General features: G+C 56.9%; 59 protein-coding genes and 3 tRNA genes (2 of these 62 running past the window's edge). 8 read left to right on the top strand and 54 right to left on the bottom strand.

Annotated features, from left to right (window positions below; translation table 11 throughout):
* The 12 genes from ACZ46D_RS03690 to ACZ46D_RS03635 all read right to left on the bottom strand — a co-directional run.
* Window positions 1-985 carry the 5' portion of a sensor domain-containing diguanylate cyclase gene (locus ACZ46D_RS03690; protein WP_464928682.1) on the bottom strand. The gene continues 956 nt to the left of window position 1, outside the view, so the window shows 985 of its 1941 coding nt (coding positions 1-985); its start codon is at window positions 983-985; its stop codon lies off the left edge, out of view.
* A gap of 75 nt (window positions 986-1060) precedes the next feature.
* Complete coding sequence (gene coaE, locus ACZ46D_RS03685; protein WP_464928681.1) at window positions 1061-1681, bottom strand: dephospho-CoA kinase; 621 nt, start codon at window positions 1679-1681, stop codon at window positions 1061-1063.
* A gap of 21 nt (window positions 1682-1702) precedes the next feature.
* Window positions 1703-2647, bottom strand: a complete 945-nt coding sequence (locus ACZ46D_RS03680) for an RluA family pseudouridine synthase (protein WP_464928680.1) — start codon at window positions 2645-2647, stop codon at window positions 1703-1705.
* Between the two features lie 199 nt (window positions 2648-2846).
* Entirely contained in the window at window positions 2847-3332 is a 486-nt protein-coding gene (locus ACZ46D_RS03675) for a CarD family transcriptional regulator (protein WP_464928679.1), read from the bottom strand.
* 158 nt (window positions 3333-3490) lie between these two features.
* A complete protein-coding gene (gene pth / locus ACZ46D_RS03670; protein WP_464928678.1) occupies window positions 3491-4060 on the bottom strand; it encodes an aminoacyl-tRNA hydrolase in 570 nt (189 codons plus the stop codon).
* A gap of 139 nt (window positions 4061-4199) precedes the next feature.
* Window positions 4200-4769 (bottom strand): 50S ribosomal protein L25, encoded by a 570-nt coding sequence (locus ACZ46D_RS03665; protein WP_464928677.1) that lies wholly within the window; start codon window positions 4767-4769, stop codon window positions 4200-4202.
* 102 nt (window positions 4770-4871) lie between these two features.
* The gene (locus tag ACZ46D_RS03660; protein WP_464928676.1) at window positions 4872-5810 is read right to left on the bottom strand and encodes a ribose-phosphate pyrophosphokinase; all 939 of its coding nucleotides are present in this window, start codon (window positions 5808-5810) and stop codon (window positions 4872-4874) included.
* Window positions 5811-5892: 82 nt separating this feature from the next.
* Window positions 5893-5967 (bottom strand) — tRNA-Gln (locus ACZ46D_RS03655).
* A 17-nt stretch (window positions 5968-5984) separates the two neighbouring features.
* A complete protein-coding gene (gene ispE, locus ACZ46D_RS03650) occupies window positions 5985-6872 on the bottom strand; it encodes a 4-(cytidine 5'-diphospho)-2-C-methyl-D-erythritol kinase (protein WP_464928675.1) in 888 nt (295 codons plus the stop codon).
* A 99-nt stretch (window positions 6873-6971) separates the two neighbouring features.
* Entirely contained in the window at window positions 6972-7289 is a 318-nt protein-coding gene (locus tag ACZ46D_RS03645) for a DUF1844 domain-containing protein (RefSeq protein WP_464928674.1), read from the bottom strand.
* 37 nt (window positions 7290-7326) lie between these two features.
* Entirely contained in the window at window positions 7327-8931 is a 1605-nt protein-coding gene (gene serA, locus ACZ46D_RS03640; RefSeq protein WP_464928673.1) for a phosphoglycerate dehydrogenase, read from the bottom strand.
* A gap of 194 nt (window positions 8932-9125) precedes the next feature.
* The gene (locus ACZ46D_RS03635; RefSeq protein ID WP_464928672.1) at window positions 9126-9596 is read right to left on the bottom strand and encodes a hypothetical protein; all 471 of its coding nucleotides are present in this window, start codon (window positions 9594-9596) and stop codon (window positions 9126-9128) included.
* Between the two features lie 263 nt (window positions 9597-9859).
* Between ACZ46D_RS03635 and cysS the strand changes: the two genes are divergently transcribed.
* The 3 genes from cysS to ACZ46D_RS03620 all read left to right on the top strand — a co-directional run bounded on the left by cysS (window position 9860) and on the right by ACZ46D_RS03620 (window position 12683).
* On the top strand, window positions 9860-11329 hold the full coding sequence (gene cysS, locus ACZ46D_RS03630) for a cysteine--tRNA ligase (protein WP_464928671.1): 1470 nt from the start codon (window positions 9860-9862) through the stop codon (window positions 11327-11329).
* Between the two features lie 391 nt (window positions 11330-11720).
* Window positions 11721-12524 (top strand): AmmeMemoRadiSam system protein B, encoded by an 804-nt coding sequence (gene amrB / locus ACZ46D_RS03625; protein WP_464928670.1) that lies wholly within the window; start codon window positions 11721-11723, stop codon window positions 12522-12524.
* An 85-nt stretch (window positions 12525-12609) separates the two neighbouring features.
* Window positions 12610-12683: transfer RNA gene (locus ACZ46D_RS03620), tRNA-Gln, on the top strand.
* A 139-nt stretch (window positions 12684-12822) separates the two neighbouring features.
* Here ACZ46D_RS03620 and ACZ46D_RS03615 read toward each other — a convergent pair.
* The 7 genes from ACZ46D_RS03615 to ACZ46D_RS03585 form a co-directional block, all read right to left on the bottom strand.
* Window positions 12823-14067, bottom strand: a complete 1245-nt coding sequence (locus ACZ46D_RS03615) for a type II toxin-antitoxin system HipA family toxin (RefSeq protein ID WP_464928669.1) — start codon at window positions 14065-14067, stop codon at window positions 12823-12825.
* Window positions 14064-14360 carry a hypothetical protein gene (locus ACZ46D_RS03610; protein WP_464928668.1) on the bottom strand — a complete coding sequence of 99 codons (297 nt, stop codon included), beginning with the start codon at window positions 14358-14360 and terminating at the stop codon, window positions 14064-14066. The genes ACZ46D_RS03615 and ACZ46D_RS03610 overlap by 4 nt, the downstream gene beginning before the upstream one ends.
* 264 nt (window positions 14361-14624) lie before the next feature.
* The gene (locus ACZ46D_RS03605) at window positions 14625-15122 is read right to left on the bottom strand and encodes a hypothetical protein (protein ID WP_464928667.1); all 498 of its coding nucleotides are present in this window, start codon (window positions 15120-15122) and stop codon (window positions 14625-14627) included.
* A gap of 62 nt (window positions 15123-15184) precedes the next feature.
* Complete coding sequence (locus tag ACZ46D_RS03600; protein WP_464929293.1) at window positions 15185-15457, bottom strand: hypothetical protein; 273 nt, start codon at window positions 15455-15457, stop codon at window positions 15185-15187.
* A 946-nt stretch (window positions 15458-16403) separates the two neighbouring features.
* The gene (locus ACZ46D_RS03595; RefSeq protein WP_464928666.1) at window positions 16404-16997 is read right to left on the bottom strand and encodes a hypothetical protein; all 594 of its coding nucleotides are present in this window, start codon (window positions 16995-16997) and stop codon (window positions 16404-16406) included.
* 89 nt (window positions 16998-17086) lie between these two features.
* Entirely contained in the window at window positions 17087-17944 is an 858-nt protein-coding gene (locus ACZ46D_RS03590; protein WP_464928665.1) for an SPFH domain-containing protein, read from the bottom strand.
* A 37-nt stretch (window positions 17945-17981) separates the two neighbouring features.
* The gene (locus ACZ46D_RS03585) at window positions 17982-18419 is read right to left on the bottom strand and encodes an NfeD family protein (protein WP_464928664.1); all 438 of its coding nucleotides are present in this window, start codon (window positions 18417-18419) and stop codon (window positions 17982-17984) included.
* A 488-nt stretch (window positions 18420-18907) separates the two neighbouring features.
* Here ACZ46D_RS03585 and ACZ46D_RS03580 point away from each other — a divergent pair, with 488 nt between their 5' ends.
* Together ACZ46D_RS03580 and ACZ46D_RS03575 are read left to right on the top strand one after the other, a co-directional pair.
* Entirely contained in the window at window positions 18908-19141 is a 234-nt protein-coding gene (locus ACZ46D_RS03580) for a VF530 family protein (RefSeq protein ID WP_464928663.1), read from the top strand.
* A gap of 146 nt (window positions 19142-19287) precedes the next feature.
* On the top strand, window positions 19288-20088 hold the full coding sequence (locus tag ACZ46D_RS03575) for a hypothetical protein (RefSeq protein WP_464928662.1): 801 nt from the start codon (window positions 19288-19290) through the stop codon (window positions 20086-20088).
* Between the two features lie 224 nt (window positions 20089-20312).
* On the opposite strand, the gene ACZ46D_RS03570 is transcribed toward ACZ46D_RS03575, so the two are convergent.
* The 8 genes from ACZ46D_RS03570 to malQ form a co-directional block, all read right to left on the bottom strand.
* Window positions 20313-21068, bottom strand: coding sequence for a hypothetical protein (locus ACZ46D_RS03570; protein ID WP_464928661.1), 756 nt, complete (start codon window positions 21066-21068; stop codon window positions 20313-20315).
* 78 nt (window positions 21069-21146) lie between these two features.
* Window positions 21147-22082 carry a SufB/SufD family protein gene (locus ACZ46D_RS03565; protein ID WP_464928660.1) on the bottom strand — a complete coding sequence of 312 codons (936 nt, stop codon included), beginning with the start codon at window positions 22080-22082 and terminating at the stop codon, window positions 21147-21149.
* Window positions 22069-22791 carry an ATP-binding cassette domain-containing protein gene (locus ACZ46D_RS03560; protein WP_464928659.1) on the bottom strand — a complete coding sequence of 241 codons (723 nt, stop codon included), beginning with the start codon at window positions 22789-22791 and terminating at the stop codon, window positions 22069-22071. Before ACZ46D_RS03560 ends, ACZ46D_RS03565 begins: the two co-directional genes overlap by 14 nt.
* A gap of 134 nt (window positions 22792-22925) precedes the next feature.
* Window positions 22926-23378, bottom strand: a complete 453-nt coding sequence (locus tag ACZ46D_RS03555) for a CBS domain-containing protein (RefSeq protein WP_464928658.1) — start codon at window positions 23376-23378, stop codon at window positions 22926-22928.
* 2 nt (window positions 23379-23380) lie between these two features.
* Window positions 23381-23953 (bottom strand): DJ-1/PfpI family protein, encoded by a 573-nt coding sequence (locus ACZ46D_RS03550; RefSeq protein ID WP_464928657.1) that lies wholly within the window; start codon window positions 23951-23953, stop codon window positions 23381-23383.
* Window positions 23954-24284: 331 nt separating this feature from the next.
* Window positions 24285-24360 (bottom strand) — tRNA-Glu (locus ACZ46D_RS03545).
* A 101-nt stretch (window positions 24361-24461) separates the two neighbouring features.
* The gene (locus ACZ46D_RS03540; RefSeq protein WP_464928656.1) at window positions 24462-25034 is read right to left on the bottom strand and encodes a flavodoxin family protein; all 573 of its coding nucleotides are present in this window, start codon (window positions 25032-25034) and stop codon (window positions 24462-24464) included.
* 1 nt (window position 25035) lies between these two features.
* Window positions 25036-26640 (bottom strand): 4-alpha-glucanotransferase, encoded by a 1605-nt coding sequence (gene malQ, locus ACZ46D_RS03535; RefSeq protein ID WP_464929249.1) that lies wholly within the window; start codon window positions 26638-26640, stop codon window positions 25036-25038.
* A gap of 176 nt (window positions 26641-26816) precedes the next feature.
* Here malQ and ACZ46D_RS03530 point away from each other — a divergent pair, with 176 nt between their 5' ends.
* The gene (locus tag ACZ46D_RS03530) at window positions 26817-28466 is read left to right on the top strand and encodes a Na/Pi cotransporter family protein (protein ID WP_464928655.1); all 1650 of its coding nucleotides are present in this window, start codon (window positions 26817-26819) and stop codon (window positions 28464-28466) included.
* A gap of 10 nt (window positions 28467-28476) precedes the next feature.
* On the opposite strand, the gene nadD is transcribed toward ACZ46D_RS03530, so the two are convergent.
* From nadD to ileS, 27 genes are all read right to left on the bottom strand, one after another.
* Window positions 28477-29145: a nicotinate-nucleotide adenylyltransferase gene (gene nadD / locus ACZ46D_RS03525; RefSeq protein ID WP_464928654.1), complete on the bottom strand. Its 669-nt coding sequence runs from the start codon at window positions 29143-29145 to the stop codon at window positions 28477-28479.
* Between the two features lie 22 nt (window positions 29146-29167).
* On the bottom strand, window positions 29168-30424 hold the full coding sequence (locus tag ACZ46D_RS03520) for a glutamate-5-semialdehyde dehydrogenase (protein ID WP_464928653.1): 1257 nt from the start codon (window positions 30422-30424) through the stop codon (window positions 29168-29170).
* Window positions 30425-30571: 147 nt separating this feature from the next.
* The gene (proB, locus tag ACZ46D_RS03515) at window positions 30572-31729 is read right to left on the bottom strand and encodes a glutamate 5-kinase (RefSeq protein ID WP_464928652.1); all 1158 of its coding nucleotides are present in this window, start codon (window positions 31727-31729) and stop codon (window positions 30572-30574) included.
* A 69-nt stretch (window positions 31730-31798) separates the two neighbouring features.
* Window positions 31799-32860: a GTPase ObgE gene (gene obgE, locus ACZ46D_RS03510; RefSeq protein ID WP_464928651.1), complete on the bottom strand. Its 1062-nt coding sequence runs from the start codon at window positions 32858-32860 to the stop codon at window positions 31799-31801.
* A 154-nt stretch (window positions 32861-33014) separates the two neighbouring features.
* Window positions 33015-33293 carry a 50S ribosomal protein L27 gene (gene rpmA / locus ACZ46D_RS03505; RefSeq protein WP_464928650.1) on the bottom strand — a complete coding sequence of 93 codons (279 nt, stop codon included), beginning with the start codon at window positions 33291-33293 and terminating at the stop codon, window positions 33015-33017.
* A gap of 85 nt (window positions 33294-33378) precedes the next feature.
* Window positions 33379-33690, bottom strand: a complete 312-nt coding sequence (rplU, locus tag ACZ46D_RS03500; protein WP_464928649.1) for a 50S ribosomal protein L21 — start codon at window positions 33688-33690, stop codon at window positions 33379-33381.
* Window positions 33691-33957: 267 nt separating this feature from the next.
* On the bottom strand, window positions 33958-35499 hold the full coding sequence (locus ACZ46D_RS03495; RefSeq protein WP_464928648.1) for an Rne/Rng family ribonuclease: 1542 nt from the start codon (window positions 35497-35499) through the stop codon (window positions 33958-33960).
* 47 nt (window positions 35500-35546) lie between these two features.
* On the bottom strand, window positions 35547-38087 hold the full coding sequence (locus tag ACZ46D_RS03490; RefSeq protein WP_464928647.1) for a TIGR03960 family B12-binding radical SAM protein: 2541 nt from the start codon (window positions 38085-38087) through the stop codon (window positions 35547-35549).
* A 224-nt stretch (window positions 38088-38311) separates the two neighbouring features.
* Complete coding sequence (locus ACZ46D_RS03485; RefSeq protein WP_464928646.1) at window positions 38312-39151, bottom strand: hypothetical protein; 840 nt, start codon at window positions 39149-39151, stop codon at window positions 38312-38314.
* Window positions 39148-40893, bottom strand: coding sequence for a tetratricopeptide repeat protein (locus tag ACZ46D_RS03480; protein WP_464928645.1), 1746 nt, complete (start codon window positions 40891-40893; stop codon window positions 39148-39150). The genes ACZ46D_RS03485 and ACZ46D_RS03480 overlap by 4 nt, the downstream gene beginning before the upstream one ends.
* A 64-nt stretch (window positions 40894-40957) precedes the next feature.
* Complete coding sequence (tmk, locus tag ACZ46D_RS03475; RefSeq protein WP_464928644.1) at window positions 40958-41560, bottom strand: dTMP kinase; 603 nt, start codon at window positions 41558-41560, stop codon at window positions 40958-40960.
* 225 nt (window positions 41561-41785) lie between these two features.
* The gene (gene pdxA, locus ACZ46D_RS03470; protein ID WP_464928643.1) at window positions 41786-42820 is read right to left on the bottom strand and encodes a 4-hydroxythreonine-4-phosphate dehydrogenase PdxA; all 1035 of its coding nucleotides are present in this window, start codon (window positions 42818-42820) and stop codon (window positions 41786-41788) included.
* Window positions 42821-42822: 2 nt separating this feature from the next.
* Window positions 42823-43215, bottom strand: a complete 393-nt coding sequence (locus ACZ46D_RS03465; RefSeq protein ID WP_464928642.1) for a YraN family protein — start codon at window positions 43213-43215, stop codon at window positions 42823-42825.
* Window positions 43200-43847 (bottom strand): ribonuclease HII, encoded by a 648-nt coding sequence (locus ACZ46D_RS03460; RefSeq protein ID WP_464928641.1) that lies wholly within the window; start codon window positions 43845-43847, stop codon window positions 43200-43202. Before ACZ46D_RS03460 ends, ACZ46D_RS03465 begins: the two co-directional genes overlap by 16 nt.
* Before the next feature lie 143 nt (window positions 43848-43990).
* On the bottom strand, window positions 43991-44338 hold the full coding sequence (rplS, locus tag ACZ46D_RS03455) for a 50S ribosomal protein L19 (RefSeq protein ID WP_464928640.1): 348 nt from the start codon (window positions 44336-44338) through the stop codon (window positions 43991-43993).
* Between the two features lie 70 nt (window positions 44339-44408).
* The gene (locus ACZ46D_RS03450; RefSeq protein WP_464928639.1) at window positions 44409-45002 is read right to left on the bottom strand and encodes an RNA methyltransferase; all 594 of its coding nucleotides are present in this window, start codon (window positions 45000-45002) and stop codon (window positions 44409-44411) included.
* Window positions 44999-45775, bottom strand: a complete 777-nt coding sequence (gene trmD / locus ACZ46D_RS03445; protein ID WP_464929248.1) for a tRNA (guanosine(37)-N1)-methyltransferase TrmD — start codon at window positions 45773-45775, stop codon at window positions 44999-45001. The genes ACZ46D_RS03450 and trmD overlap by 4 nt, the downstream gene beginning before the upstream one ends.
* Before the next feature lie 19 nt (window positions 45776-45794).
* Window positions 45795-46367 carry a ribosome maturation factor RimM gene (rimM, locus tag ACZ46D_RS03440; protein WP_464928638.1) on the bottom strand — a complete coding sequence of 191 codons (573 nt, stop codon included), beginning with the start codon at window positions 46365-46367 and terminating at the stop codon, window positions 45795-45797.
* 5 nt (window positions 46368-46372) lie between these two features.
* Complete coding sequence (locus ACZ46D_RS03435) at window positions 46373-46603, bottom strand: KH domain-containing protein (RefSeq protein WP_464928637.1); 231 nt, start codon at window positions 46601-46603, stop codon at window positions 46373-46375.
* A 6-nt stretch (window positions 46604-46609) separates the two neighbouring features.
* Entirely contained in the window at window positions 46610-46858 is a 249-nt protein-coding gene (gene rpsP, locus ACZ46D_RS03430) for a 30S ribosomal protein S16 (RefSeq protein ID WP_464928636.1), read from the bottom strand.
* A gap of 85 nt (window positions 46859-46943) precedes the next feature.
* Window positions 46944-48308 (bottom strand): signal recognition particle protein, encoded by a 1365-nt coding sequence (ffh, locus tag ACZ46D_RS03425; protein ID WP_464929247.1) that lies wholly within the window; start codon window positions 48306-48308, stop codon window positions 46944-46946.
* 313 nt (window positions 48309-48621) lie between these two features.
* A complete protein-coding gene (locus ACZ46D_RS03420) occupies window positions 48622-49368 on the bottom strand; it encodes an SAM-dependent methyltransferase (protein ID WP_464928635.1) in 747 nt (248 codons plus the stop codon).
* A gap of 195 nt (window positions 49369-49563) precedes the next feature.
* Window positions 49564-50079: a hypothetical protein gene (locus ACZ46D_RS03415; protein ID WP_464928634.1), complete on the bottom strand. Its 516-nt coding sequence runs from the start codon at window positions 50077-50079 to the stop codon at window positions 49564-49566.
* Window positions 50080-50211: 132 nt separating this feature from the next.
* Window positions 50212-50586, bottom strand: coding sequence for a hypothetical protein (locus tag ACZ46D_RS03410; protein WP_464928633.1), 375 nt, complete (start codon window positions 50584-50586; stop codon window positions 50212-50214).
* Window positions 50587-50942: 356 nt separating this feature from the next.
* Window positions 50943-51884, bottom strand: coding sequence for an ACP S-malonyltransferase (fabD, locus tag ACZ46D_RS03405; protein ID WP_464928632.1), 942 nt, complete (start codon window positions 51882-51884; stop codon window positions 50943-50945).
* 106 nt (window positions 51885-51990) lie between these two features.
* Window positions 51991-52494: a signal peptidase II gene (lspA, locus tag ACZ46D_RS03400; protein ID WP_464928631.1), complete on the bottom strand. Its 504-nt coding sequence runs from the start codon at window positions 52492-52494 to the stop codon at window positions 51991-51993.
* Complete coding sequence (gene ileS / locus ACZ46D_RS03395; RefSeq protein WP_464928630.1) at window positions 52491-55280, bottom strand: isoleucine--tRNA ligase; 2790 nt, start codon at window positions 55278-55280, stop codon at window positions 52491-52493. The genes lspA and ileS overlap by 4 nt, the downstream gene beginning before the upstream one ends.
* Window positions 55281-55691: 411 nt before the next feature.
* Between ileS and ACZ46D_RS03390 the strand changes: the two genes are divergently transcribed.
* Entirely contained in the window at window positions 55692-56450 is a 759-nt protein-coding gene (locus ACZ46D_RS03390) for an ATP-binding protein (RefSeq protein ID WP_464928629.1), read from the top strand.
* A gap of 215 nt (window positions 56451-56665) precedes the next feature.
* Window positions 56666-56845, top strand: the 5' end (the start) of a protein-coding gene (locus ACZ46D_RS03385) for a flagellar hook-basal body complex protein (protein WP_464928628.1). 1716 nt of this gene lie beyond the right edge of the window; the window shows 180 of its 1896 coding nt (coding positions 1-180); the start codon lies at window positions 56666-56668; its stop codon lies beyond the right edge, outside the window.

Genomic DNA, 56845 nt, shown 5'->3' with positions numbered 1-56845 from the left:
TGCCGCGTACCGCGACCGGGAAGCCCTCTTCCATCTGGGTGGTGATATTTCCTTCAACGATTATCGCTTTCCCGCTCTTGGCGACAAAAACCAGCTCATGCCCCACAACCTGCGAAATCCTGCTGATGGAACTGAACAAGCCAAGGGAGCTTTCCCGGGAATCCGCGTGCAGGATATCATGGATGGTCATGCTCCCGATTTCCGCCTCGCTGTACCCCAGGGCCATCTGCCAGGCGCGGTTGACGTAGAGAAATTGCCCTTTCAGATCGAGAATTTGGATAAGGTCGTTGGCGTTATCGAGGAAATCCTGCAAGCTCGCCTCGCTTCTTCTCAGCGCATCCTCAGCCAGCCTCCGTTGGGTGATATCCATGGAAGATTCGATCATCTGCACAACATTGCCGACCTCGTCGAAGATCGGGTAGCCATGCACCTCCATAACCCGCTGGGCGCCCTGCTGATTATAGTGGAGATGCTCCAGAATCACCGGCTTGCCGGTTTTTTTCACCTCGATCATGGGGCAAGGATGTTCGCCCCCTGAACATGGCGCTGCACTTTTATGGGAAAGGGCGTGGCAGGTAAGGCCTGCGGTGTTCTCGGCTCCCGCAGCCCTATTAATGATCTTCACCCGATAATCATTGGCGTCGATCACATAAAAAGGAAATGGCAGCGCGTCAAGCACCGTGTGCAGGAAAGCGTTCTGCCTCGCGATTTCCTGCCGTTCCCGGCTGCATTCCTCGTTTTTCTCACGCATGGGTCTGTAGGAGAGGAAAAACCACAACGGCAAGACCAGGCAGGTAAGCAAAGCCCCGTCCAGAAAAGCGACGGTGCCGGGGGACAGGTCGGGGAAAAAGGACAGAATCCCCATGATGCCGAGTTCGCCCAGAAAAATCATGCCAAGGGCAAGGGCAAAAATACGGGCCGGTGATTTCTGCTGCACCGGTTTGCCTGGGATGGCGTCTATTTTACCAGTAACGGGATTATCCATGCCTCTGCCTCGCGCCTATACGCGATGATGATTTTCAACTTCGGGAGCTTGCCGGCAGAAGCCAAAGCCAAGCCCTTACCAAAGCAGATTTCGCAGATGCGCGATCTGCAAACAGGTATCAGGCCAGGAACCGCTGTTATCAATAACATGGTCCGCAAGGAGGGCCTTGTGCTCCAAGGACATCTGCGTCGCCATAGCTTTTTCGGCCTCAGCCTCGCTTATCCGGTCGCGAAGCATGATCCTATGCAGGCAGGCCTTTTCATCTGCATATGCCACCACAATCTGAGAAAAATCATGCTCCCAGTGTGCCTCATATAAAAGGGGCACTTCGACCACAAACCGCGCCTGAGCCTCGGGGAGGTCCCCCCCCTCTTTCTCAAGACAGGAAGTTATCTCGTTTCGCACCAGGGGGTGAAGCAGCGTGTTGAGTTCATGGCGGAATTCGTGGTTCTCAAAAAGAACCTTGCGCAACAGGGGGCGGTCAATGCTCTGGTCCGGCAAAAAGAACCTCTCGCCAAACGCCTTGCGCACGGCCAACCAGCCGGCAGCCCCAGGCTCAAGGAGTTGCCGGCAAAGGGCATCGGCACTGAGCCCCCTGGCCCCGCCGATTTCACACAGATAGGCCGCCACGGAACTCTTGCCGGAGCCCATTCCTCCGGTGATCGCAACCACCGATCTGTGCGCCTGCTGCGTCATTATTACCCCTTCACCAAGAATCTAACCGCCAGCCGTCTGCCGCAATAACTCAAGTGTATACAGCATATCCGGCCAGAGCGGCGCGGTAAACTGCAAATTCTCCCCGGTTCGGGGATGGCGGAAGGCCAGGGTATGCGCGTGCAGGCATTGGCGGGTTATCCCCATTTCCAAATAACGGGAATTTTTGCGGCCATACACGGAATCGCCGGCGACAGGACAAGAAAGGGCCGCCATGTGGACCCGGATTTGATGGGTGCGGCCGGTTTCCAGGCCAAGCTCAAGGAGAGTAAACCCCTGGGCAAACCGCTCCAGAACCCGCCAGTTGGTAACGGCCTCCCGGCCATCTTCCCGGATCGCCATTTTTTTGCGGTGGACGGGATGTCGGCCAATGGGCAGATCAACCCGGCCGGATTGATAGGTGGGCTGGCCATCCACCAGGGCCTGATAGAACTTTTTCACCTCGCGCCGCTTGAACTGGTCGGCCAGAGCCTGGTGGGCAAAATCGCTTTTGGCCACCACCATGACGCCGGAGGTGTCCTTGTCAAGGCGATGGACGATCCCGGGACGCAATTCCCCATTAATTCCGGACAACCCGCCGCAATGATAAAGAAGCCCATGCACCAAGGTTGCCGAGCTGTGGCCTGCGGCTGGATGCACCACAATGCCGGGGGGTTTGGCGAGAACAATGAGATCTTCGTCTTCATACAGCGGAACAAAGGCGACAGGCTCGCCAACCAGCTCGGAGGGGGCTTGGGGAGGGATGGTGATCGTGAGTTTGTCCCCGGCCTGGAGAAGATACTTGGCTTTTTGGGAAGTCTCGTTCACCAGGACCATTTCGGCCCGGATAAGCTGCTGAATCCGCGAGCGCGTCAAGCCTTCGCCCTCAAGGTGGCTTGCCAGATAGAGATCGAGCCGCTGCCCACCCCTCTCGACGATAAAGCTAAGTTGAGCAGCTTGCCTGCTCAAACGAAACTTATGCCCTTTGGGTATAAAAAGGCTCTTCTGACTCATAGGCTCACGTGGAAGGAAAAAAGCGATGTCATGCATAGAATAAAGAGGGGAAAATTCAGCTTCCCAAAAAAAACGCCCGTGCTACAGGAAGATAGCACAGGCGAAAATATACTGAAAAAGGTCACAAAAAAACCCATCGGCCAGGCAAGGATGATCAGGAAAAAATCTGCTCGATGTTCTTTTCCACCTGGGTCTCGGTTTCGTTAAATTCGTTGGCCAGGGCGATTTCTTTCACCAGAAGGCTTTTGGCGGTGTCCATCATCTTGCGTTCGCCAAAGGAAAGGTCCTTGTCCACCCGCAAAAGAAAAAGATCACGGAGTACCGAGGCAATCTCGTAGACCGAACCGGTCTTGATCTTTTCCATGTACTCCCGATACCGCTGGTTCCAAGGCTGGGAGACGATTGCCATCCCTCTTTCATTCAGGATATCGTAGATTTTGCTCACATCCTGGGAGCTGATGATATTTCTCAGACCCACGTTTTTGCAGCTGGTCGTGGGAATCATGATAACCATGCTTGAATCAAGAATCTTCATCACGTAAAAAGATTGTTTCTTGTCTCCGACCTGCCGTTGCTCGATGGATTCTATTTTACCAACGCCATGGGCCGGATATACTGCCATATCACCAACGTTAAACACACGTGCCTCCCTTTCATCAACCATGGAACACCCTGTTCCTTTTTCTACAAGGAAGCACTCCAAAATCGACGAAGAAATGAAGATTAGGGGGCACTATACCACACATCACAGGATTATCAATTCAAACTTAAAAAACCATGATATTACAAGGCATTAAACTACACTTGGTCCGGGTTGATCCGGTTCATGGCCACGGACAACCCCTCTTCCATGACCAGGCGCACTCCGGTCTCAATGCTGTGGAATTCTTCAAGCACCATGGGCGCTTCCTCCTGCCCGAAACGGGAAAGCACAAAATCACTCACCTGCGCTGCCTTGTCCGGACGCCCGATCCCAACCCGGACCCGTACGAAGTCATTGCCGCCCAGATGCTCAATCAGGGAACGGATCCCGTTATGCCCCCCTGCTCCCCGGTTTGTCATGATCTTGGTGCGTCCCAAGGGGAGATCAAGATCGTCGTGAATGACGATGATCTTGCTGGCCTCCACCTGATAAAAATCAGCAATCGCCCGTACCGCAACACCGCTTCTGTTCATATAGGTCTGCGGTTTGACAAAAAGGACGGGATACCCCCAGGAGAGATCCTTTGCCGTTTCCGCCTGCCATTTTGTCCCCTTGAAAGTGAACCGGTATTTTTCCGCCAGATAATCGAGAAAAATAAACCCGATATTATGCCGGGTAGCGGCATACTCTTTCCCAGGATTTCCCAAGCCAACCACGAGGTACACGATATTTCCCTCTCTGCGATCAAACTACCAGAAAACGTCTTTTGCCCTTGCCTGGCCCAAAAAAGAAAAAGCCGAAAAAAGGAAGCTCCCCTCTTCGGCTTTAACCACGCGGTATTGGAAAAATACTATGCCAGGCGTTTTACTCTGCCGCGCCGGAGATAGACACACAAACAGTATCAGGGTTCGTTACCAGGCTCACGCCCGCGGAAAGCCCCAAATCCTTTGCGGTCAAAACGGCACCCCGATCAAGGGGAGTCACGTCAACCTCGATGAGATCGGGGATATCAAGCAGCTTGCCAGAGACGGTAACCTTATTCTTGGCGATGGTCATATCGCCGCCCAGGTCAACGCCCTTGGCCTTACCGACATACTTGAGGGGCACCTGAAACTGCATGGGCTTATCCAGGGAAACCTCATAGAAATCGGCATGCAAAACGGTATCCTGAATCGGATCCGTTTGGATCTCACGGGTAATAACATGCCGGCGCGTTTTCTTGCCGTCTTCATCAATCTCCAGATTGATGAAGGCATTCTTTCTATGGATCGAGAGCAACCCCATGGTGAGTTCCTTGGTGTTGCATTCCAGGGCAACAGGGGTTCCCTGCGGACCATAAATAATAGCAGGAGTAGTCCCCGCCCTGCGCATTGTCCTTGCCGCACCCTTACCAACAGTTTTACGGACTCGCGCCGTCATTTCGATTTGCAACATTGAACTGACCTCCTCATGCACTGATTCTCATAACAAAAAACCAGCAACGGCCACCATCGCAGACAGTGGCCTCCGGTTGTATAGATATCTCTGTCTTACTCACTAGACAAATAATGAACTGACAGAATCCTCACTATGAATCCGCTTTACCGCCTCACCCAAAAGCTTACAGACGGAAAGCACCTTGATTTTCTTGCAATTTTTGGCCGCCTCGCTCAGGGGAACACTGTCGGTAATGACCAAGGTTGTAATCTTGGATTTTTCCAGCCGCTCAATGGCCGGTCCGGAAAGCACCCCATGGGAACAACAGGCATATACTTCCTTGGCCCCTGCTTCCATGAGGGCATCAGCCCCCGCACACAGGGTGCCGGCGGTATCAACCATATCGTCCAACAGAATCGCGGTCTTCCCGGCAACATCGCCGATAACATTCATCGCCTTGCATTCGTTGGCCCGGTCCCGACGCTTGTCGACAATGGCCAGGCTGGCATTCAACCGCTTGGCAAAGGCCCGGGTCCGCTCCACGCCGCCGGCATCCGGGGAAACCATCACCACGTCATTACTCAGTTTCTGCGAGATGTAATCAAGCAAGACCGGGGCAGCAAACAGGTTGTCCACCGGGATGTTAAAAAAGCCCTGAATCTGTCCGGCATGGAGGTCCATGGTCAGCACCCGCCGCACGCCGACCACCATCATCATCTCGGCCACAACCTTGGCGGTGATGGGCACCCTGGGCGCCACCTTACGATCCTGTCTGGCATAGCCATAATAGGGAAGAACCGCGGTGATCCGCCGGGCAGAGGCGCGGCGCAAAGCGTCAACCATGATCACCAACTCCATAAGATGATCATTCACCGGCGGGCAGGTCGGCTGGATGATAAACACATCACGGCCGCGAACGTTTTCGCCGATCTCGACAAAGATTTCCCCATCGCTGAAGCGACGAACTTCCGCCTTGGACAGGGGCACCCCGATATAGTTGCAAATATCCCCAGCCAGAGCCAGGTTCGCGTTACCGGCAAAGATCTTAATATCTTTCATTCTGCTGCCTGAAGTTCGGGTTATCTTAATTTTTGCCGCTTCAAATTGCCGCCGCAAGCCTTGCGCGCCAATGGATATGAAATGGCTGGGGCGGCAGGATTCGAACCTGCGAATGTCAGCGTCAAAGGCTGATGTCTTACCGCTTGACGACGCCCCAATGCCTTAAAGCTTTGCCTATGTGCTCAGTGGTCGGGCAAGAAAGACATTCCGGGGGAACCGCTGGGCGAATCGAGCAACACTCTTTTGCGCCTGCGCCTCGTCCTCAAAAAGACCAAACACTGTGGGGCCGCTGCCGGACATCAATGCCCCGTGGGCACCATCAGCCAGAAGCTCGTCTTTGATGCGGCCGAGCTCCGGATATTTTCGGATGGTCACGGCCTCTAACTCGTTATATAAAGGAAGATTCCCCGGCCCGGCACATGCATCTTTACCATGCACGAATTCGCGGCCTAAGATATATGGATTGACACCCGTTGTCAACGTAAAATTCTCATACACCCACTTGGTGGACACGGGAAATCCAGGGTTTACCAAAACGATCCAGCCGGAAGGAGAAATATCCTCGGCCTGAATCTCGTCGCCAATCCCGGTGGCCCAGGCGGCAGTGCAGTCATCAACAAAAAAAGGCACGTCGGCTCCCAAGGGCCGGGCCAAATCGACAAGCTGCCCAACGGAGAACGGGAGGCCATAGAGCGTGTTCAGCCCCCGCAGTACGGCAGCGGCATCACTGCTCCCCCCGCCCAAGCCTGCGGCAATCGGCACTTTTTTCTCAAGGACAATATCAACGCCTCCGCCAGTGCCCAAGGCGGTAAAAAAACTTTTCGCGGCCCGGTGGACCAGATTGCCTTCCCCGGTGGGCAGGTCGCTTTCCGGACAAAGCACCGTGATGCCGGAATCCCGCCTTACCAAATGCAGACGGTCGGCCAGGGTGATCTTGACCATCCTGGTTTCAAGGTCGTGGTAACCATCCGGTCGTTTGCCCTTGATGGCAAGATAGAGATTTATTTTTGCCGGCGCCTCGCAGATAAGTTCCCTTGGGCTACCAATATCTTTGTTCAGCAAAGGCTATTACCCCTGGGTCCGAAGGCTCAAAAAAAAGATCGCCTGATTTCAGCACATTGAAAACCAGGCGATCATAATGGTTCGAGTACGCGGAAAAAATCAGCCGCTGGCCTTCACATAGCGCAGCTTCAAATCGGCAAGCACATGACCAAGAAGCGCCTCCTCCTTGTCGGACAAGTTCCCCTTGGTTTTGTCCTTCAACAACTGCAAGGTGCTGATGGTATGCTTGGCCAAGGCAAGATCGTTGCCGGCCTGACCGGTTTCCGGATCCTGCATTTCCCCCAAATGAAAGAGCGCCGATGAATTCAACGACATGATCAGGGTGGTAAAGGTTACCTCCGGCAACAGGCAGTTGCCGCCTTTGCGGATATATTCTTCCGGGCAACACCCTTTTTCGTTTTTCTCGTTTTCAGTCATGGACTATTCCCAATGGGCAAGAGAAAAAACAAAGCCGTTAGGCCACCAACTCCGGCAACTCAAGAACCATGGCGGCATGGATGTTCGGCAGGGAACGAACCTTGTCCAGCACGGTCTTGGGCAGCAAGACATCGGTGTTGAGCAGGATCACATTGAGATTGAGATCCCCTTCCCGCTGCTTGCCCACGGTCATCCTGGCGATGTTCACCCCTTCGCTGCCAAGGGTGGTGCCGAGCAAGCCGATCACCCCGGGGACATCGTTGTTCTGGACAAAAAGCATGGGCCCGGCAGGCAGGGCTTCCATGCGGAAGCCGTTGAAACGAACCAGACGCGGCTCGTTCTTGCCGAACACCGTTCCGGCCAGGACATTTTCGCCCTCGGTGGTTTTGACCCGGATGGTGACCAGATTGAGAAAATCGTCGCTCTTGCTGGTTTTGGCCTCAACCACCCGAATGCCGCGCTCCTGGGCGATGATCGGCGCATTGACGTAATTGACCGCGTCTTTCAAAATCGGGGTAAACAGTCCTTTCAGGAAGGCAACGGTGATGGGGCTGGTGATCATCTCGGAGAGATCTCCGCAGTACTCGATATTGACCTCCTCCACCCCGCCCTTGGCAATCTGCATGTGAAAAGAACCAAGCATCTCGGCCAGGGTGATGTACGGGCCGACCTGGGAGAGAACATCCGCACTCACGGAGGGCACGTTGACCGCATTGGTGATGGTGCCGCGGAGCAGATAATCCGCCATCTGTTCGGCAATGGCCACAGCGACGTTTTCCTGGGCCTCTGCCGTGGAAGCGCCCAGATGCGGGGTGCAAACGAAATTATCCAGGCTCAGCAATTTGCAATTTTCCTTGGTGGTTGGCTCCACTTCGAAAACATCCAGCCCGGCGCCGCGAATCTCCCCATCCTTCAGGGCATTGTACAGCGCCTCTTCATCAACCACCCCACCCCGAGCACAATCGAGGAAGACACACTCTTTCTTCATCATCTTGAATTGTTCGGTGGAGAGCAGATGCTTGGTCTCCTTGGTGAGCGGCACATGCACGGAGATGAAATCGGCCCGCTTGCACAGCTCATCGAGGCTCACCAGCTCCACGCCGATTTTCTCCACCAGCTCTTTGGGCATGTGGGGATCAAAGGCGATAACCTTCATCTTCAGCCCCTGGGCTCGATCGGCAAAGATGCTGCCGATCCGGCCGATCCCGACAATACCCACGGTTTTGCCGGTTACTTCCCGGCCACCGAATTTCTTCTTCTCCCACTTGCCTTCCTTCATGGAGGCGGTGGCCTGGGGGATGTTTCTGGTCAGCGACATCATCATGGCAATGGCGTGTTCCGCCGCCGTAGTGGCGTTGCCGTCCGGGGCGTTCATGACGATGATCCCCTTCTTGCTCGCCGCGGGGATATTAACATTATCGAGGCCGATACCGGCCCGCCCGACGACCTTCAGCTTCTCGGCCGCTTCGATGATCTCCTCGGTAACCTTGGAGGCGCTGCGGATTACCAGGCCGTCGTATTCAGGAATTATGGCTTTAAGCTCATCCGGAGAAAGGCCAGTTTTCACATCAACCTCAAGCCCGGCCTCCTCGAGAATCTGAACACCAATGGGCGACAGGTTGTCACTGATCAGAACTTTCATCGTTTCTCCTTTGTTTATGAAAAGCGGCCAAAGTCGTTTGCAGACCTTGGCAAATGGATAGAGCGCGGATTATGCAGACCAAAAAAACTGAAATACCCCGGATTCCTGGTAAGCTAAAGTCCCGAATATTATGTGATCAGGGGAGTTTGTCAAGAATAAAACATGGACGACAGCCCTGTCTTGACGCCCTGTTCCTACTCTTTAAAGCAGGCGGAAAAATCAGCCGGCCCCTCATCGGCATCGTGCCCATCACGGTCTTCCTCCTGCAACCGCCGGTAATGCCGGGCCGTGTCGCAGGCCTTCCTCATCTCTTCATATTTGCGGGCAAAGAGCTTTTCCGGAAATCCCGGCTTGTTCAGGTAGGTCACCATGTTGGTCAAAATATCAGCCACCATGAGTTCCACCAGCGCAGCCCGTTCGGTCTCGGCAATAAAAGTCCTCTCCTTGACGGCCGAAAACTTTACCGATCCGGCCATCTTCTCCCGGATCTCTGCCTGCAAGGCAAGATCCGCCTCGACCACACGGGAGAAAAACCCGTCATCAACCGGAAGCTCCGCCTCGCAGATAATCTTGATCAGCCACCGGTCTCCGGCCATTTTTTTTGACTGGTCATAGACGGTTAACCTCATATTATTTTCAAGGCTGCGTTGCTCGATTATATCCATGGCCAAAACTCCTCGATAGCTGTACCGCTTGGGGCAAAAGCCCTGTCTTGATATTTGCATATGCACACAACAAGGCTTGCTCTCTTTCCTGGAAACGGGTATATAACATTTTTTTCATAAAGGGGATAACTCCTTTATTATAATGCAGGCTCAGCATCGGCAAACACCCGGAATACGGCAGAGGCAAGCGAAGACCAGAGAGATAATTGCCTCCACCCTGCCCCGGCTTTCCCTGTCGCCATATCAACTCGATGGAACAGACCATGAGTATCGAGATCTACAATACCAAAACCGGCCAAAAATCACCCCTTGTCACCCTGGAAGAGGGGAAGGTCAAACTCTACGTCTGCGGCATCACCGCCTATGATTACTGCCATATAGGCCACGCCAGATCAGCCCTGGTTTTCGATATGATCGTCCGCTATCTCCGCTATCGGGGCTACGATGTCACCTTTGTCCGCAATTTCACCGACATCGACGACAAGATCATCAAGCGAGCCCAGGAACAAAACACCACCTGCGAAGAACTTTCCAGCCGCTTCATCGCCATGTTTCACGAAGACATGGCCAGCCTTAACGTTCTCCCCCCCACCATCGAACCCAAGGCCACCGAACATCTGCCGGAAATAATCGAGCTGGTCGAAGATCTCATCCGCAAGGGACTCGCCTACCAGGTTGACACCGATGTCTACTTCAGAGTTACCGGCTTTGGCGGCTACGGCTCCCTTTCCGGTCGCAACCTGGAGGATATGCAGGCAGGCGCCCGCATCTCGGTAAACGAGAAAAAAGAACACCCCATGGATTTCGCCCTCTGGAAAGGGAGCAAGCCGGGGGAGCCCACCTGGGAAAGCCCCTGGGGGCCAGGACGACCCGGCTGGCACATCGAATGCTCGGCCATGAGCCGCAAATACCTGGGCAACTCCTTTGATATCCACGGCGGCGGCAAAGACTTGGTCTTCCCCCACCATGAAAACGAAATGGCCCAAAGCGAAGGCGCCACTGGAGAAGATTTCGTCAAGTATTGGGTGCATCACGGCTTTGTGACGATCAAAGACGAAAAGATGTCAAAATCCCTGGGCAACTTCCTCACCATCCGGGAGGTTCTCGCCAAATTTGCCCCGGAGGCCTTGCGGCTCTTCATCTTTTCCACCCATTACCGCAACCCGCTCGACTACTCGGAAGTGGCCCTGCTCGATGCGGTGGCCGGGCTCAACCGGTTGTACACCTGCCTGGCGGAGATCGAGCAACTGCCCGCCACCGGCAATGACCAGGCAGCCAGCGCCATCTCCAAACCGGACAGGGAGAAGATCGAAACCCTGGCCGAGCGTTTCCTCAAGGCCATGGACAATGATTTTAATTCGGCCCAGGCCCTGGGACATCTTTTCGAAGGGGTGAAAATCCTCAACAAGATCCGCCAGCATCTGCCGGGAAAACCGGCCAGCCTCGATCTGCAACTGCTCAAAGACGGCGCGAAAACCACCAGGGAAATGGCCAACACCCTGGGATTGCTCAGCGAAGAGCCGGTGCTGTACATGCACAAAGAGCAGGAAAAAATTCTCAAGACCCTCTCCGTAACCCCGGAAGAGATTGAAAAGGGTATCACGGAGCGAACCGCAGCCAGGGAAGCAAAGAACTGGGCCCGGGCCGACGAGATCCGCGACCAGCTTCTGGCCCAGGGCATCGAGCTGAAGGATGGCCCCACCGGCACTTCCTGGCAGGTCAGGCTTCCGTAATTTATCTCCGCATCGCTTTCTGATTACCAAGCAATCCCAGTAACCAAAAGAATACGCTTCGTCCTTCTGTTCGTTTCTTTGCTTGCCCAAAGAAACGAACCAAAGAAAGGGCCCCTGTGTCTCTTGTCCCGCCGTGGGCGGGATACCCTGCGCTCCTCGATGCTGCCGGGAGTTTGCAAACTCGGCTTCGCCTCAAACAGTGCAAACTCCTTTTTCGGCAGCCTCTCCGGTGCTCGGCTGCGCGCCAATGGGATTTAAACTGCATGAGAACAAAAGATCTGCCTGAGATTACTCAGGGAATCAGATATCTCTTTGCTTCGCTCCCATGTTTTGAGCTATAATTTAGAAAAGCGTCCCTCCTGTTCCCCTCAATTGCGCCTGGAGGTCTGCCATGAAGCGAGAGCCTGCGGTTGCCCATCAGTTTTACCCCGGAGACCCCACCACCCTCAAGCACACCCTCGATAGCCTGATCCCTGCCACCACCGCCAAACAGAAAGCCCTGGCTGTGGTCTCGCCCCATGCCGGGTACATCTACTCCGGGGGCGTGGCCGGGGAAACCTTCGCCGCAGTGGAGATCCCCCAGGACATCGTGGTCATGGGCCCCAATCATCACGGTTACGGTGCGCCGGTGGCCCTGATGGAGAAAGGGGCCTGGAGAATGCCCCTGGGTGAGGTGCCGATCAACACCGTCCTTGCCCACAGCCTCCTTGCCCAGACAGAGCTGATCGAGGCAGACACCCTGGCCCACCGGTTCGAGCATTCCCTGGAGGTGCAGGTGCCTTTTTTGCAGTATTTCCGCCCGGACATGACCCTGACCCCCATGGTGATCTCCCATCTTTCCTTCAAGACCTGCCAGATTGTCGGGGAAGCCCTCGCCGCCGCCATCGAGCAATACGGTAAGCCCGTCCTCATCGTGGCCAGCTCGGATATGACCCATTATGAATCCCGAGAGTCGGCCACGGCAAAGGATTCCCTGGCCATGCAGCAGATCAAAGCCCTGGACCCCGAGGGGTTGTACAACACGGTGCTGGGCAACCGGATCACCATGTGCGGCATCATGCCGGCCACCATCGCCCTCATCGCCGCCCTCCGCCTGGGGGCAACCCAGGCCCGGCTCGTCCGCTATACCGACTCTGGCGAGGCCAGCGGCGACACCAATCAGGTGGTCGGGTACGCCGGCTTTGTGATTTCCTGAACAAACCAAGGGCCAGACCACAATTCTGCTTGACATAATCGGCCTGTTCCTCTATTTTTCGACGGTTCTTTGCCCGGCACCAAAATGGGGGATCGTCTAACGGTAGGACTGCAGACTCTGACTCTGCCTATCGGGGTTCGAATCCCTGTCCCCCAGCCAAGCAAATCTTCTTCAGCTCCGGAACACCCCTGACCGCAGGATCGCCCAACCGGCGATTCATCCTGATCGAGACCCCACCGCATAACGCCATAATCTGCTTACCGGCCCCAGTGCCAGGGTGACGACCTTTTTGCGAAGGTTAACTCACCCCGCCTACCAATTTCCTTTTTTGCTTCAGGCTTTCCCGCAATCTCTGGGTATGCCCCCAGAGGACTCCGCATTCTTCAAAGATATCCTCCCACCCAGAAAGGCTGGCGTAGATTTCCTCAAGCAAGCGGCGACACTTTTGAGTCGACAAGCCAAATCGCCGCCCCTCGTTCAGTATATCCTCGCGGGAGAAGGGGCCATCCGTCCCGTTGATTTGCAGGATATGGCGCTCCTGATAAATATTGGGGGTGATATCGTATCCCGGCGACAGTTCCCAGCCTTTGTTCGTGTGGAGCATTGAAAAATTTTGCAGATGATCGTCCGTGTTTTGGAGAAAAACATTGATTACCATCCACCGGAAGAGGCTGCCCAGATCCACCTCCGGCCGGCAGGAAATGCGCCGGACAACATCCGCCATGGCCGAATACGACGAGAGGTACGGATTTTCCTCGCCGGTCATGGTGCGCATGCTCACAATCGCATTCCGCCCACCTGCCGCTGTAACATCAAACCGTTTCACGAGCAGAATTTCCCTATCCCCTACAGCAAGACGCTTCAACTCAGGGATGTTGAGCCCGGCATTCCGCGCCAAAAGCATGCCCGCGTGCTCAAGGGAAACCCAAAGAGAGGGGGAGAGATCCCGGATGCTGGAGAATTTAGCGAGCCAGAGGTGATTGTCCATGCGCACCAGCACCTTGGGCCGTGCTCCCCCCGCGGAACTCCCGCAGGCGAGCAGATGTTTTAACGCCTTGTTCTCCGTATCGATGTTCCCTTCAAAAACCGCAGCCTCTTGAATCGCCTTACTGATCCGGTTGAAGTCGATACTATGATCTTCACCCCGGACCTTTGAGGGGTGCTTTTCCGCATAGAGCAAGCGGCCTAAGCCGGATCCCTTCATGGCGGCCAGCAGATGCGCCGCGGTGAATCGTGATTTATCAAGACCGGCTCGTTTTGCGAGGATAGTCCGGCCCCAGGCATCGGGCAGGGAGTCTTCAAAAACAGCATGAACCCCGGTTTCCCCTCGGTGGGCATCAAAAGTTTCAGGAAGAAGCGGGAGATGAATCGGGTCGAGCGGATAGGCGTTGGGTCGCAAGAGGTAGGCGTCGTCGTACTTGAAAAACCCTTCTTTCTTGTCAGGAGAGGAGAGGTTGCGCGACAAAAGCCGCCCCACATAAACGACATCTCCGTCAGGCATGATAGCGGAAACGTGCAGGGATATTGCGTCAGTGCTTTTCATGACCGAACCCGCTTTTTCAGGATTCTTTCTTCAAAATCTTGTTTGCGGTCGTATTCAGCAAACGGGTCAACCGGTTCGGCAAGCAGGTTTTTCCATGCTTCCCCAAGGCCAAGGGCCTCAGCCACCGCGAGCCAGGAACCGATTTTCACCTTCTCGCTCCCGCGCTCTATTGCCCGCATGGTGTCAACGGAAATGGCGCATCGGGTCGCCAAAGTCAGCAGCTTGATTTTCAGCTCAATTCGCCGCTTGCGATACAGCAGCCCGAGTTGATGGAAAAACTCTTCGTTTGTCATGTCGCCACCTTTTTTTATTTAAGGTAGCATATTTCCAATATTAAGCCAAATATTTTCATATACAGTCTGTTAAAACCAACCATACAGCATAAAAAATATAGTCCTCCGTCCCCGTTGCCATTCTCAGACAAGACGCTGCCCCCCTTCGCTTGCAATGCATTGCGGAAAGACCCAGCGCTGCCGGGAGTCCAGCAACCGCTGTGTCTGTGTATCGGGTGGGGAGAATGGAAAAACGGTCAAGATCCCGCTGCGACGGACAGGCTGTTATCTGCGCACCAGGGCATCGGGCAGGGTGGCCTTGTGGACAAGCCAGTTCTTTTCCTGCTTTTGCAGGGAAAACGTCACCCGGTGGGTTTCATCAAAGAAGTCCGGCTGGTTGTAGTTCGCGGTCACATGGACCAGGGCACTGACCTCCCCCCTCCCCTTACTCGGGATCTCGACCAGGACTTCCTCCAGAGCCACATGCAGGTTGGCCTGCCGGGAGCGGTAGAGGATGAGATAGTGAGTGACCAGCCCTGGCTCTAGAATCTCATGGTAGTTGCGTTCCGGCACCGCAACCTCGCAGACCGGGGCAATGAAATCCTTCACCGGCCTCATCTTGAGGGCGATCATCACCGGGGTCTCCTCCCCATCCTTGGAAAGCGAGACTGCAATGGCGGTAAACCTACGCTTGATCACCTGTTGGTCGCTGAAATAGTACCGCAGCCAGCCACCAACTCCAAGTAGCAGCAGGATAACGGCGATGAGGCATTTTCTTTTCATGTTTCAGCCCCCCATACCTGGCTCCTCCTTAAAAAGGCAAAACCCCGCCTCCCCCTTACAACCTAGAGCTGTGGATCAATATTGCCCGGCCCGCCGCATTGGGGTGCGTAACAGGTAACATTTTTAAAATCACACACCTCGCCACAGCCCGGACATTTTTCCGGCGGCCTTGCAGCCTGGACCATTCTCCCACAACCGCCGCATTTCCAAAAGGGATCGGCAGCTTCCATTACATAGGCGCCATGGGGCGAATAGCCGCAATGGGCACAGGTTGTCAGAATATCCTCATAATTCTTACCGCAGTCCTCGCACTTGCCCTGCTTCAGTTGGGTCATGACTCTGCTCCTTGTGGTTTGGATTCAAACGCAACCTTACCAGCCAACCGTGTGCCTAGATTCAGTATGCATAGCGCACCAGGCAACTGCCAAACATTTTTTCTGGATTTCGACGAAAATCAGGACTACAGAATTTGATTCTGCTGGGCTTATAGAGCGGTGCAGCGGAAGGAAGCGATGAGCCAGTTTGTCCTCAACAGGAAGCTACAGTGATTTCAAATACTGTTTTTCCAGATCGGGATGGCATTTCAGAAATTGCAGGGCACGTTTTTCATACTGCTCGGTAAAAACCAACGACCAACTCACCCTTGATCTGCCTTCAAACGGGCCAGATGGTCTTCGGCGCTTTCCTTGACAAAACGCCCTTCGGCGATGTCTGCACGGGTCTGCGCAAGGGCGGCTTACAACTCGCACTCCCTCAGGTAATGGTAATGCTCCATATCCATCACCACGAATCGCTCCTTGCCCCGAACAGAAAAACTGCTTCCTGACGATGGGCAAGCACGGCCTCAATGGCGGAAACGCCTTTTATTTTCAGATCATTGGCAGATAGATTTGACATGCCTTGCCTCCTTGGCATTCTCCACAACACTTTCAATCACACTATTAATAGCAATACAGGTAATATTGTTTCTGCTGTAAAGCCCAATTCCTTTGAGGGCTCTGGCAAAACTCACTTTTCAAGACCTGACCCCGACAATGCTCAAGACCTGACTCCTAGTTGCTCGTAAAGTTAATAAACTGACTCCGTCCCCTTGTCCCGCTTGTTATGCTCCTGCACTTAAAGCAAGGTGATTCGTGGCGGGGGCGATTAAACAAACACTTTCACAACTTCTGCGGAAGAGCCCTTTTATGCTTAATATTGACAACTTGGAAGCCTGACCCTGTTTTTTTCTTCAACCCCGTTGAACCCTGCCAAAATAGTGCCGCAGTTATCGCTCATTGGTTACCCCTCTTTCAAAAAAGATTTTAGTGAAACAGTTTTGGTGTTAAACATGCCACCGAATTCAAACAAGCTGATATTTCTGCGGGAAATTTCAGCCAAAAATTGATTCATTCTTCGAATATCTTTATTGGAAGCAAGAGTTTCGTCATAGAAAACCCCGAGGAATGGCGTAAAAATGCTGATAGTCCAATAGGGGCAAAATCTTTTTATTCTGGAAAACGGTGTGTTACCCATACCGAATCTTGCGCATGAAAATTCGACCTCCCGCCGCAGACCAAAATGCCAAGTTTTTATGATTTTTGTTCGATACAGAATGATCTCGCACGCAAATATTGTGTCCCATAGTATCAATATCGCCGCGATCAAAAGCATACCCATTACAATTTCAGTGGTGAAAAACATGAAAATATTCTTCTCGTTTAGTGCCCAATCGAACACTATTTTATAAGCAATGAGTATCGCCAAGCTGAGATGGCCAAGCCGCCAGAGAACTTTCCATTTATTGAATTTGAATGAAAAAATTGGTTGATCCTGATCTGGTGAAGGAGAATCACCTGAAGTCAAACTTGCCTTGCTGCCATTCTCATCACTCATGCCGCTCTCCTCCATTGATCATCAGCCGTGAACATGTACGGGGGCAGGTCTTGAAATATAAGTTTTCCGCGACCCACCGGACCTTCGCCCTACCCCTGTTTCCGATTGATAAGCCCACCCACCGCCGCCATGATATCGGCAGGCAGCACCATCATCTTGGCATTGGAGGATTCGGCCAGTTTGCGCATCCCTTCGATGTAGCGGTTGCCCAGAAGGAACATGGCCGGCAGGTCGTTGTCTCCCACCGCGTCAGCAATATCCTTGATAGCCTTGGCCGAGGCGTCGGCCAGGATGATCTGGGCCTCGGCCTCCATGCGGGCCGCCTCCAGGGTGCCTTCCGCCCGCTGGATCATTGCCTGCTTTTCCCCTTCCGCCGCCAGAATCGCCGCAGCCTTCAGCCGGGCTGCGCCCGCCTGCTTTTCCATCGCTTCCTGCATGGTGTCGGAGGGGCGGATATCCTGGATCTCCACGGACTTGACCACCAGCCCCCAATCCACCACATCGTCGCTGATTTGGCTCTTGAGCAGCGCTTTGATTTTATCCCGGGAAGAGAGGGCGTCGTTCAGGGTCATGTTGCCGATGATGGCGCGCAGGTTGGTCATGACCAGATTGCGGATGGCGTACTTGTAATCGGAGATGCCGTACATGGCCTTTTCCGGGGACAGCACCTTGATGAAGGCAATGGCATTGCACCAGATCACCGCATTGTCGGCGGTGATCGCCTCCTGGCGCTCGATGTCCAGGGGTTCGTCCATGGTCATCACCCGGTAGGCAACCTGATCGATGTAGGGAAGGATGATGTTGAGCCCCGGCTTGAGGGTCTGGTGGTATTTCCCTAACCGCTGCACCACATATTCATGGCCCTGGGGAACCATCTTGACCCCGGCCACGATGGTGATGACGACCAGTGCCAACAGAACAAAAACAAAGACGGTGAATACTGGCATGATTTCTCCTTTTTCTGTTCAAGAAACGGTGAATACACTACGCCTTGCGGACCTTCAGTTTCGAACCCAACACATCCACGATCACACAACGGTCGCCCACGGCCAGGATTTCATCGGCGGTGAACTCCCACTCGTCGGAGCCCAGCACCGCCACGGAGAAGCGGACCGTGCCCGCGGGAAAATCTCCCGGTTTGACCACAGAGACGATGCCGGTCTCGCCAAGCACCGACTCCTTGCCCTGCCCCGCCTGGGACCGAGCTTTCGCGTTTTTCAAAAAACCAAACCAGCCGATGGCAAAGGAGAGCGCGGAGAGGACAACGAAGATCGCTGCCTGCGCGGTGAGGTCGGTTACCCAGAAGGCGGCAATGCCGGTGAGCAGGGCGGCAATGCCGAACCAGATCACGACAAAGGAGGGGATCACTATTTCCAAAACAATCAAGACAACGCCGAGAATCAGCCAGTAGCCAAAATACATCGCATCACTCCTTACTTAATTCTGCAACAAAAAGGTGATATCCCCTGATCTGGAAGCTGCTCCGCAGGCATCTTCTCTGTGGCGCCCCGATTCCTGACCACCTTATCACGTTTCAGCCGTTGCCTTCCATGGGAAAATCATTGCCGGGGGTTCCCGGAGGCTTTCGCCACAATGCCACTATCTACATGCGCGGTGCAGGGAAGGGACGGATCTTGAAAAATAACTTTTTGTATGCCACAGGCCGATCTCAAGTCTGCCTCAAATTAATCTTCTGCAAGAAAGCCGAATCGATCATTGCATCCACGGAGCAGTTTCTCCGTCTCCACTGTGGCAAAAAGAAGCAAACTGACGTATTATAAACAGGAATTCCTTGGGTCGTTGCAGAAGGAAATCATGGAAGGTTTCGGCAAGAAAAAAGAAAGGCTACACGACAAAAAAACCCTTGCACTCCTGGCTCGGACGGACGGCAAACAAGCAAAGGACACACCATGAGCACAACCCAAGGAAGCAACCCGCTGCACGGCATCACCCTGGAGATGATCCTCACCCGACTGGTGGAACACTACGGCTGGGAGAAGCTGGGGGAGAAGATCGCGATCAACTGCTTCACCAAAGATCCCAGCATCAAATCGAGCCTCAAATTCCTGCGCAAGACCAGGTGGGCCAGGGAAAAGTTGGAGGGCCTCTATCTGCACACCAGGCTCCGCAAAGAGATTCTCTAACAGCCCGGTTCTCTCCCCTGCCGCAACAGCAACCGTAATCACCAAGCCACTCGAAGTTCTCCTCAACCCGCCGCACTAAGCCCCTCCCGCCACATTGACTTTTACGTTCTCAGTGCCCATAATGTTAGAAAAAGGAGGTCATGCAAATGATATCCATCAACAACCTCGGCCTTTCCGGCCTCAAAACAATCTTCAATATCCAGCCTGCCACCGAAAGCCAGATCGGCTCCTCTCCCAAAGCAGAGGACATTATCCAGGCCAAATTGGACTCGGTACTCATCTCCGCCGCCGCCAAAAGCATCACCAACAAAACAGCAGTGAGCGACCTCTTCAAAAGCCAGAGCAGTTCCTCTCCCCAGCTGGCGGACATTATCCAAGCCAAGTCGGACTCGGTGCTCGTCTCCACTGCCTCCAAGGACATCGGCACAGCCTATCAGCGCCTCAAGGCCACCGGGAACGAGGCTGCAGTGCGCGGCTTTTCCAAGATCGTCCAAAGCTTCGGCCGCAACATTTCCGGAGCAACCATTACCGATATCGCCACAGCCACCGGCACAATGAGCAGCGAGAATTTGCAGCGCTACGGCTCGGTTGCCGAGTCGGTCAGCAGCATGGGCAACTCCGCTATCTTTGCCCAATTCGCCTCCCAGGCCGCCACAGCCTTTAACGCCGACCAGGAGCTGGGCCGTGGCTACCTGAACGCCACGACCGCCATCGTCACTGCTGAATACAGCGGCAACCGCCAGGAAGTTATCGACCAGAAGCTCACCAACCTGAGCGATTTCATGACCAAATTCAGCGAGCTTGGCAAGCCTGCCGAGGCAAGCGAAGCCGGGATTACCTCCTTTACCGAGTTTGCCAACTCCATCGGCACCATGACCAAGGGCACGGCGATCTCCACCGCCATAGGCGACTACACCGCCCCCTCAGAGAATAACTCCTCCGCATGATCCGGACTGCATAGCCGCAGATGGTTGCCGGAGATGTCCGAACCGGGACGGAATGCACCTTTACATGGTCAGGCCTGGCAAAATAGCTTCTTCTTTTGCACAGACTGAGCCGACGCCTTCAGAGCACCTCTCCCCTCTCCCGCCTCGGAAATCTCGAACAACAGAAAGCTCGCCCCAGATGGTACGGTTGGGTTAGATGCGAGGTTCGGCGGATCTGCCTGCGCTCATTTATGCCCATATTTCTGCAAAAAGGTGTGCAGGGAGGAGGCGAGCATCCGGATGAACCTCTTGTTGTTTTGGGGTTGCCCCGCACTGAGCCGGTTTTCCTCGAACAGGGCGAGATGCTGCTGCCCCAATGGTCCGCTGTGCAGGTGGTTTTTGAGGCGCTGTGGGAAATTGCCCATGGTGATGCTCGCCTGGAGCGCATGGCAGGAGGGCAGATAGATCTGGTGCGCCTCAAGTTGCACCATGGCGGCCCCCTGGCAGGCCGAGACGACCTTCAGCCCCTTCACCTTGCCCAAGAGGGCAAGGGCTTCCTGGAGATCGACCTCTTCGCCGCGGCTTACCCGGGCCATCTCTTCCTGGTATTCCGGCCTCTCTTCAATCAAGACCAAGTCGCGGCGGAGAAAGTGAAACAGCTCTTGGCCGCTCTTTTCCAGGGGTTCCGCCCCGAGGGTGTGCTCCTCCTTCAAAATCCGGGCATTGACCTCGTAGAGGCGGGCCACCCGGCACCAGTGGGCCGTGCCATCGAGGCAGATCGCGCGGTAATGCGCGTCATAGGAGAATTCCTTGCAGAAGTTGTCTATATGCTCATGGGATTGCTCGTCAAAATAGAGGGTGCGGCGCAGGAGCAGAACGCCCTCCCCTTCGGGGACCGCGGCAAAGACGGCGATTTCCACCTCTCCTCCCACCACCTCCCCTGCGGCGTGCTGCACCGCGAAATAAAAAATCCCCTCCTTGCGGCGTTCGCTCAGACGCATGGCTTCTCCCCCGGCCGCAACAATGAAAAATTATTCTCGAAATAGGGCTTCCCTGTGAGCCTGCCCAACTTCTCGTTTTTACCTCAGTATCCCCTTAACAATGACATCCACGGCCTCTTCCGGTGAGAGTCCGTGGACCATGAGGGTTTCAAGCTGCCGCTTGTCCACGCTGCCGATGGCCGCCTCATGGGTTACCTTAGCCAGGGGGTTGGTCACCCGCACCACCGGGATGGCGCTGGCAACGGCATGGTCCTTGACAATCTCCAGACAGTCCACATGCCCTCTGGCCCCGGCGGCGTTGCCCTCCGTGATGCCGGTTATCTCTGCCGACGCCTCATCCTCGATCGCAACCCGTGTTTTTATCAGCCCCCTGGAGTTCTCCCTGGCCAGCACCACCTTTTCCTTGATCACTATCGCATCGCGACCATGGCCGAAGACCCTTGCCGTCAATTCGACCACTCCGTTTTCTTCCGCCTGGACCGCGTAATCGATGGCCAGCCTACCCACCCGACCGGTAATCAAAGTGAACTCGCCAAGATATCTACCGTTTTTGCCGACGCTGACAACGGCCCTAGGGATGGCCTCAACCCCCCCATACCTGCCATGGAAATGGGTCTCGGCATAGCGCATTTCAGCCCCTTCCCCGATATCGATCACCGCATCCATGGTATGGATCACCTGCTCAGCCTCGGGGAAGATACAGTGGGCGATAAACGAGGCTGCGGCATCCTTTTCAAGGTGCACCTCCATGTGGATGTTTTGGTCCCCTCTTTTGTGGAGAACGCCGAAGCAGAGATGGACCGGATTTGTGAGGCGAACCCCCTGCCGCACCCTGACCTTGGCACTGATGCCCGAAGCGGTTGCCTGCGCCGCTACCTCGATCCCCTCGATCTCCCGACTGCTCAAGATCGTATGACCGTCGGCGACCAGATGGGCGGTGGCGCTGTCTGCCAGCACCGCCCGGTCACCGCCGGCATTGCCGAAGGCCTGCATTAATTGATCAAGGGCGGTCATCACCACACCCCTCGGTTTCGCAGGCCGAACATTGCCGCGATTTATAATATGCCGCCACCTTTGCCGGAGCCCCGGAGGAGACTATCCTGCCCCGGCAGACCTGCGATGCCTGGTCGGCAATCAGGGCAATTTCCTCGCGGTGGGTAATGAGCAGCACTGCAGAGCCGCCTTCTTTGCAGGCATTTATCACATTGATGATGTCGTTGATGGAGAGCAGGTCAATGCCGGAGTCAGGCTCATCGAAAATGGCAAGCCTGGGACGCAAAGCCAGGATAGAGGCAAGCTCGATCCGTTTCCTTTCCCCGCCGCTCAACGATCGGTCCACCATCCTCGGCAGATAGCGACCGGGGTCAAGACCGACCATCTCAAGAAAAGGGGCCGGATCCAGCTCCCGATGCTTCAGGGTCAGATACTGGGCCACGGAGATCCCCTCAAAACGTACCGGCTCCTGCCAGGCCATGGTGATGCCCAGTTGCGCCCTTTCATGAATCTTAAAGGTATGGATGGCCCGGCCATCAAAGAGGATCGTGCCTGCGGTGGGGTGGTACCCCTCACACCCGGCGATGAGATAGGCCAGGGTACTCTTGCCCGTGCCGTTTGTCCCCAGCAGGGCATGGACCTCTGCGGCCTCGATGGACAGAGAGAGATCATCCAGGATCTTTACCGTGCCCACCTGAAAAAAAAGATTTTTTATCTCAAGTAGCGGCATTTTTGCGTGTCAACTCCTGGACCAGCGATGCATGGTGTCGTTGTTTCCAGCAGAGAATACGTGCAACATCCATGCGAGGAGTGACCCTCTTTTCCCTGCCCCGTTTTAAGGCCGGGAGCCCGAGACAAACGGGATCAACTCTCCCTGGTTCGAGCTTCGCGTGCCTGTTCGCGCGGCGCGACTTTGGCAAGGGCGGTGAGTTCCTCGGCCAGAAGGTCCAGCATATCGTCCACCGACATGATGCCGACCAACCCTCCCTCTTGATTAATGACTGGAATCCGGCGGATGCCGTTGGCCCGCATGAGCCGAATGGTCTCAACCACCCCCTCGGTTTCCTGGACGCTGATGAGTTGCGGCCCCATGATCTCACCCACGGTGAAGTCGGTAACAGGCAAGGATTTGGCAATGATCTCGATCACGATATCACGGTCGGTCACCATGCCCACCGGCACCCGCCTTCCCGCGACCTCCTCCACCACCACCAGATCACCCACATGATACTGGCGCATGAGTTGCGCTGCTTCAATGATGCTGCTTTTTCTGGTGGCAAACACTACTTCTCGGTTGCAAAACTCTCCAATAGGCATAGTCATTCCCCCCCGATAGGTTGGTGCGCGGCGCCCTGCTTTCCTTGACTATTTGCGTGGAGTGCCGTGACGTTGCAAGCATGCATTGATCTTCCTGCCAAACAATCTGGCGCTCTTCGGGCCATCGCCGGTAACAATATTGGTGTCCACCGTAACCCAGCTCCGGTGTATTTCGCACCCTTGCCCTCGATTGCCTTGATTTCACTGCCAAAAACCGTGGAGTTCTTCCCCTGGAGCAACCCGGCATTTGCCAGGATTACCGGAGCCACACAGATGGCGGCAACAACCTTGCCCTGCCCGGCCATCTCTTGGGCAATCCGCAAGGCGTCGCGGTTGGTAAAATAAACCTTGGAACCGTTGCCCCCCACAAAGACTACGGCCTCGTAATTTTCCACCTCTATTTCCGCAAGGATGAGGGTTGCGGTGGCAGAACCGCCGTGCGAACGACGACAAACGCCCTTTACCAGGCTGGCAATGACGATCTTATGTCCAGCCTTTTCCAGCTCCACCTGGGTGAGAAACAGCTCCTCATCCCTGAACCCTTCAGGGGCAATGATCATAAGCACTGTAGCCATGGAGAGCCTACTCTTGTTCTCTGTTAATCCGGTCAGGTGACATGCCAACCCATAACCAGCGTATCACAATTTCAGTCCTGCATTCTACGGGGAAATATTGACCGGTTTCCCTGGACATTTCCCAATATTTGAAGATTTCATTTTTTTTCGTAAGACTATCCTGTTTCAGCGCGAACCCGGAGTACTTACAATTATTCCAGTCTGCACGCGCAACTTCGCAATGACTCAAATTTTCAAGAGGGAGGGGAGGACACACAGGGGAAACCACCGGCATGCCCCTAGAACGAAAAAAGGAGTTACGTCGGTTGACGTAACTCCTTGATTTCTCACTTGGTGACCCCTACGGGACTCGAACCCGTGTTACCGGCGTGAGAGGCCAGCGTCCTAGACCACTAGACGAAGGGGCCATGCTGTGCGCCATTTTTTAAATGATGGAAGGGAGTTTGTCAATCTTTTATTCCTCTCCCTGGCTCAGTCCACAGGGAGAAAACCTCGCAACCATCCTGTTTCAATCCATAAATTTTCTGCCTGCCTTTTCCGCCAGCGCCAGAGTGGCCTCATCCTTTGCCATTGCCCCACGGCCATCCATGCCCTTGACCACAAATTCCCCGCCATACTCCATACCCATGGCGTCAAAGGCATATTTGGCGGTAAGAATCGCCCCATCAAAAACCTTTTCCCCGTGGGTGGCGGCCACGGCCACCAGAAAACCCTTGCGACTGGGATCCTTGCGCCACTCGTCCTTTTCCTTCTGCAGCCGCTTCCTGTTCCACAGTGCCTGGCAACGATCAACAAAGGCCTTGGCTTGGGCGGTGATTCCGTAAAAATAGATGGGGGAGGCAAGGATCACCCGTGGCGAGGCAAGGATTTTTGGATACAACCCCTGCATGTCATCTTCCAGCACACATTCCCCGGTCTTGTCACAGCCGCCGCAACCGATGCAGGGCTGAATCCGAAGATCATAGAGGCGGATCAATTCGACCTCGCCACCCGCCGCCTCAACCCCTTTGAGAACAGCATGAAGCAGAGTCTCGGTATTTCCTTTTTTGCGCGGACTCCCGCTCAAGGCCAAAACCTTCATCTCATTTCTCCTTTTCGCAAAAAGCACCAGGAAGACTCGGCAATCTGTTATAAAACACAACCTCATCCCGCAACGCCCGTGCGGTCTCGGCATTTAAAAATCTGGCCGCGCAACGCCAACGCCAGTTCCCCTGCGAGGTGCCGGGGGTGTTCATCCGGCAATCGCTGCCAAACCCCAGCACATCCTGGAGCGGCACAATAACCAGATTGGCCACCGAGCCATAGGCCATGCGGATAAAATCCCCATGCACGGGGCTGCCCGGCTGGCTATGGGCATACCGCAAGGCCTTGGTCTTGCTGGCCTGCATAACCGTATCGCTGAAATACCAGCCCAGGGTCGTATCGTTGTCATGGGTGCCGGTATAGACCACGCAGTTGACGGTGGTGTAGTTATGGGGCAGATAGGCGTTGTGCTCGTCGGAATCAAAGGCAAACTGCAGCACCTTCATCCCCGGGAAACCAAAGGTGTCGCGGAGCAGCTCAACCTCCGGGGTGATAACCCCCAGATCCTCGGCGATGATCGGCAACTCTCCCAGATGCTTTTTCATCTCGGAAAAAAATGCCAGACCGGGCGCCTTGACCCATTCCCCGTTGACTGCGGTCTCCTCCGCGGCCGGAATCTGCCAGTATGCTTCAAAGCCGCGGAAATGATCGATGCGAACGACATCCACCGTCTGGCAGATATGACGGAACCGCTGCCCCCACCACTCGAGCAGGGGTTGATTCATCCCCCCATCAGCGCTGTGCCACTTGAAGAGCGGATTGCCCCAACGCTGGCCGGTTTCGCTGAAATAATCCGGGGGCACGCCGGCCACATGGGTGGGCTGCCCGGTTTTGGGATCAAGGACAAAGCATTCCTGGTGCGCCCAGACATCGGCGCTATCCAGGGCGACATAGATGGGGATATCGCCGATGATTTTTACCCCGTGGCTGTGGGCGTAATCCCAAAGAATTCGCCATTGGGAGAAAAAGCAGAACTGGACAAACTTATGAAACAGGATGCGCTCCGCCAGGGTTTTTCGCCACTGGGCAAGGGCTTCCGGCTGGCGGCGGGCAAGGCCGGCCGGCCAGGAAAACCAGGGGGCAGCCGCAAATTCTTCCCGCAACGCCATAAAAAGCGCATAGTCCTCAAGCCAGGGCATGGTCTGGCAGAAGGCCACGAAAGGTGCCGAGTCGCCACCGAGCCTAAACTCCAGAAAGGCGAGTTCCAGGAGTTTCTCCTTAAAGGCCAGGATCGCGGGAAAATCGACCAGGTACTCGGAAAAATCGGGCGGGATTTCCACCTGCTCACGCCGCAGGAGGCCTGCCCCCATGAGCTGGGCGGGATCGATGAGCAATGGATTGCCGGCAAAGGCGGACAGGCTCATGTAGGGCGAATTGTCAAAGATGCCGCTCACCGGGCCATAGGGGAGGATCTGCCAATGGCTTTGCCCGGCCGCCCCGAGAAAATCGATGAACTCAAAGGCCGACTTGCCGAGGGTGCCGATGCCGAAAGGCCCCGGCAGGGAGGTAAGATGCAGAAGGACGCCGCTACTTCGCTGGTTGTGCATGGTTGCCGTCCTCTCTTGTTTATGGCTGTCATGGCCGCGCGGCGCAACGGCGAACAGGGATGCCTGTCTGTATCATACAGAAAGCCCGCCGCTCTCTCCAATTAAAAAACTCCCCGACGATTGCGCCGCCCGAGAGGCCGGAAATATTTTCAATATCATCAAGCAATTGCCTATCCCGCAGACACCGGGTACTATAATAAAAATACCATCCGGCCAGAAAAGGAGTCCGTGACATGAACCTTTCCATCCTTGGCAGTTTTATCGGGGGCATCGGGCTCTTCCTGCTCGGCATGCGACTCATGACCGAGGGCCTCAAGGTTGTCGCGGGCAACACCCTGCGCACCATCCTGGAACGCTCCACCGCCACCCCGCTTCGGGGTATCCTTTCCGGCGCCCTCATCACCTCCCTGGTGCAATCCTCCAGCGCCGTGACCGTGGCCACCATCGGCTTTGTCAACGCCGGGCTCATGGACCTCACGCAGGCCATCACCATTATCTACGGGAGCAATATCGGCACCACCATGACCGGCTGGCTGGTGAGTCTGGTCGGCAATCAATTCGACATCAAGCTCCTTGCCCTGCCCCTCATCGGCTTTGGCATGCTCCTGCGCCTCGGCAAGGGCAGCGGCCGTTACGGCGCCCTCGGCGAGACCCTGGCCGGTTTCGGGGTTTTTTTTATGGGGATCGATCTGCTTAGAACCACCTTTGCCGGCACAGGCATCAACCTGCCGCTCGCTCTGATGGGCGGCGGGGTGGGGAGTCATTTCGTCTTTCTGGTCCTGGGTTTTTTGCTGACCGTGGCCATGCAATCCTCCAGCGCGGCCATAGCCATAACCCTCACCGCAGCCGCCGGAGGCTTTATCCCCATTGACGGCGGAGCCTCCCTGGTCATCGGCGCCAACATCGGTTCGACCTCGGCTGCGGCCCTGGCGGCAATGGGCGCCACCCCCAATGCCAAACGGGTTGCCGCCGCCCACGTCATCTTCAACCTGGTAACCGGCGTCGTGGCCCTCCTGCTGCTCCCCTTTCTCCTTCATGCCCTGACCACCTTCCCGCAGCTCTTGCACGTGCAGACCAACGCCACCATCCTGCTGGCCCTGTTCCATTCCGCCTTCAACATCCTTGGGCTTTGCCTGATGTGGCCGTTCAGCCGAAGCATGGTCATGATCCTCAAGGGGTGGTTCCGCTCCCATGAAGAAGACGAGGCGCAGCCCCTCTATCTGGACAAAAATATCGCCGCCACTCCGGTGCTGGCCTTCCATGCCCTAGCCAAGGAAATTGAGCGGATCGGCAACATTGCCCGCCGCATGGCCAAGGGCGCCATAAGCAGCGAGACAGGCCCCAGCCCCCAGCTTGACGCCGACCGCCAGGCTCTGCTCAAACTGGAGATCGAGGTGGGCAATTTCAGCAACCTGATCAGCCGGGGCAACCTGCCGGAGGAGCTTGACCATGTGCTCCCCAACGCCCTGCGGGTCACCAGCTATTACCGCGAGATTGCGGACGTGTCGCTCAGGGTCGCCCAGATGCAACAGCAGAGCCGCCTGTTGGCGAATACCGCCCTGGCCCAGGAAATAGGGCTGTATAAACAGCAGGTGGTGAAATTGCTTGATTTGGCCGATGTGGCCCGAAAAGACTATGCGCCGGAGGAGTGCGCTGCGCTGTTCAAGGAAACCGAGGAGATGTACCGGCATCTCAAATCAAGCCTGCTCAAGGCGGGAACCAAGAGCCTGCTGCCGGTGGGGCTGATGGTCTCGCTCATCGACCTGATGAGCGATGTCCGGCGCATTGCCGACCAGATTGAAAAGGGCGCCCTCTACCTGACTACCTTGACCACGGCCATGCCGGAAGAGGAGGAGGCCGTCACTGCCCAGAGTGCGGCCTGAACGAGGCAGGTCAGCGGTACAGCCCCTGGGCCTCAATGTAATCCGCCACCGGTGCGGGGACAAGCTCGCGTACCGACCTGCCCTGCCGGATTGTCTCCCGAATCTCGGTGGAAGAGACCTTGATCGGCACCATAGCCACCGGATAGATGGCTCCCTGGCCGGGCTCTCCCTGCCAACGCCCATGGGCCTCGACAAAGGTGTAGCCGGGGAAATTCGCCGCCACCGTTTGTCCGCAAGACTGTTGGCAATGATCAGGCCTCCCGATCACCACGAAGGAGGCATGATCCAGCAGCTCCCGGTTGGCCTTCCAGGTGTGGATTTCGGCAAAGGCATCCATGCCGGTGATGAAGAACAGCTCGGCCTCCGGCCCCAGCAGACCGCGCAAGGCCTTCAGGGTATCGATGCTGAAGGAAGGCCCTTCGCGTTCCGCCTCCAGGCGGGAGACGGAATAACCAGGCCGGTCGGCAACGGCCAGCTCCAGCATGGCAGCCCGGTGGGGAAAGGCGGAGATGGTGTAGGTCGGCTTGTGGGGCGGCAGAAAGGCAGGGACAAAGAGAATGCTCGAAAGAGCCAGCGCCTGCCGGACCGCCTCGGCAATGGCCAGATGGCCGTTATGCACCGGGTCAAAGGTGCCACCCAAGATGCCGACCCGCTGGCCGAGGTTGTACGGAAATTCCATGCGCCCTCCGGGCAAGAGCGGATCAGGCGCGAACCTGGCCATCCCCGTAAACGATGAACTTCCTGGTGGTCAGCTCTTTTAACCCCATGGGGCCGTAGGCGTGCAGCTTGGTGGTGCTGATGCCGATCTCGGCGCCCAGGCCGAACTGGCCGCCGTCGGTGAACCGGGTGGAGGCGTTGATCATCACCGCCGAGGCATCCACCTCGCGGAGGAAGCGCTGGCCGTTGGCATAGCTGTTGGTGACGATCACCTCGGTGTGCTGGGAGCCGTACTGGACAATATGGTCCATGGCCGCATCCAGATCGGCAACCACCCGCACCGCCAGGATCAGGTCGAGAAACTCCATGCCGTAGTCGGTGGGCAGGGCCGCGGTGATCTCGGGCAGAATCGCCTTGGTCTTCGGGCAGCCCCGCAGTTCGACCCCACCCTGCTTCAATTCGTCCCAGACCTTGCACAAAAAGGCGGCGGCGATATCCTCATGCACCAGCAATGCCTCCAGGGCGTTGCACACCCCGGGCCGCTGCACCTTGCCGTTCATCACGATGTTCACCGCCATATCCAGATCCGCGCTGGCATCGACAAAGACATGGCAGACGCCCTTGTAATGCTTGAGCACCGGGATGCGGGAGTTCTCGGCCACGAAACGGATCAAGCTCTCGCCGCCGCGCGGGATGATCAGGTCGATCTGCTCATCAAGAGTGAGCATGGCCGTAACCGCCTCGCGGTCGGTAACCGGAATGACCTGCACGGCTGCGGCCTCAATCTGCTCCGCAGCCAGGACCTCCTGCAGCACCTTGGCCAGGGCCAGATTGGAATGGATGGCCTCGGAACCGCCCCGCAGGAGGATGGCGTTCCCGGCCTTGAGGCAGAGTGCGGCCGCGTCCACGGTCACATTGGGCCGCGACTCGTAGATCATGCCGATAACCCCCAGGGGAATGCGCATCCGGCCCACGGTGATGCCGGAAGGCTGTTTGGCCATCTCGCTCACCTCGCCCACCGGATCGGGCAGGGCGGCAACCTCGCGCAAACCCCCGACCATGCTGTCGATCACCTTGTCGGTGAGGGCCAGCCGGTCGAGCATGGCGGCGGACAGCCCCTTGGCGCGGCCCGCAACCAGATCCTTTTCATTCTCCTGCTGAATATAGGACTTTTGGGCAAGAAGCGCCTCGGCCATCTTCAGCAGGGCGTTGTTCTTGGCGGTAGTAGAAAGATTGGCCATGTTGCGGGAAGCCTTTTTGGCCGCCACTGCCATCTGCCTGATAGTTTCCTGGATGGACATCACATACCCCCAGCGTTGCTATAAATTTTGCTTGATTGATTACTGATAAATGTTCAGCAGTGCCACAGATGCGAGGAAGAGGCCGGCGATGTGTGCTGTTGCACATGAGCCGACCGATGACAAAGCAGATGTGGTGCTGCTGGACATTTATAGGATTACCAGATTATCGCGGTGGATTACCTCGTCGCTGTCCTTGGGCCGTTCCAACACCTCTTCAATCTGGCTGGTCTTCACGCCCTTGATCCTGTCGATATCACCGGAGGTATAGTTGACCAACCCGGCGGCCAGGGGTTCGCCCTGTTCGTTCAGACAATGGATGGGCGCCCCGATGCCGAACTTGCCCCGGACCTCAACAATTCCTGAAGGAAGCAGACTTTTGCCCCCCTGTAGCACGGCCTTGCAAGCCCCGGCATCCAGAACCAGAAAACCTTGCGGCCGCAAGGTATAGGCAATCCAGTGCTTACGGCTCGCCATTTTTTCCTTCTGAGGCAGAAAAAAGGTGCCGATCAACTCTCCGGCAAAAAGCCGGGAGATGGTGTCCGGCTCCCGGCCAGGGCCGATGAAGCAACAGCCCCCCCGCGCCGCCACCATCTTGGCGGCCTTGACCTTGCTCCCCATGCCACCGGTGCCCACGCCGCTTTGCACCTTGCCGACCATACCCTGCACCGCAGCGTCGATCTTGGCCACGGTATGGACCGGCCTGGCCTCGGGGTTGGTGAGGGGGTTGGCGGAAAAGAGACCCGAAACATCGGTCAGGCAGACAAAGATATCCGCCTCGGTGAGGTTGGTGACCATGGCGCCCAGGGCGTCGTTGTCGCCAAAGCGCAACTCTTCCACAGAGACGGTGTCGTTTTCGTTGATGATGGGGACCAAGCCCCAGTCCAGCAGGGTAAAGAGGGTATTGCGGACATTGAGATACCGGTCCCGGTGGGACAGGGCATCGTGGGTTAGGAGAACCTGGGCCACCTTCTGGCCCAGCTGTTCGAAGATCTTCTCGTAGGAGCGCATCAGGCTGCTCTGGCCGATGGCGGCGGCAGCCTGCTTTTCCCGCAGGGTCAGGGGCCGATCGCCAAGTCCCATTTTCCGACGGCCAGCCGCGACCGCGCCGGAACTGACCAGGATCACCTGCCGACCGCTTTTGCGTAGGACACAGATCTCTTTGGCCAGGTTGTCCAAGACAGGAAGGTTCAACCCTTCCCCGGTGGTAAGCACGGCGCTACCCACCTTGATCACCACCCTTTTGGCCCGGTCCAGAAACCGGCGGCGTAGCGCCAGGTCTTCGTCATGCTCCATCGCTGTGGTCATCACGCCTCTCTTAATGGCGTCGCAAAAAGGCCAAGCTACTGCGTTGCGGCGCAACTTTTTGGTTAGAGCTTAGTTAGGGACAAGCTCTGAGTCATCTTCATCAGTGGGATGGACTTTTTGCGAGTCCGTCTTGCGTAACTCCAGCATCTCTCCCAACACTTCCTGCAACTGTGCGAGCCCCTGCCCGGTAAGGGCCGAAATGGCAAGGGGCTTGATTCCTTCCGCTTTAAAAAACAGCTCCTGCAAGGCACCAAGCCGTTGCTCGTCTTCCAGCAGATCAATCTTGTTCAGCACCACCAGCCGCTGCCGGTCCATCAACTCTTCATTGTAGACACGCAACTCGTTTTCCAGGGTGCGGTATTCCTGCAGCGGCTGCTCATCGGCAGTGGAGGCGTCAATGACATGGAGGAGGATGTGGGTGCGTTCGACATGGCGGAGAAACTTGTGGCCGAGCCCGGCCCCGGTATGCGCGCCCTCGATCAGCCCCGGAATATCCGCAATGATGCAATCGTCGTAGTTGGCAAGGTGCATGACGCCAAGCTGCGGCTCAAGGGTGGTAAAGGGATAGGGCGCCACCTTGGGGTTGGCGGCGGAGAGCTTGGAAAGCAGGGTGGATTTTCCGGCGTTGGGCAGGCCGACCAAGCCGATGTCCGCCAACAGCTTCAGCTCGATGCGCAGCCAGTGCTCCTCGCCGTCCTGGCCCGGGGTGGCAATGCGGGGCGCCCGGTTCTGGGCCGAGGCAAAATGAACATTGCCCTTGCCGCCCTCGCCGCCACGGGCTGCGAGAAAACGGTCGCCCTCGTGCAACAGTTCGGCCAGAACCTCGCCGGTTTCCGCATCCTTGAGGATGGAACCCAGGGGAACGTACAGGGTAAAGTCCTCTCCCTTGCGGCCATACATCCTTTTGCCCCGGCCGGGGGTGCCATTCTGCGCGATAAAGTGGGATTTAAAACGAAAGTCCAGAAGAGAGGCAAGCTTGCGGGAGGCTTCGATTGTGATCGAGCCCCCATCGCCGCCATCACCCCCGTCGGGGCCGCCTTTGGGAACAAACTTTTCCCGTCGGAAACTCAAACACCCATTGCCGCCGTCTCCGGCTTTGACAAAGAACTTTGCTTCATCGATAAACGCCATCGTCGCCGCCAGTAAAAGATTGCTGCCGGAGACTGCTGCGGCACAGGACAGTGCAACCGCAGCAGCGAGCACACACTATTATTGAGGGGTCGTCACGTACCAACACCACTGCCAGGCGATTATCCCGGTCAGCGCGCGGCTTCGTTACGACGCCTTACGCTGCTATCTCTACCTTGGCTTCAACCGGGTAGATGCTGACCCGTTTTCTGTCGCGGCCAAAGTCTTCGTATTTCACCACGCCGTCAATCTTGGCAAACAGGGTGTAATCTCGCCCACAGCCAACATTCTTGCCAGGGTGAATCACGGTGCCAACCTGGCGCACCAGGATATTGCCGGCCCGAACGATCTGCCCGCCGAATTTCTTTACCCCTCGCCGTTGCGAGTTACTGTCACGACCGTTTTTCGAGCTGCCGCCCGCTTTCTTATGTGCCACAATAACACCTCATGTGTTTCAGTCCTGATGGCGCGATACACACATCAGTTTTTTTTTCGACTGCCCAGACCGTTTCCTGCCCTGTTTAAGCGGAAATTTCCTTGATCTCAAGGGAGGTGAAAGGCTGGCGATGACCAGTTTTTACGCGATAGGCCTTACGGCGTCTCTTTTTGAAGATCAAAACCTTTTTGGCCTTGTCCTGTTCCACGATGCAGGCCATGACCTTGGCCCCGGCAAGAACGGGCTGACCAATCTTGACCTCCTCTCCATCGGCAATGAGGAGAACATCGGACAACTCAATGGTATCACCAATATTGCCGGCAAGTTTCTCAACCCGGACACGCTCGCCAGGTGCAACCTGATACTGTTTACCGCCGGTACGAATGATTGCGTACATAATTCCTCCAACAACTGAACTCTTCAACAGATAAACGGCTGGTGCCAGCCGACTCGGTGAACAACGCTTCTTTTTTTACCCCACACCGCGATGGTTTCGATTGCTGCCAAAAAACCTCGAACAAAATGGGCTTAACAAGCCAATTTCGCCTGGTGCGTGAAACCGATCTTAATACCATACAGGGCTACATTGTCAAGCAAGAATATTCCCCTCTTCCAGCAAAACCCGCTCCTGCATCACTCTTTTACCGACCTGCAGCCTGACCGGTTATTCCCTGCCCCAGAGAATATCGTACTTTTCCAGATGGACTTCCCGGACCGGCTCAATAATGATCTGCTTGCCCGTTGAGCCCTGAAGGTAGTCAATGGTTGCCGCCTCCTCCTTGAGCATCATGGCCGCCACCCTAGGGTGCACCTTCAAGACAACATTCTCGGCCGTGGCTTTTCTGGCCTCGCGCTCCACCTTGCGGAAGATCTCGTAGCAGATGGTTCGGCCCGACTTCAACATGCCGTCGCCGTGGCAGTAGAGACAGGGCTCGCACATCATGTGCCGCAGATCCTCCCGGTTGCGCTTGCGGGTCATCTGCACCAGGCCGAACTCGGACACCCGGAGGATATTGATCCGACTCTTGTCCTTTTTGGCCGCCTCCTTGAAGGCGGAAAAAACCTCATCCCGGTGGATCTCCTCTTCCATGTCGATAAAGTCAACGATGATAATGCCGCCGATATTGCGCAGCCTGAGCTGGTAAGCGATTTCCTTCACCGCCTCCATGTTTGTCTTGAAGATGGTCTCCTCAAGACCGCTTTTGCCGACATACCGGCCGGTGTTCACGTCGATAACCGTCAAGGCCTCGGTGGTTTCGATGATGATGTAGCCACCGCAGCGGAGCCAGATCTTTTTATCCAGGGCCCGGTTCACATCCATCTCGACGCCATGGGCGTCAAACAGGGGAATCGGGCTGTCCGAAAGCTGTACCCGACCCTGCAACCGGGGGGCAAAGGTTTCCACAAAATGCTGCACCCGGTTGAAGGTTTTCAGGTCATCGACCACCACCCGCTCCACCTCAGGGGAAAAGATATCGCGCACCACCCGCAGGGTGATATCGAGATCCTCGTAGACCAGGCTCGGGACTGCGGCCTTGGCCGCGATATCCTGAATCTCCCCCCAGGTATGGAGGAGAAACTCCATATCCGCCTCAAGATCCTCGTTGGTGGCATTCTCGGCCACGGTCCGCACGATAAAACCGGTACCGGCCGGCCGCAGGGTTTCGATGTCCTGACGGAGCTGCTTGCGGACGGTTTCGTCTTCGATCTTGCGCGAAATTCCGATATGATCGGTCATGGGCATGAAGACCAGATTCCGGCACGGCAGGGTAATATTGCAGGTCAGCCTGGCCCCCTTGGTACCCAGGGGCTCCTTGCATATCTGCACCAGGATATCCTGCCCCTCGGTGAGCAGATCACCGATATTCAGGCCGGGAGTGCGCCGACAGAGGGAATCCGGAGTCTCGTTGCCACAACAGCCGCCGCCACAATCCTCGGCCTTGTCGCTTTTGGCCAACCGCTTTTCAAAATCATCGGTGGTAATATGGACATCGTCCACATAGAGAAAACCGGTGCGCTCCAAGCCGATATCGACAAAAGCCGCCTGCATGCCGGAGAGCACCCGGACAACCCGGCCCCGATAGATGTTGCCCACCAGCCCTTTCTCCCGGGGCTGCTCCAGGTAAAACTCCACCAGATTACCGTGTTCCACCAGGGCAATCCGAATCTCATAGGGTGTGGCGTTAATCAGCAGTTCGGTAGACATGACTTCACCAGAAAGATAAATTGATTTACTTTAAAACGATCAACTCTTCATTTTTCATTTACCAGATACGGCTCACTCGCCACCTTCAAAACCCTGGCCCGACGGATCTCTTCCTCGGGCAGCCCGAAAAGTTTAGCTGCCACCTCGACCGGCTTGCCGCCCGGCTGTCCGGGCGCGCTGAACAAGGAGAGCTCCAACTGGCCCTCCGGGGTCAGACGCATTCCATGCAGCAGCGGTCGCAGGTCGAGCTGCCTTTCCAATCCCTTGCGCATAACCACCACCGGCAAACTCTCCTGGGCCATGACCCGGTCCAGCTCCGCCTGGGGTGGCAGTGACGGCAAGCGGAGATGATAGGTGGTAACCATGGTGCCCGTGTGTTCCTTGCCTGCCAGCACAGCCTGGCTCACGACCAGCCCCTCGGGAAGCTGCTTGTTCATCGCAGGGACAAAGGCGCCCAGGTCGGCCAACGGCTCCCAAAGATCAATGAGGACAACTTCCGCCAGACTTTCCGTGCCCAGGGGCAAGGCCGGACTGAAGGAAACCTTGGGGGTCGGATTGAACCCTTGGGAAAAGTTCAGCGGTAGCTTGGCCCGATTGAAGGCCCGGAAAAAAACCTGGAGCAGCTCCAGATGGCTGAGTAACCTGGCATTGCCCAGCCGGGCATAGGTAAGCTTGTAGATAAAATGCGGACGGAGCCCCTGTTTGGCCGGGGAAAGATCCGGCGAAGGCACTTCGCTTAAAGCCGGTTCCGGCCCGACCTCCTCGTGCTTGCAACGGTGCACCACGGGCTTGAGGGTTTTCAGGTCGCAAACCCCGCAGTGCTGGCAGCCATGCACCCGGCAATCGGGGGTATACTCTTCCCGCAGGGCCTTGGCGTATTCCTCGGCGAAAAAGTCATCCCGAACCCCGACGCGAAGATGCTGCCAGGGCAAAGGTTCATCCACTTCCCTGCGGCGCAGATAGCCCTCCAGCTCCAGGCCGCAGGCAACCGCAGCCTCCTGCCAGCGATTCAGATCAAAATGCTCGGACCAGGCATCCATGCGGGCGCCCCGCTGCCAGGCCTCTTCCAGCAATCGGCTCAGACGGCGGTCGCCCCGGGAAAAAACCCCCTCCAGAAAACTCATCCTCGGATCATTCCGTTTCAGGGTGCAATTCTTACCATAAAGCCGTTTCTTGACGGCATCCATCCGCGCATAGCCTTCTTCCATGGAGAGCTGCGGCTCGCGCTCAAACACGGTATGGGGCTTGGGGACAAAGGTGGCGGCGCTCACGTTCACCCGGCAATTGCCGCCTTTCCCGGCCTTGAGCACCTTCTGGGCCAGGGCCGGAATCGCGGCCACATCCTCCTCGGTTTCCGTGGGCAGGCCGAACATGAAGTAGAGCTTGATCAGTTTCCAGCCCAAGCCGTAGGCGGCATCCGCCGTGGCCATCAGGTCTTCCTCGGTGATCCCCTTGTTGATCACCCGCCGCAACCGGTCGGTGCCCGCCTCCGGGGCCAGGGTAAAGCCGGTCTTGCGCACCCGCTTGATCTGCTCCATGATCGCCGGGGTGAGGGTTCCCACCCGCAAGGAGGGCAGGGAGACGGAAACATGCTCCTTGGCAAAGCGGTTCATCAACCGGACGAGAAGCTCACTCAGGCAGGAATAATCCCCGGTAGAAAGCGAGAGCAGGGCCAACTCCTCAAAACCGCCCTCGGCAATGCCTTTTTCGGCCATGGCAAAGATCTTCTCCGGGGTGCGTTCCCGCACCGGCCGGTAGATCATGCCCGCCTGGCAGAAACGGCAGCCGCGGGTGCAGCCCCGGGCGATCTCCAGCCCCAGCCGGTCGTGGACGATTCGGGTAAGCGGCACCAGAGGGGGCTGTTCGATGCTAGCGCCTTCCAGGTCGGCAAGAATTCTCCGCCGTATCAGACCATTGCCGGAAAGCACCCGCATCCCGAGAAAATTACCGCCCTCGTCATAACGCGGCTCAAAAAAGGAAGGGACATAGACCCCCTCGATCCGGCTGAGCCGCTCCAGAACCGCCTGCCGTTCTTCCCCTCTTTCCTTGGCCAAGCGCACAGCCTCGGCGATTTCCAGCACCGCCTCCTCCCCGTCTCCCAAAAGAACGGCATCAAAAAAATCCGCCACCGGCTCGGGATGGAAGGCGCAGGGACCGCCACCGATGACCAGGGGATGCGCCCCGGTCCGATCGGCACTGCGGAAGGGCAGCTGCGCCAGCGCAAGAATGGTGAGGATATTGGTGTAGCAGAGCTCATAGGGCAGGGTAATGCCGAGGATGTCAAAATCAGCCACCGGCCGCTGGGATTCCAGGGAAAACAGGGGCAGATGGTGGGCGCGGAGCAGCTCTTCCAGATCGCGATCCGGGGTGTAGACCCGTTCGGCCAGCAGGTTTTCTCGGGCATTGACAATGTGGTAGAGAATCTGCAGCCCCTGGTGGGACATGCCCAATTCATAAAGATCCGGAAAGGCCAAGACCATGCGGAGGGAAACTGCGTCCCAATCCTTTTTCACCACATGCAACTCGTTGCCGCCGTACCTGCTGGGTTGCCTTACCTGCGGCAGCAGGGCGTCTATCTCGCTATTCATCTATAATTCCTGAACAAAACAGACCGATTGGAGTCGGTTGATCGTTTGAGTGATGGTCTGAACCCAAAAAAAAGTGGCTCATAAAATGTAAACGCTTAGCAGTGCCACAGATGCGTGTGTCAATTGTCGGCAGAAGTGCCGACCAAGAGGCTTGCGACGTGGCTATTATTGCACATGAGCAAGCCGATGACAAAGCAGATGCGGTGCTGCTAAACGTTTACGCGTTATTGCACGGGCACCAGGGCAAAGCCTACAGGCAACTCCACCCGAAAATCTCCCGCGTTGAAGCTGGGGTCGGGCAACCAGTCCCCCAGGGTGAGCTCCATGAGCGCACCGTTATGGTTGGCGTGAATCCTGATCACCCCCGGCAACCGGCAATTGTCCGACCCGCCTTCGGAGGCCTTGGCATAATCGTCATACCAGACATCGACCATGATCCGGCCATCAGAGTCTGCCACCATATGCCGTAGGATCACCTGCCGGGCGGGGTCAAAAAGCACATGCCGGCGAAGCGGTTTATCCTCGGAAGCGTCAACCGCGTAGGCAAGCTCCAGCCAGAGGCCTTGTCCTTCCGGGTCTTGGGCCACGGAAAAAATCCGCAGCTTTTCAGGCGCAAGTCGGCCGGCAAGCCAGTAGAACCCGTGCGCCGGATCAAAACCTTGGGGGGCATATTTCTTAAAAGCGGCAGCCGTAACCAGCCCCTCATAGCCCTTGCCCTCCGGCACCGCGACATAGCGGAAAAAAGTCCCGTCCGTGGCCAGAAACATCATGGGCTGGCCCAAGGGATTGAGGCCGGTGAATTTCAAAAAAGAGGGCGCCTTGGCCTGAACAAAGCCGGAGATCGTGCCATTCTGCACCAGAGATTTCACAGAAAGCCGCACCTGCGCATCAAGACAGCAGGGACATTCCTGCTGCCGCGCCATGGTCTCCCGGAACAAAGTGACGGCTCGCTGCTGCTGCAACTCGGCAAGCGGCCGGGTGGCCGGGAGAGTGGCGCACCCGCCACTCAACAACAGAAGAAGGAGCAGCCCCCCACGCAAGGCCAGGACAAGACCACGATTCATTGCACGCCGCCAGGCGGGCCGTCTTCTGGAAACAAGGCCTCCAGCTTGCGGCGGACCGCCGCCTTCTTCTCTTCTTCCTCTTGGAGTTCCAGCGATTTCACATAGGCCTTCCGCGCCTTGGCACTGTCATTATTTTTCAAATAGGCATCACCAAGATGCTCATAGATGGTCGGATCATCGGGAGAGAGCGCCACTGCCAACTCCAGTTCCCGGACCGCGGCCGGAAAATCTCCCAGCTGATAATAGACCCAGCCCATGCTGTCCCGGACAAAACCATCCTTTGGCAACAAGACGACAGCCTGTTCGATATACGCCTTGGCCTCTTCCAGATTTCGCCCCTCTTCGGCCCAGGTATATCCCACATAGTTCAGGGCCCGGGCATGTTTCGGCTCCCGCTTCAGCAATTCTTCCATCTGGTGCATGGCCCCGGCAGTGTCGTTCACCTTGTGGAGAAACAGGGCATACTCGTAATTCACCTCAACGTTGTCCGGAAAATCGGCAAAGGCCTGGGTGAACACCCCGTGGGCCTTATCGATCTTCTCCTGACCTGCGTAGAGCATTGCCAGAGCCACATAAAAATTGAGCCGCCGATACTGCTTGTCGGCCATGGCCTGCCGCAAAGCCTTCTCCGCCCCGGGAAAATCCTTTTGCTCCTGCAGAATTCTGGCCAGCATGATAACCGACTCCTCATAGGCGGGGCTGGCCGGCCGTACCTGCCGGAGAAGCTTCTTGGTGGTCGCAATATCTCCCTGCTGGTAATAGGCCAGGATCAACAACGCCCTGGCAGCATCTGACTGGGGATCTTTCTTGAGGATGGCGTTCAGCCGGGTAACGGCCTCAGGACGTTTCCCCGCATCGAGGAGAATCCGGCAAATGGCCAGTTCGACCTTGGCCGGGTTGGTCGAAATGTCTCGCAGATCTTCCATCTCTCTAAGCGCCTTATCCACCTCTCCCTGCCGAAAATAGACATTGGCCAGAAAGCTCCTCGCTCTTTCATCGGAGGGGTCTTCCTCAATAATCCGCTTGTAGATGGCAATGGCCTCGGGGTAACGCTTCTCCTGCTCATATAATTCCGCAGCCTCATAGGCCAACATCGGTGACCAGTTGAGAGCCAGGGCTTTGTCAAAGGCCTCCGCCGCCTTCTCAAAAAGGTGCATCTCCTGGTAAAGCTTGGCAAGATAATAATACCCGGCATAGGAATCCGGATTGATCTCCGCCAGTTTTTCCAGAACCTGCCGCGCCTTTTCGTAATCGTGCATTCGGGCATACAACCCGCCCAGTAACAGCCGGACATTGAAGTTTTGCGGATCATCGACCAGGATGGCCTCATACATCTCAGCCGCCTCCTGGTACCGCTCCATTATGGAGTAGAGATTGGCCAGGAGCGCCCGGGCTTCCGAATCCTTCGGATTCAGGGCAATGAGTCTGTTCACCCATTCAACGGCCTGTTCCCGTTGCCCCGTTTTCACGAGCAACCCGGCCAGTGAACGCATGACGTGCCCAGCCAGCCGGTCGCACACCAGGGACTGCTTGTAAGCGTAGATGGCCTCATCGTAGCGCCCTTCTATCTCGGCCGACTTGCCCCAGAGAAAATTAAAATAGGAACAGCCCTTGTCCACCGCCTCCTCATAGGGTTCGAGATCCGCAGCAAAAGGAGGCTGCCCAGGCACCCCATGAATGGCCGGGGTGCACGACAGGCAGCAGAGGGCCAACCCACCGGCAATCAGCAGACGCTTCAACATACAGTTTCTCCCCTTAGCCCAAGAACCTTAAGCCAACCCATGATTTCCCTGCTCTGTTGCAATCTTAACACAAAAGCTCGGCCACGTTTTCCATAACCAGGGCATGCACAGCCCCAGCACTCCCTGTTCCGTCAATACGCCGGATATTCTTGCCTTTAAGATCGGCAAAAATCCCGGCCACCCGGGCCAAGGTTTCTTCCTGTTCAAAATCGTTTAAGGTCTCGCCCCGGAGCTTCTGCACCCGGTGCACCCCAAGAGACACCGGCGCCTCCAGCATAATAACCATATCCGGCACCGGCGCAAACAATTCATTTGCGGCAATGATTTTTTGCGGGTCATGCCCGGCCGCGCCCTGATAGGCAGCGGTGGAATAATAGTACCGGTCGGTGAGCACCACCTTCCCGCTGGCCAAGGCCGGAGCGATAACCTGCGCCACATGCTCGCGGCGGTCATCAAGGAACAGGGCCAATTCCTCTTCCGGGGTGACGCTCTTGCGATTCTTATACAACTCTCTGATTTTGCGGCCGTACTGCCCATCGGTGGGCTCTCGGGTGGCAACCACGCTCAAGCCCCGTTGGCGCAGGATCTCGGCCAACAGCTCTATCTGGGTGGTCTTGCCGGTCCCGTCGATTCCTTCAAAGGCGATGAGCAATCCTTTTCTTTCCATCCCGTGAGATCCTTTATACACAGCTGGCAGATGTCAGCTGTTGGTACCTTATAACTTTTTAATCGACATCAAATTAATTCCCTCCCCCCTTGCGGGGGAGGGTTAGGGAGAGGGGGAAGTTGCCATTACATCGGCAGGTTGTAACTACCCCCACCCCCAACCCCTCCCGCAAGGGGAGGGGAGTTTTTCAGAGATATTAAGAGTTACACGGTGCCAGCATACGACTTACAGCCGGCAGCCGGCAGCCGGCAGCTTTTGCCTATTGGCGACAATGACCCCGGCCATGGCAACCGCAGCAGCCAGACTCGTTGGCTCAGCCAACCCCTTGCCCGCGATATCATAGGCAGTGCCATGATCCACCGAGGTCCGGACAATGGGCAGCCCCAGGGTCACATTCACCCCGTCGCTGAAATGCAGGAGCTTAAAGGGAATCAAGCCCTGATCATGGTACATGCAGATCACCGCATCAAACTGCCCGGCCACAGCCTTATTGAATACCGTATCCGGCGGAAACGGTCCCTCGACCAGCCAACCGGCCCGGCGCCCGGCCGCAACAGCCGGAGCAATGACCCGTTGTTCCTCATCGCCGAACATGCCCTCTTCTCCGGCATGGGGATTCAGCCCTGCCACAGCCAACCTGGGCTCACGCACGCCGAAATCGTCCCGCAGGGCCCGGCCGGTGATCCCGATCATCCGCAATACCGCCTCCGGGGTAATGGCGCCAGCCACCTCTGCCAGGGCTTGATGGATGGTGACCAGGGTAACTTTAAGTTTGGCGCCCGCCATCATCATGGCAAAATCCCTTGCCTGGCAAAGCTCGGCCAGCATCTCGGTGTGTCCTGGGAACCGATAGCCCCCGGCCTTCAGCGCGCCCTTGCTGATGGGGCAGGTCACCAGGCCGGCCAATTGTCCCTGCCGGACAAGCCGCACCGCTTCCTCGATATACCCCCCCATGGCCCGGCCTGTTTCCGGGGTGGGCTTCCCCCAGACAAGGCCATCGCCGAGAGCGGACAGAGAGAGAACATTGAGCGCCTGTGGCTCCACAGGCGTGCCCGACTGCCAGTCAACCACCCGGAGCGCAATCTTCAGCGCCTCACCGCAGCGGCGCAAGACCCCGGCATCGCCGATGACCACCACCCCCATGGCAGCTTGCGACCCGGTCTGGGACAAAAAACGCAGGATGATCTCCGGCCCGATGCCCACCGGACAACCCATGGTAATCCCCAAGGGGGACATTTTTTTTTCAGCACCAATCTGCACCGTCACGCTCCAAAGCTCAGATCAAAAGCGTTTTTCGCCAGCTCGACCACCGGCGCAGCCTCTCCAGCAAAACTGATCGCCACCACGTCAAAACGGGCCGAATGCCCTTCCCTGCCCGTCTCAGCCAAGTACTCCAGGGCAACCTTGGAAATCTGCCGACACTTGGTCGGGGTCACCGCCTCAAAGGGATGACCGCATTGATGGCCGCGCCTGGTTTTGACCTCGACAAAGACCAGGGTTCCCTGCTCCTCGGCGATGATATCGATCTCCCCCAGCTTGGTCCGATAATTTCTGGCAATAACCCGATAGCCCTGCCGGGAAAGATATTGGCAGGCGAGCGCTTCTCCCTGCTGCCCGACGGAGATGTTTCCCGTCTCTTTTATTTTTCCGAACAATCGCGCACCGGCTTGAAACTCTGGCGATGGATGGGACAGGGGCCGATTTCCCGGATAATCCTCCGATGCTCGGCAGTGGGATAGCCCTTGTGCCGGGCGAAGTTGTACTGGGGGTATTCGTGATGGTACTGTTCCATGATCGCGTCCCGGGTCACCTTGGCGACAATGGACGCGGCAGAGATGGAGGCGCTGCGCGAGTCGCCTTTGACATACGCCTGTTGCGCCACAGCCATCGGCACGATGAATTTGCCGTCAACCAAGAGAAAGTCAGGCAGGCAGGGCAACTTCTCCACCGCCTTTTTCATGGCCAGCAGGGAGGCTTGCAGGATATTGAGCCGGTCGATTTCCGCCGCGGAAACAATGCCTACCCCGATTTGGGCCTCAAGCACAACAAGACGCTGCGCCAGCTCCCCACGGGCCTTGGCGCTCAATTTTTTTGAATCTTGGAATTGCTGATACTCACAGCGGGGCGGAAGAATGACGCAGGCGGCAACCACCGGTCCGGCCAGCGGCCCCCGACCTGCTTCGTCGGTGCCGGCCACAATGGCGTAGCCCTGGCTGATCAGAGATCGTTCAATGGCAAAGGTGTCTCCGGCAGGAGAAGCCGGCCACAGTGTTATCGCCTTGGGCAAGACGCACCACCTTGTAGATAATCCGAAAGGACCACGAAAAAACGGCCACGGTTTCCCGTGGCCAGGCAATGACGGCAGTATGTAGGCGCACCGGAACAGAAAGCCGCACCATGGCCGCTCCTGCTCCGGGCAATGGGTAAAGGCTAGTTGAGGCCTTTTTCCCTGATCCGCGCTGCCTTGCCGCGCAGATTGCGCAGGTAGTACAGACGGGAACGCCGGACACGACCCTCGCTCACCAGTTCGATCTTATCGACTCTGGGAGAGCACAAGGGAAAGGTTTTTTCCACGCCAACCCCATGGGAGATCTTGCGGACGGTGACACTGGCCCCCGCAGTTCCACGACGGCGGCGGATAACAACCCCCTGGAAAAGCTGGGTCCTTTCCTTGTTGCCCTCGATGATCCGGATATGCACTTTCACGGTATCGCCGGCACGAAAATCCGGCATGTCCTGCCGCATATTCTCTTGTTCCATCTGCTCAATAATGTTCATAGTTTTTCCTCTTTCAACCCCTTATGGGAACGGATTCCAATGGGCCATTATACACGCCCACACTGTTTTTTCAATGCTTACCCAACACCCTGTCCAGAACAATGGCCGCAGCTGAGCGGACAGAGAGATGATTATATTCGCCAAACCCGGCAATGGGAGGCAGCAAGGCATCAACGTCGGCAAATACCTCCGGTGCCATGCCCCAACCGGTGCCAAACAAAATCAGATGCGGCTCGCCGGCAAAGATCCGTTGCCGCGCTTCAGCATAATCCAGCTGATTGCCATTCGGCTTGGCGCTGGTGGCAAGGACCGTCGGTCGTTGCTGCCATTTGGCCTCTACCAGTTCGTACAGCTCTGCCAGGTCATGGCAAATCCGCACCAGGGCCAGGGCATCCTTGCGTTTCGGGTTATAGGTCGCCCCATGGCCTGTTTGCCAGTGCGCCAGAATATCCCTGACCAGCGCCTGCTGATCCGCGAAAGGGGTGACGATGTACAAGGTGTCGATGCCAAAGGTCCTGCCGGCCCTGGCAATATCATGCAGGTCCAGATTGGTCACCGCCGAGCCGATGGTCTCTCCGTTTTTGTTACAGACCGGATAATGGACCAGGGCCAGATCGAGCCGCAGAGCGTTTTGCTCCGGGCATTGCACACCTTGTTGAATCACTGCTCCTCCGGCCGACTGTTCCAGCCGCTTTCCCGCAGCCTGGCAAGAAGTCCCTGCCGCTGTAAAATCTTCAATTCGCTGGGGCTAAAACGCATCCCCGCTACCAGATCCGGTCGTTTAGCCAAGGTCCGCTCAACCGCGGCAACAAACCGCCATTCGGCCACGGCCCCGTGATCCCCGGAAAAAAGCACCTCCGGCGCCGGTATTCCTTCAAAAAGCCTGGGCCGCGTATACTGCGGAAACTTGAGCCCGCCCCGGCTGAAGGTATCATAGCCCGCCGAATCCGCACATCCCAGCACACCCGGCCTCAGCCTGGTGATGGAATCGATGAGGATCATGGCCGCCAATTCGCCACCGGTGAGGATATAGTCGCCGATGGAAATTTCCTCGTCCACATACTGGGCGGCGAAGCGCTCATCCACCCCTTCATAGCGGCCGCAAACCAGAAGCAACCGCGCCTGCCCGGCCAACTCTTCGGCAACCGCCTGGGTATACGGCCTGCCCTGAGGGCTCAGGAGGATTACCCTTCCTGGCGGCTGGGCCATACCCTGCACCGCCTGCACTGCAGCGGCCAGCGGCTCCGGCTTCATGACCATGCCTTCCCCGCCGCCAAAGGGGCGGTCATCGGTCATGGCATGCTTATCAAGCGCATACTCCCGGATGTTGTGGCAGGCGATTGTTATCTGCCCCGCCTCCTGCGCCCTGCGGATTATCCCCTCCTTGAGCGGAGAATCCAGCAGTTCCGGAAAAATCGTCAGTACGTCAAAACGGATGGTCTCGCTCCCCGGAGCTTCAGCTCGCATCGCCAGGCGTCCCACCCGCATTCATTTCCAACAGCCCCGGAGGCGGGGTGACCATCAGCGCCTTGCCGTCCGGAGAAAAACCAGCCACACATTCGGCAACCACCGGGATCAAATACTCGCCGCCCGCCCCGGTAATCACCAGAATATCATGAGCTGGGGTGGCCATGATCGAGGTGACCCGGCCCAACTCCTGCCCGGCATCGCTGCGCACGGGCAGCCCAACCAGTTCATGCCAGTAAAAGGTTCCGGGCCCGAGGACCGGCAAAAGCTCCCGGTCGATTCGCACCTCCCAGCCGCGCAGCCCTTCCGCCGCGCTTCTGCCAGAAAGTCCGGCAAGCTGAAGGAGAACCAGGTTGCCCAAAGGCCGGCACAGTTCAACCTCATACGGCTTGGCCAGCCCCTGGACAGGTTCGACCAGGGTCAGCAGCCGGTAGCCGCGAAAATCATCAGGTCTGCCGGAAAAAGGGTAGACCTTGAGCTCACCCTTGATGCCATGGGCCTTGGCAACCTTGCCCACCGCAATCTGCCCGCCATGGGCAACGCCGACATCAAGGATTTCCAAAAAGCCTACTCCGCTATCTCAAGACGGGCCTTGCGGTTGTCCTTGCCGGCGGCGGCAGAAAGCAGCGAACGGATGGCCCTGGCGGTGCGGCCCTGTTTCCCGATCACCTTGCCAAGATCCTCCTTGGCTACCCGCAACTCAAGAACAACGGCGCCATCGCCTTCCGTCTCGGTAACCTGGACGGCAGAGGGATCATCCACCAACGAGGTGGCTATGAATGCGACCAGATCCTTCATGGAGTCTTATGCCGCCACTTTGGCGGTCTTGGCCAGCAAGCTCTTCACCGTGTCGGAAGGCAGGGCGCCCTTGTCGAGCCAGATCTGAATCCGATCCTGCTTGACGATAACCTCGGCGGGCTGCTTGCAAGGGTCGTAGGTGCCGACCACTTCAAGAAACTGCCCGTCGCGGCACGCCTCGGCGTTGGCTACGACAATGCGGTAAAAAGGTTTCTTCTTGCGGCCCATTCTGGTCAAACGAATCCGTACAGCCATGTAATGTTTCCTCCTGTGGGTTATTCAACTTATTGACAGGACACCCATGGGCGTCCTGTGCGTATTCTCATATAAAAGTGCGGACCTACCGGAACAGCCCCTTGGGCCGTTTCTTTTTCTTCGGCCCGCCGACAAAGGCGCCCAGTCCGCCGGGCTTGCCGCTCATCTGCTTCATCATCTTGAGCATGTCCGTGTAGCTCTTGATGACCTTATTCACATCCTGCACCGTGGTGCCGCTTCCCTTGGCGATGCGTGTTCTGCGATTCGCGTTGAGGATAGCGTGGTTGCGCCGTTCCTTGAGGGTCATGGAGTTGATGATCGCCTCCACCCGGCCCAGCTCTTTTTCATCGGGCTTGGGCATGTCCTTGAGCTGCTTGATCCGGCTCATCCCCGGAATCATGCCCATGATCTGCTCCAGGCTGCCCATCTTCTTGATCTGCTGGATCTGCCCAAGAAAATCCTCCAGGGAAAACCCTTCTTTCTTGAGCTTCTTGGCGAGCTTTTCCGCCTTGTCCTTATCAACAACCGCCTCGGCCCTTTCGATCAGGGTGAGCACGTCGCCCATGCCCAAAATCCGGGAGGCGACGCGATCCGGATGGAACGGCTCCAGGGCGTCCAGCCCTTCGCCCATGCCGACGAACTTGATGGGCCGCTGGGTCACTTTCTTGATGGACAGGGCCGCGCCGCCGCGGGCATCGCCATCCATCTTGGTCAGGATCACGCCGCTGATGGCAAGATCGAGATTAAATTTTTCCGCAACCGTGACCGCGTCCTGGCCGGTCATGGCATCGGCCACGAAGAGAATCTCGGCGGGCTGCACCGCATCCTTGATCCGGGCCAACTCCCCCATGAGCTCCTGATCCACATGGAGCCGGCCGGCGGTATCGACGATCAGCGTATCATACCCACCGCTCTGGGCGGCAAACACGGCCTGCCGGCAGATGGCCACCGGATCCTGGTCGGTGGTGGAGGGATGCACCGGCACCCCGAGGCTCTGGCCGAGAATGGTCAACTGATCAATGGCCGCTGGCCGGTAGACGTCGGCCGGCACCAGGTAGGGCTTGCGGCCCTTGCCCTGCAACATTTTTGCCAGCTTGCCGGAGGTGGTGGTCTTGCCGGAACCCTGCAAGCCAACCATCATAATGACCACGGGCTGACGGCCGCTGAGCTCTAGGGTGGCGGTCTGCCCGCCCAACAGCTCGACCAACTGGTCGTGAACGACCTTGATCACCTGCTGCCCAGGGGCCAGAGAGCCAACCACTTCCTGGCCAAGCGCCTTCTCGGCGACCGTGGCAACAAACTCCTTGGCAACCTTGAAGTTGACGTCGGCTTCCAGCAGGGCCATGCGCACTTCGCGCAGCGCCTCCTGGATGTTTTCCTCGGTCAGCCTGCCGTGGCCGCGAAGCTGTTTAAAAACATCATGTAACCGGTCTGAAAGCGACTCAAACATTCTGTCAATCACTCAAGCAGCCTGCGGGGAAACGCCCGGCAGCCGCGATAATTCCTAAAAAAAGACACACCTCACCCTCTCCGGGCCGGAAAACGGACAAAGATACTGTGCCGGGCACTGGTTGTCAAGTACCAAATCTGCCAACAACTGCCCCCACCCTGTACGAATCTGAATCTTTTTCGAAGACGGCAATTTAGTTGACCCCTTAGTTGCACGTTGCCCCTAAGAAATGAATTCAGACGCAATCACATTTCGGCGAGCCACCAGATGTTGCGCGGCACAGCCGTTGACGATCCGCCGGATGCGCCAAGCATCACCGAGGCATCAGCGCGAACACACCCCAGCCCAGGTATTCACGCGTGTAAGCGGCGTAGCGCTCGGGTTCCGAGGTCAGTTTGGCTCGAACCTCTTTGGCTAACTCGTCGCCGGGATTGGCTTCAAGCCATCGGCGCATGGTGAGCCATTTTGCCGCCTCGTATCTGTCCCAGCCGTCTTGGTCAGCCAGAACCATTTCCACGACGTCGTAGCCAAGGTGGCCGAAAGAGGCGAGAAGTTCCGGAAGCAGGAGAAAGTCGGAGATTGAGTTGGCAAGACACCCCTTGGCAACATCTTCCGTCGGCGGGAACTGCCGCCAGTAGGGCTCACCGATGAGGATGATCCCTCCGGTGCGCAGGCTCCGCGCCAGAAGCTCGATAGTGCCGGCGACTCCCCCACCGATCCAAGTGGCGCCGACACAGGCTGCCACACCGACCTTTTCGTCAGAGACATAGCCGGCAGCATCGCCATGGATGAACGTGACTTGATCGGCGACGCCGAGTTCTTCAGCACGGAGTTTCGCTTGCTCGGTGAACAACTGGCTCATGTCGATGCCGATGCCGATGACGCCGTGATCGCGTGCCCAGGTGCACAGCATCTCCCCCGAACCGCTGCCGAGGTCGAGCACTCGGGCCCCCGATTCCAGACGCAGCACCGCACCGAGAGTGGCGAGCTTTTCGGGGGTAATCGGGTTGTGGATGCGGTGAGCACTCTCAGTGATGTTGAATATCCGTGGGATGTCCATTGTGGGAAATTTCCTTACGGGTGTCTTCGGGGGTCAACGCTGTAATAACCTGCCGCGCCCGGTGCTTGCAGCAACATGCCAGCAGTTCTCGCGGTCAGGTTAATTGACGTTGGTGGGCATATTTTTTTATGGGATCTAAATAGTTATGCCCAGTTTTCAGCCACAGAATTGGGCAAGCATAGTAAACCTTTCGAATTACACCAATCCTGGTGCTTCGAAATTTAGACTTTCCCATATTCGGTCAGCATGGAGCTTGAGCTGCTTATTTGACGTACCGTATTTTTTAAATAGTGCGTCGAGCAACCTATTCACGGCAACATCTCGTCGCTTAACTTCGCGCTTGAGGGCAATAAGTTCTTGTTCGATTTCAAGCCGCCCTTTCGGGTCTGCGAGACGCCCTACATTGCGTGTAAGGAAACCATGGACAAGTTCATTTCGCTTGTCCACTCCCTCACCAAGAAATTCATCGAGATCTTTTGGAATTTCTATTCTTTCGCGTAATAACTTGAGCAAAGCGCCCAAGGTTTTTTTCGAATGGAAATCCCAAGACGCCTGAAATGCGCCTTCTTGGCCTTTGGAGGTCTCGTGCTTCATAAAGGACAGAAGTAAGCAAAGGCTAGATTCAAAACATTGGCAAACGAAAACGGCTTTGCCGAATTCTATGAATATGGGCGCCATTAATTCAGACGTGTTATCTGTGCTTGCAGACATCCCTTGACTCCTAAAATATACCTGAGATGGCAGTCGCCCCCGCTCGAACGATTATTTTTCCAAGTAATCAGAAGCACGGTTTTTTCTTCGCGCAGGCCCGGAGCATTGCAGGGTTGGGCCTCGCGGGTTCATTCATTGGGGGCCAAACCTCTGGATGGCCCAGGCAAGTACGAACCAGAGCACATACCTGCCCACGAGAGTGAAAATGCCAAAAGCCAGAAGTCCTGTTTCGCGTTCAAAGCGAGACTGCTTAAGGATGGACGCAAGCTCTTCAGAAAAAGATTCATTGTTCGTTGAGAAACCTGTCGTCAGCATCCGAAGCACTTGCCCGTGCTGTTCGTCCGCCCACATGCCACGTTGTTCAATGGCAAACATGATGGCGACAAAGACGGCACCAAAGAGAACCCGTTCGGATGTTCCCCAGCCAGCAACCGTAAGCAAAGCATAGAAGACGGCCGTACCCAGAGCGGTCTCAATGAGCAAGATGAGATAGTCGTCATTTGTCATGTTCAATACCCCGAGCGATTTTAAGATGCCCAACATTAGTTATTATAGAGTAAACAAGGCCAACCCTGACGCATTGCATGCTTGTTTTTTCCTGATTGCGGGGCTATGCGGGATGTTATGCGGAATACGGATAAATCGTGCGAATTCTTATTCGTCCGCTGTTTCACCGCAATTTCTGGGCAACATATGCACCGTCAGCTACAATCCCATGCACCTAACAGATTGTCAATGCTGAAAAAATACGGGAATAGTTGGCGTGCGCGGGGAGAAACAGGGGAGTGTTTGAATGGATAGGCAGACAAGGCGGGAACCCGAACAGGATTTCCCGCCTTTCTCCCTTCAGGTTTGCGGTTTCCTTACAGCTCCTCCAGCATCTTCGCCAGCCCCTCGGGGGTGTCGAACTGAAAGCAGCGGTGCTCGTAGTCAGGCGGGATGATCTTGCCCAAAAGCCCGGTGAGCACCGTCTTGGGGCCGACCTCGATAAAGACCCGCACCTCCTCGGCCATCAGCCGTTCCACAATCTCCAACCAGCGGACGGTGGAGGCGATCTGCCGGGCCATGATCTGCCGGATCGCGGCAGGGTCGCTCTCGGAAGCGGCAGTGACGTTGAAGAGGACCGGCGTGGCCGGGGCGTTGAAGGTCACCTTGGCCATGGCCGCCTCGAAATCCGGGACCGCGCCGGCGATCAGCTCGCTGTGCCAGGCACCGCTCACCTTGAGGGGAATCGCCTTGCCGCCCTTCTCCTTGACCAAGGGCGCGGCAGCGGCAAGGGCAGCTTCCTCGCCGGAGATCACGATCTGCTCCGCGGAGTTGTGGTTGGCCACGGTGATCTTGCCGGCAGCCTTGGCGCTTTCCACGATCCCGCGCACCGCCTCGATGGGCAGTTTCACCACGGCCTGCATGCCGCCGGGATTTGCGGCAGCCTCGCGCTCCATCAAGCGGCCGCGTTCGGTGACCAGACCCAGGGTGTCTTCGGGGCTCACGATCCCGGCGGCGGCAAGCGCTCCGTACTCGCCCAGGCTGTGCCCGGCAAAAAATGCCGGTTTCACCCCAGCCCTGGCTAAAGCCTGCCAACAGATGAGATTCATCACGGTCATGGCCGGTTGCAGATGCACAGTACGGGTCAGCTCCTCCATGGGGCCGTCCTCACAGAGGCGGGTGAGCGGAAAGCCGCTGATTGTTTCCGCTATGGCCATGAGGGCGCGGGCCTCGGGGTCCGTTTCCAAAAATTCCTTGCCCATGCCCAAAAACTGGGAGCCCTGCCCCGGAAAAAGAACCGCTATCTTTTGCTCTGCCATAACCGAACTCCAATATTTTTTTCTTATTATATCAATCTATTAAAACACAGACAAAACACCCTTCAACATCCTCAGGGCGGACGGTATTCATCGTAACAACTATTGACTATTGGCCTTTTTCACTTTCCTGCGGCGGGTACAAGATGCTACCCAGGATGAACAGGCCAACCCCGACGGTGATGGCCGAGTCCGCCACATTGAAGGCCGGCCAGTGGTGGGTGCCGACATAAAAATCCAGAAAATCCACCACTGCGCCAAACCGGAGCCGGTCGAGGAGATTGCCCACCGCACCCCCGGCGATCAGGCCGATGGCGTGGGCAAAGATTCTGCCTTGCTTACGAAACTGGTGAAAGGAAAAGGCCAGCACCCCGATGGCGGCCACGGCCACCCCGACAAAGAAGACCTGCCTCCAGATGGTCTGGGCTCCGGCCAGCATGCCGAAAGCCGCCCCGGTGTTGGTGAGATAGGTCAGGTTGAACAGGCCGGGAATGACAGGCAGCAACTCAAACATGGCAAAGCGGTCCATGACCAGGGCCTTGGTCGCCTGATCGAGGGCAACCACCGCCAGCAGCCAGGCCAGCGGAATGATGGGCGAATCGGGCTTTTTCAATTGCGCACCACAGCGGTACAGCGAGGGCAGAGAGTGGGATGCTCGGTATCGCTGCCCAACTCCTCGGAGCGCAGCCAACACCGCTCGCATTTTTCACCCCTGGCCGAACGCACCAGCACCGAGAGCTCCGGCAATTCGAGGCTGACAAAGCCCGGTTCCGGCAGGGAACCCATCAGCTCCATCCTTGAAACAATGGCCACGCTTTGCAGGGTCTCCCAGTTGGCGGCCAGAAATTCACCCAGCTCGCCGGACGCCGCCACCACCACCTCCGATTCCAAGGAATGGCCGATAACCTTGTCGCGCCGGGCAATCTCCAGGGCCTTGGTCAATTCGCCCCGCACCCTTAAGACCTTGTCCCATTTCTCGGCCAGGGGTTTGTCGCTAACCCGCTCCGGCTTCAGCTCCGGAAAGAGAGCGACACAGACATTATCTCCACGGTGGGCTTTGCCGGGGAGAAAATCCCAAACCTCCGCCGCCATGAAGGTGAGGACCGGGGCCATGAGCCGGGTTAGGCCATCGACGATCTCATAGAGGGCGGTCTGCGCGGCCCGCCGTTCGCGGGAATTGGCGGGCAGGGTGTAGAGCCGGTCCTTGAGCACATCCAGATAGAGGGCGCTCATGCTCACGGTGCAGAAATTGGTCAAGCCGTGGAACACGGGATGGAACTCGAACCCCTCGTAGCCCTTGAGCACCTTCATCTTCAACAGCTCGAACTGATAGAGGGCCCAGCGGTCCAACTCGTCCATCTCGCTGTCCGGTACGGTGTTGGTGGCCGGATCGAAATCGTAGAGATTGCCGAGGATAAAGCGCACCGTATTGCGGATCTTGCGGTAGGCATCGGCCAGCTGCTGGAGGATGGTGTCGGAGATCTTGATATCGTCGCGGTAATCCTCGGAGGCCACCCAGAGGCGCAGAATCTCAGCCCCGTATTTCTTGATGATCTCTTCCGGGGCGATGACGTTGCCGATACTCTTGGACATCTTCTTGCCCTGGCCGTCCACGACAAAGCCGTGGGTGAGCACGGACTTGTAGGGCGGGATGCCCCGGGTGCCCATGGAGGCTAAAAGAGCGCTTTGGAACCAGCCGCGATGCTGGTCGCTGCCTTCGAGATAGAGATCGGCCGGAGCGGCCAACTCGGGACGCTCTTCCAACACGGCGGCATAACTCACCCCGGAATCGAACCAGACATCGAGGATATCCTCTTCTTTAACGAACTCGGTGCTTCCGCATTTCCTGCACTTGGGGTCAGGCCCGACGAAATCGGCCAGCTCATGGCTGAACCAGGCATCCGCCCCCTCTTTTTCAAACAGGGCGGTGATGCGGTCCATGACCGCCTCGTCATTGAGCACCTCGCCGCATTGCTCGCAGTAGACCACGGTCAGCGGCACGCCCCAGGTGCGCTGTCGGGACAGGCACCAGTCCGGCCGATTCTCCACCATGCCGAGGATGCGCTCCATCCCCCATTGAGGGATCCAGCGCACGTCCTTGATCGCGGCCAGGGCCTTGTTCCGCAGGTCGTTGGCCTCCATGGAGATGAACCACTGCTCGGTGGCCCTAAAGATCACCGGCTTCTTGCAGCGCCAGCAATGGGGATAGCTGTGGGAGATCTTGGCCTCCTTGATCAGCGAGCCCTGTGCCGCCATATCCGCGTTGATCTGCGAATTGGCGTCAAAGATAAAGAGCCCGGCATAGGGCCCGGCCTCCTCGGTGAAGCGGCCGTCGTTGCCCACCGGCGAAAGCACGGGCAGATTGTAGTTGATCCCGGTCAGGTAGTCTTCCCGGCCATGCCCAGGCGCGGTGTGCACGCAGCCGGTGCCGGTGTCCAGGGTCACATAATGGGCCAGGACCATGAGCGACTCGCGCTCCAGAAACGGATGCCTGCACTTTTTTCCTTCCAGCAGCTTGGCGGAGAAGGTGGCGATAATCTCGTAATCGTCGATGCCCCATGCAGCCAAGGCCTGCTCCACCAAACCCTCGGCCAGGAGCAGCACCTCGCCCCCTACCCGCACCGCAGCATAGGGGTAATCGGGATGGAAGGCCACGGCCAGGTTGGCGGGCAGGGTCCAGGGGGTGGTGGTCCAGATCACGGCGGAGACCTTCTCTCCGGCCAGGGCAGGGATGACCCCGCCCAGATCCTCGGCCACCGGAAATTTCACATAGATGGAGGGCGAGGTATGATCGTAATACTCCACCTCGGCCTCGGCCAGGGCGGTCCGGCAGGAGGAGCACCAGTGCACCGGCTTCTTGCTGCGGGTCACCGCGCCGGAGAGGAGAAAGCGGTTGAACTCGCGGGCAATGGACGCCTCGTACTTGTAATCGATGGTCAGATAGGGATTTTCCCAGTCGCCCAGCACCCCGAGCCGCTTGAACTCATCCTTCTGTTTCTTGACCCATTTCCCGGCGTAATTCCGACAGGCGCCCCGGAAGGCGAGCTTGCTGATCTCCTTTTTTTTCGGGCCAAGATCCTTGTCCACGTTGAGTTCGATGGGCAGACCGTGGCAGTCCCAGCCCGGCACATAGGGGCAGTGAAAACCCGCCATGCGCTTGGCCTTGAGGATGATATCCTTGAGGATCTTGTTTAAGGCGTGGCCCATGTGGATATGACCGTTGGCATAGGGAGGGCCGTCGTGCAGAATATAGAGGGGCCTGCCCGCGGTCTGCTCCTGCACCTTGGCGTAAAGATCGGACTCCTCCCAGGCCTTGAGAACCTCCGGTTCCCTTTGGGACATGTTGGCCTTCATCTTGAAATCGGTTTGAGGCAGGTTCAATGTCGCCCGATAATCCATGGGTGATCTCCATCTATTCTAAGGACTTAAGCTGCATATTGGGAACTGAGGTCAAGCGAACAAACATACCAGCTCGCCCGCAAGTTGCAAGGTAAAATCGCCGGGATTTCGGGCGGTTCGCCCCTGCAGCCGGCTTTCCCTTTGACATTCCCCGGTCGGGTTCCTATATTGGATGGGTTCATTACCAAAGAACAAATCAACGCGAAGGAGCAGCGAGATTAAGGGGATAAAATCCCCTCCCCCCTTGCGGGGGAGGGTTAGGGTGGGGGGGAGACGGCATCTGTGACGGTGTTGCCGCTTTCACCCACCCCCCAACCCCCTCCCGTCAAGGGAGGGGAAACTTAGAAGTGTCAACAGCGCTAATAACCGAACAAGCCTCCGCCTTAAAAAGACGATTACTGGAGAAATCAGATGCCAAAAATTATCGCCCTGGCGGGCAAAGGCGGGGTCGGCAAGACCACCATCTCGGCCCTGCTCCTCAAATACCTGACCGAACGGAAGATGACCCCCATCCTGGCCGTGGATGCCGATGCCAACGCCAACCTCAACGAACTGTTGGGGCTGAAGCTTGGCGACACCGTCGGCCAGATCCGCAAGGAACTCAAGGGCGACATGCCGCCCAACATGACCCGGGACCAGTACATGGAGATGAAGGTGCACCAGGCCCTGGTGGAGGCCGCCGGCTTCGACCTCATGGCCATGGGCCAGCCCGACGGCCCGGGCTGCTACTGCGCGGCCAACCAGCATCTGGCCATGACCATGGATCATCTGGCTACCAACTACCAGTACATCCTGGTGGACAACGAGGCGGGCATGGAGCACTTAAGCCGCATGAACCTGCGGGATATCGACTATCTCATCGTGGTCTCGGACCCATCGGCCCGGGGCATCATGACCGCCAAACGGATTGCCGAACTCACCGGACCGTTGGGAATACAGATCAAGAAAAAATGCCTCATCGTCAACCGGGTGCCGGAACCGGCCAGCAAAGAGTTACTGGCCAAAATCGACGAGGCGGTTCAATCCACCGACCTGCCCCTGGGCGGCCTTTTGCCGGCAAGCAACGAACTGGTGGCCCAAGAAATCGCCGGCAAATCCTACCTGAAGCTCGACGGTGAGGTTCCGGTGGTGCAAAAAGCCTTCGCCATCTTCGACGCGCTGCTGGGTTAGCCCCGGACAGGCAACAACCTCCCCTCCCCCTCCCAGACTTGCCGCCGCCGGAAAAATTTTCCCGGTTCCCGCCAAGGCACGCCCTGCAACTTCCCCCCATAACAACCTGAATTAACTAACAATACCAATAATTCCACCACACTGTTCTTCTGGCATGAGTTTTGCTTTACAACAATGCGGCAGCTCCATATCCAGAACACCACATGAGGCGCACTATGGATTTATTGGCATCTTTCTACAATGGGTTAAGCGGCGTGAACGCCATGGGCCAAAAGCTCAACGTCACGGCAAACAATGTGGCCAATGTCAACACCAACTCCTTTAAATCAGGCCAAACCCAGTTCGCGGATATCTTTGAAACCACCCTCGGCTCCCTCTCTTTTGGTCACGGTGTC

The sequence above is a fragment of the Thiovibrio sp. Mzg5 genome (assembly GCF_055379285.1).
The sequence above is the reverse complement of the archived record's forward strand: the minus strand, read 5'-3'. Positions and strand labels throughout refer to the sequence as shown.

Excerpts from the sequence above, each read along its gene's own strand:
- coaE (WP_464928681.1), bottom strand. The coding sequence starts at position 1,681 with ATGACGCAGCAGGCGCACAGATCGGTGGTTGCGATCACCGGAGGAATG.
- ACZ46D_RS03665 (WP_464928677.1), bottom strand. The coding sequence starts at position 4,769 with ATGTTGCAAATCGAAATGACGGCGCGAGTCCGTAAAACTGTTGGTAAG.
- ACZ46D_RS03660 (WP_464928676.1), bottom strand. The coding sequence starts at position 5,810 with ATGAAAGATATTAAGATCTTTGCCGGTAACGCGAACCTGGCTCTGGCT.
- ACZ46D_RS03645 (WP_464928674.1), bottom strand. The coding sequence starts at position 7,289 with ATGACTGAAAACGAGAAAAACGAAAAAGGGTGTTGCCCGGAAGAATAT.
- serA (WP_464928673.1), bottom strand. The coding sequence starts at position 8,931 with ATGAAAGTTCTGATCAGTGACAACCTGTCGCCCATTGGTGTTCAGATT.
- ACZ46D_RS03635 (WP_464928672.1), bottom strand. The coding sequence starts at position 9,596 with ATGGATATAATCGAGCAACGCAGCCTTGAAAATAATATGAGGTTAACC.
- cysS (WP_464928671.1), top strand. The coding sequence starts at position 9,860 with ATGAGTATCGAGATCTACAATACCAAAACCGGCCAAAAATCACCCCTT.
- amrB (WP_464928670.1), top strand. The coding sequence starts at position 11,721 with ATGAAGCGAGAGCCTGCGGTTGCCCATCAGTTTTACCCCGGAGACCCC.
- ACZ46D_RS03615 (WP_464928669.1), bottom strand. The coding sequence starts at position 14,067 with ATGAAAAGCACTGACGCAATATCCCTGCACGTTTCCGCTATCATGCCT.
- ACZ46D_RS03610 (WP_464928668.1), bottom strand. The coding sequence starts at position 14,360 with ATGACAAACGAAGAGTTTTTCCATCAACTCGGGCTGCTGTATCGCAAG.
- ACZ46D_RS03605 (WP_464928667.1), bottom strand. The coding sequence starts at position 15,122 with ATGAAAAGAAAATGCCTCATCGCCGTTATCCTGCTGCTACTTGGAGTT.
- ACZ46D_RS03600 (WP_464929293.1), bottom strand. The coding sequence starts at position 15,457 with ATGACCCAACTGAAGCAGGGCAAGTGCGAGGACTGCGGTAAGAATTAT.
- ACZ46D_RS03595 (WP_464928666.1), bottom strand. The coding sequence starts at position 16,997 with ATGAGTGATGAGAATGGCAGCAAGGCAAGTTTGACTTCAGGTGATTCT.
- ACZ46D_RS03590 (WP_464928665.1), bottom strand. The coding sequence starts at position 17,944 with ATGCCAGTATTCACCGTCTTTGTTTTTGTTCTGTTGGCACTGGTCGTC.
- ACZ46D_RS03585 (WP_464928664.1), bottom strand. The coding sequence starts at position 18,419 with ATGTATTTTGGCTACTGGCTGATTCTCGGCGTTGTCTTGATTGTTTTG.
- ACZ46D_RS03580 (WP_464928663.1), top strand. The coding sequence starts at position 18,908 with ATGAGCACAACCCAAGGAAGCAACCCGCTGCACGGCATCACCCTGGAG.
- ACZ46D_RS03575 (WP_464928662.1), top strand. The coding sequence starts at position 19,288 with ATGATATCCATCAACAACCTCGGCCTTTCCGGCCTCAAAACAATCTTC.
- ACZ46D_RS03570 (WP_464928661.1), bottom strand. The coding sequence starts at position 21,068 with ATGCGTCTGAGCGAACGCCGCAAGGAGGGGATTTTTTATTTCGCGGTG.
- ACZ46D_RS03565 (WP_464928660.1), bottom strand. The coding sequence starts at position 22,082 with ATGACCGCCCTTGATCAATTAATGCAGGCCTTCGGCAATGCCGGCGGT.
- ACZ46D_RS03560 (WP_464928659.1), bottom strand. The coding sequence starts at position 22,791 with ATGCCGCTACTTGAGATAAAAAATCTTTTTTTTCAGGTGGGCACGGTA.
- ACZ46D_RS03555 (WP_464928658.1), bottom strand. The coding sequence starts at position 23,378 with ATGCCTATTGGAGAGTTTTGCAACCGAGAAGTAGTGTTTGCCACCAGA.
- ACZ46D_RS03550 (WP_464928657.1), bottom strand. The coding sequence starts at position 23,953 with ATGGCTACAGTGCTTATGATCATTGCCCCTGAAGGGTTCAGGGATGAG.
- ACZ46D_RS03540 (WP_464928656.1), bottom strand. The coding sequence starts at position 25,034 with ATGAAGGTTTTGGCCTTGAGCGGGAGTCCGCGCAAAAAAGGAAATACC.
- ACZ46D_RS03530 (WP_464928655.1), top strand. The coding sequence starts at position 26,817 with ATGAACCTTTCCATCCTTGGCAGTTTTATCGGGGGCATCGGGCTCTTC.
- nadD (WP_464928654.1), bottom strand. The coding sequence starts at position 29,145 with ATGGAATTTCCGTACAACCTCGGCCAGCGGGTCGGCATCTTGGGTGGC.
- ACZ46D_RS03520 (WP_464928653.1), bottom strand. The coding sequence starts at position 30,424 with ATGTCCATCCAGGAAACTATCAGGCAGATGGCAGTGGCGGCCAAAAAG.
- proB (WP_464928652.1), bottom strand. The coding sequence starts at position 31,729 with ATGACCACAGCGATGGAGCATGACGAAGACCTGGCGCTACGCCGCCGG.
- obgE (WP_464928651.1), bottom strand. The coding sequence starts at position 32,860 with ATGGCGTTTATCGATGAAGCAAAGTTCTTTGTCAAAGCCGGAGACGGC.
- rplU (WP_464928649.1), bottom strand. The coding sequence starts at position 33,690 with ATGTACGCAATCATTCGTACCGGCGGTAAACAGTATCAGGTTGCACCT.
- ACZ46D_RS03495 (WP_464928648.1), bottom strand. The coding sequence starts at position 35,499 with ATGTCTACCGAACTGCTGATTAACGCCACACCCTATGAGATTCGGATT.
- ACZ46D_RS03490 (WP_464928647.1), bottom strand. The coding sequence starts at position 38,087 with ATGAATAGCGAGATAGACGCCCTGCTGCCGCAGGTAAGGCAACCCAGC.
- ACZ46D_RS03485 (WP_464928646.1), bottom strand. The coding sequence starts at position 39,151 with ATGAATCGTGGTCTTGTCCTGGCCTTGCGTGGGGGGCTGCTCCTTCTT.
- ACZ46D_RS03480 (WP_464928645.1), bottom strand. The coding sequence starts at position 40,893 with ATGTTGAAGCGTCTGCTGATTGCCGGTGGGTTGGCCCTCTGCTGCCTG.
- tmk (WP_464928644.1), bottom strand. The coding sequence starts at position 41,560 with ATGGAAAGAAAAGGATTGCTCATCGCCTTTGAAGGAATCGACGGGACC.
- rplS (WP_464928640.1), bottom strand. The coding sequence starts at position 44,338 with ATGAACATTATTGAGCAGATGGAACAAGAGAATATGCGGCAGGACATG.
- ACZ46D_RS03435 (WP_464928637.1), bottom strand. The coding sequence starts at position 46,603 with ATGAAGGATCTGGTCGCATTCATAGCCACCTCGTTGGTGGATGATCCC.
- rpsP (WP_464928636.1), bottom strand. The coding sequence starts at position 46,858 with ATGGCTGTACGGATTCGTTTGACCAGAATGGGCCGCAAGAAGAAACCT.
- ffh (WP_464929247.1), bottom strand. The coding sequence starts at position 48,308 with ATGTTTGAGTCGCTTTCAGACCGGTTACATGATGTTTTTAAACAGCTT.
- ACZ46D_RS03420 (WP_464928635.1), bottom strand. The coding sequence starts at position 49,368 with ATGGACATCCCACGGATATTCAACATCACTGAGAGTGCTCACCGCATC.
- ACZ46D_RS03415 (WP_464928634.1), bottom strand. The coding sequence starts at position 50,079 with ATGTCTGCAAGCACAGATAACACGTCTGAATTAATGGCGCCCATATTC.
- ACZ46D_RS03410 (WP_464928633.1), bottom strand. The coding sequence starts at position 50,586 with ATGACAAATGACGACTATCTCATCTTGCTCATTGAGACCGCTCTGGGT.
- fabD (WP_464928632.1), bottom strand. The coding sequence starts at position 51,884 with ATGGCAGAGCAAAAGATAGCGGTTCTTTTTCCGGGGCAGGGCTCCCAG.
- ileS (WP_464928630.1), bottom strand. The coding sequence starts at position 55,280 with ATGGATTATCGGGCGACATTGAACCTGCCTCAAACCGATTTCAAGATG.
- ACZ46D_RS03390 (WP_464928629.1), top strand. The coding sequence starts at position 55,692 with ATGCCAAAAATTATCGCCCTGGCGGGCAAAGGCGGGGTCGGCAAGACC.